Origin of the sequence: Yoonia sp. 67-2 (assembly GCF_035117555.1) — a bacterium.
Classification (GTDB): Bacteria; Pseudomonadota; Alphaproteobacteria; order Rhodobacterales; family Rhodobacteraceae; genus Yoonia.
The window spans coordinates 57,672-115,342 of the sequence record NZ_JAYKPK010000007.1 but is presented as its reverse complement, the minus strand read 5'-3'; the positions used below and the strand labels follow the sequence as shown (position 1 = coordinate 115,342).

Genomic DNA, 57,671 nt, shown 5'->3' with positions numbered 1-57,671 from the left:
CGGCGGGCCTGTTCGAGGAAGAGCTGTATCCGATCGCCGGAAATACGCCGGTCACGATGAATATCCTCAAAAAACAATTCATGCTGATGCAGACAGAGGCGGTGCGCGAAGCCTTCGTGCCGCATGAGCGTGGCAATGGCAGCGCCACTTGGCCCAGCAACCTGGAAGATGCGACCAATACCTGGGGCAGCTGGCACCGTGCGCGGATCGACCATCTGATGGTGTCGCGCCCTTATGGGAAATGGTTCACGCTGGTGGATGACCCGAACGACCCCTACCTGGGCGTCATTGACGGGCTTGAAGGTGGGCCAGAGGATAACCGCCGTCCACTGACTGACCACGATCTTGTGGCGCATGAGTTCCGCTGGGTCGGCCCGCAATTGGAAACCTACGATAGCGATGCGACACGGCTGATCTGGGGCGAGGGTGCCAGCACCTTTGCTGAAGATGACAAGGTGTTTTATCTGACACGTAACAACATGCGCACCGATGTCTATCTGGGCCAGATTGCGGATGAGAACGGCAATCCTGTCCTAACCGGACTGACACTGGATGAAAAGAAGACCTTGCTGGATTGCACGAGCAGCGACCCGCGTTTTCAAGCGGCGATCGTGGAATATTGCATCGACGACCACATCTTTATCGATGAAACGCTGGTGATGGATGGGGGCACACTGATCGTTGACGAAGATGCCGCGCTGGGCGGCAGCGCCGCACAGCTGCGCCTGGCTGATGGCGGGCTGCGGATTGCGGGCACCGCGATGACTGCGCTTGATCGTGACGTGTCGCTGGAAGGTATCGGCGGCTTTATTGACATCGCCGATGGCGCGGCCAGTGTCGATGCAAGCGGGGTCTTTGCAGGTACCGGGAGCTTGACCAAACATGGTGCAGGCGGGCTGACCTTGTCGGGCGACAACAGCTATTCCGGTGCCACAATGGTTTCGGGCGGGGTGTTGACGGTCGATGGTTCTATCGCATCCTCCAATCTGACAACGGTGCAGCAGAATGCCGTGCTGGGCGGGTCAGGCACCGTGGGCAATCTGACCATCGCGTCAGGCGGTACCTTGGGCGCGGGCAATTCCATCGGCACGCTGAGTGTCGCGGGTGATCTGACCTTTGCCGATGGCGCAAGGTTCGAGGTTGAAACCGATTCACAAGGCAATGCCGACCGCGTCGACGTCACAGGCCGCGCAAACCTGTCAGGATCTGTCTTTGCGCTTACAGCGGCGGGGGAATACAAGCCCAGCACCAGCTACACCATCCTGACAGCAGGCGATGGGATCATCGGTACTTTTGGTTCTGTCACCTCGACGCTGGCTTTCCTTGATGCCGGTCTGGCTTATGGTGTGCAGGATGTAAGCTTACGTCTGGACCGCAATGACACTGCTTTTGACAGCGTGGCAAGCACCGGGAACCGCCGCGCTGTGGCCGCCGCAGTAGAGACATTGGGCATGGGTCATGCGGTCTATGATGCGGTCGTCATGACTGATGCTGACACCGCTGATACCACCTTTGATGGTCTGTCGGGTGAGGCGCATGCTTCTGCCGCAGCGGCGCTGACTGAGACTGCGCTTGCGATGGGCAATGTGGTGGCCGAGCGGAGCCGCGCGATGGCTGGCGGCGCGATTGATGTGGCGCAGGGCCCGGCAGTGGGTGCTATGGGTGCAGGACAGGTCTGGTTCCAGACTTTCGGCAACTGGGGTGAAAGCAGCGGCGACGGCGTCACTGATATCAAGCGCGACAGCAACGGTACATTGATTGGGTTTGATACCGACATTGGCAACAACTGGCACGCCGGTGGTTTTGTCGGCTTCGGCAACGGATCGCTGCGGCGTGACGGTGGCGACCGGCTGGATGCTGACAGCGTTCATGCGGGTGTCTATGCGGGCACGACATCTGGTCCTCTGGGATTGAGCCTTGGCCTGACCCAAAGCCGCAATGACGTGAACAGCCTGCGCAGCACGACATTTGGTGGCACCACCGAAACGCTGACTGCGGCATATGACAGCGACACGACGCAGATCTTTGGTGAAGCACGCTATCGCTTTGACACAGCGCAGGGTGCGTTGGAGCCGTTTGGCGCGATCGCCCATGTCCGTCAGTCAAATGATGCTTTTACGGAAAAGGGTGGCGCTGCGGCGCTGACCTCGGCTGGCAGTGATGTGGATACCACCTTTACCACGCTCGGTCTGCGGACTGAACAGCTGTTCGCCATGGGCCAGACTGACGCTACCTTCCGGGGTGAGCTGGGCTGGCGGCACGCCTTTGGTGACGTGGACCCCGGTATCGCAATGGGTTTTGCGGACGGCGGCACTGGCTTTGACGTGCTGGGCGCGCCTGTGGCCGAAGACTCCGCTGTCCTGCGGGCCTCTGTCGGGTTTGACCTGGCACCGGGGGCACAATTGGCGGTGGGCTACGCTGGCCAGTTCAGCGATGACACTGCCGATCATGGCCTGACAGCGGACCTGCGCATCCGCTTTTAGAAATCATCGCGAAAGGGGGCGCATGTCGTCCCCTTTCCCGCTATAAGGGGCGGAATTGCAGCAAAACTGACGATGCCCCGGGGATTGAATGGTAGAGACAGATAAGAAAAGCCGCCGCCAGTCGAAACTGGTGGCGCATTTGCAGGCCCATCGTTTCATCGCACTTGACGATATTGCCAGCCGCTTTTCTGTCACCACCCAGACTGCCCGACGTGACCTGATGGAACTGGAAGACGCCGGGATCGTTCGTCGCCTGCATGGCGGGGCGATGCTGGCCAATGGTGCCGTCGATCCACTGACCCTGCGCCACCGGCGGGTTGAGAATGCTGCCGCCAAAGACAGGATCGGGGCAAAAGTCGCTGATCTGGTGGCTGATGGCGCATCGGTCTTTCTCGACACTGGCACAACCTGCGAGGCGGTGGCGCGCGGCCTGATGCTGCGCCGCAATTTGCGGGTCGTGACCTACGGCCTGCGTGCTGCGACCACGTTATGTGAGGCCGATGGTTTTTCTGTCGCGGTTCCCGGCGGGTTCGTGCGTAACGTCGATGCGGGCGTGTTCCGTCATGACGCGGTGGATTTTATCAGCAGTTTCAAGTTTGACACTGCGATCATCTCGGTCAGCGGAATCGACGGGGATGGCGATATGGGCGATGATGATCATGGTGAGGTGCAGGCCGTTCTCGCCGCGATGCAACAGGCGGAACGCACAATTCTGGCGGTCGACCAGACCAAGTTCCTGCGGCGGGCGCTGGTCCGTCTTGGCGCGATCTGCGATGTCGATTGCGTTGTAACCGACGCCCCGCCCCCCGCTGCGTTGTCAGAGGCGTTGGCCGGCGTCACGGTGGTGCTGGCTTAGCCCGAAGGGGCACCATGGCGGTTTAAGTGTCAGCGGTTGTGTCTGGCATGTCGGTCCGATGAATCTCGCCCATGTCGAGCAGGGGGGACGCGTCGAGCGCCGAGGCATTCAGCATCGCGGCGACCCGTTCCAACGATGCGACGATCATCGCCTGTTCCCAGTCGGCAAGTGCCTCGAATTCGCGGACGTATTTCTGCTGCAAAGGGTCTGGCGCGCCGTCTACGGCCTGACGTCCCTTGTCGGTCAGCACGACATTTGTCTGACGCCGGTCACGGTCTGATCGCTGACGTTCGATCATCTTTTTGGCAACAAGCCGGTCCAGCAAGGTGGAGATCGTCGCCGGGCTGACGCCCATCTGTGATGATATCTGCGTTGGCGTGGCGCTGCCATGGCTGAGCACGACCTGCAGCACGCGGATTTGCACCGGGGTGAGACCTGCTGTGAGGGCTAATGTGCGGCCATAAAGCTCTGTCGCGCGCAAAATGCGGCGCAGGGCGATGAGTGATGTATCAGTGCGATCCACGTCGCCTCCTGTCTGAAGTCTTTAGTATATTGAATATATTGTCATGTGCGTCAAAGCAATAAATTAGTTAGCGTAACAAAGCATATGGGCATTTTGGCGTGACAGATATCGTAAAAATACGATGAAATATCGGCGTAAATAACTGTTTTTATTGAATAAAAATTATATAGCAGAAGCGTGATAAGTATGGTTGATTTCTGGAATAAGATTGGTATACCTAACGAAATAATGAAGCAGCACTAGAGGTATCCCGTGGTCAACGTCCGGCAGATAAAATCGAACGGCGACAAAGTTCAGTTCCGTAAGCCTGAATCCGAGGATGGCGCAGCGATCTGGGAGCTGGTCGCTTCATGCAAACCGCTTGATGAAAATTCGATGTATTGCAATCTGATCCAATGCGATCATTTCCGCGATACCTGCATTCTGGCAGAGATTGACGGTCAGCCTGTCGGTTGGATTTCCGGCTATGTGCTGCCGGCTGACGCGTCGACATTCTTTGTCTGGCAGGTTGCCGTGTCTGAAAAGGCGCGCGGCACGGGTCTGGCCAAGCGGATGCTGGAAAAGCTGCTGGCACGCGATATCTGCAACGACGTAACCCGGATGCAGACCACGATCACCAAAGACAATGACGCAAGCTGGGCTTTGTTCCGCAGCTTTGCCGATGCCCAAGACGCCGAACTGGACCACGAGGCCCATTTCGAGAGCGACGCCCACTTTCAAGGCGAACATGCCACCGAACATATGGTGACAATCACCTTGCCCGAAGCTGAAACACTGGACGCTGTGGCCTGAAGGCCCGCGTTCACTTCGGCTCTGACCAAAAAAAGGAATAGACTATGACAACGGACATTTCATCCGACAAGAATATTTTTGAACGACGTGAATCGCAGGTTCGCAGCTATTGCCGGTCTTTCGATACTGTCTTTACCAAGGCGCAGGGGTCGACCCTGCATGACGAAAGCGGCGCGACCTATACCGACTTTCTGTCCGGTTGTTCCTCGCTGAACTATGGCCATAACGATCCTGATATGAAGGCCGCACTGATCGACCATATCACCGGCGACGGTATTGCCCATGCGCTGGATATGTATACCGGCCCCAAGGCCGCATTTCTTGAGACCTTTGAACGTCTGGTGCTGAAGCCGCGCGGCATGGACCACAAGATCATGATGACTGGCCCCACCGGCACAAATGCCGTTGAAGCCGCGATCAAGCTGGCGCGCAAGGTGACGGGGCGGACCAATGTGATTTCCTTCACCAACGGTTTCCACGGCATGACCCTTGGCGCGCTGGCGCTGACCGGCAATGCGGGCAAGCGTCATGGTGCTGGTTTGCCGCTGAACGGCGTGACCCATCTGCCATTTGAAGGTTCGCTGGGCGATGATGTCGATACGCTGTCCCTGATCGAGACGATGCTGGACAACGGGTCCAGTGGGATCGATGCGCCTGCGGCGTTCATCCTTGAACTGGTACAGGGGGAGGGTGGTCTGAACGCCGCATCCCGCACCTGGGTCGAAGGGGTCGCGCGTCTGGCCAAGAAACATGGTGCTAAGTTGATCATTGATGACATTCAGGCCGGGATCGGTCGTGCTGGCAGCTTCTTCAGCTTCGACGATATGGACGTTGAACCTGACATGATCACGCTGGCGAAATCGCTATCCGGTTTCGGTCTTCCCTTTGCGCTGACCCTGATCAAGCCAGAACTCGACGTCTGGAAGCCCGCCGAACATAACGGCACCTTCCGTGGCAATACCCATGCGTTCGTCACAGCCCGTGTCGCGCTGGAAAAATTCTGGTCCGATGATGCCTTCAAGAATGAGATCGCGGAAAAATCAGCCGTGCTGACGGATTACCTGCAGCGCATCGCCGATACGATCCCCGGCGCACGTCTGAAAGGACGCGGCATGATGCAGGGTGTTGATGTCGGGTCCGGTGACCTCGCCAGTGCGATCTGTGCCGAGGCATTCGTGCGCGGGTTGGTCATTGAAACCTCCGGCGCGGATGATGAGGTGGTCAAAGTGCTTGCCCCGCTGACCACGCCGATGGATCAGTTTCAACAGGGCCTTGATATCCTGACCGAGGCCGCACGCACCTGCGTCCAAACCAAAATTGCAGCGGAGTAATCGCCATGATCGTACGTGACATTGAAGATCTGAAAAACACCGACAAAGAAGTGAAAGATGCAAAATGGACGTCTGTCCGTCTGCTGCTTGCCAAGGACGGGATGGGCTTTTCCTTCCACATCACGACGCTAGAAGCCGGTTCCGAACATACGTTCCACTACAAGAACCACTTTGAAAGCGTCTATTGCATGTCCGGCAAAGGCTCGATCACCGATCTTGCGACCGGCGAAACCCATGCGATCCGCCCCGGCGTGATGTATGCGCTGGACAAACACGATCGCCACACGCTGCGCGCGGAAGAAGAGCTGGTCATGGCCTGCTGCTTCAACCCGCCCGTAACAGGTGATGAGGTGCATCAGGCGGACGGTTCTTACGCTGCCGCTGAGTGAACGATCACTGCACCCTGACGAAACCGCACGACCAAGGCCCGCAGAATTGCTGCGGGCTTTGGGTCAGCGTTAACGCTCCAGATAGAAGGCGTCCGTGACGAATTTGGGCGAATAATATGAAAAAACACGCACATACCGTTGAGAAAATCGGTGGCACCTCGATGAGCCGATCGGCTGAACTGCTTGACTCCCTGTTCCTGCGCGATGGGGCCGATCCCTATAACCGTATCTTCGTTGTTTCCGCTTATTCAGGCATCACCAATATGCTGCTGGAACATAAGAAGACCCGCGAATCCGGTGTTTATGCCCGGTTTTCCAATGCCAATCATGAACGGGGCTGGTCTGACGCGCTGAACGACGTGATGACCGCCATGAACGAGGCGCATCGCAACGTGCTGGATGCACCCGGTGATATCCGTGACGCCGATCATTTCGTACGCGAGCGCGTCGAAGGTGCACGGTCCTGCCTGATCGATCTGCAGCGTCTGTGTTCCTACGGCCATTTCCGGTTGAACCAGCATCTGGACATCATCCGCGAAATGCTCTCTGGCCTTGGCGAAAGCCATTCTGCCTATGTCACGTCTTTAATGCTGCGCCGCGCCGGTTTGAATGCGCGGTTCGTCGATCTCGGCGGTTGGCGGGACGAGCGTGAAGTCACGCTGGAGCAACGGATCGAAGAAGGAATGCGCGATCTTGATATCAGCAGCGAGATGCCGATTGTCACCGGCTATGCTCAATGTTCCGAAGGTCTGATGTCGCTTTATGATCGCGGCTATTCCGAAGTCACGTTCAGTCGCATCGCCGCCCAGACCGGCGCGTCAGAGGCGATTATCCATAAGGAATTCCATCTGTCCTCTGCCGATCCGAAACTGGTCGGCGCGGAAAATGTGCGAAAGCTTGGCTATACGAATTATGACGTTGCCGATCAGCTATCCAACATGGGGATGGAGGCGATCCACCCGTCAGCCGCCAAGACGCTCCGTCAGGCAGATATCCCGCTGCGCGTGACAAACGCCTTTGAACCATCCGACCCCGGCACGCTGATTGATGATACCGCCGCGACTGCGCCGCAGGTTGAAATCGTCACTGCGCTGGATGTCTTCGCGCTGGAGGTTTTTGCGCATGAGATGGTGGGCGTCAAAGGCTATGACGCGACGATCCTGCAATCGCTGACCCAACACAAAGTCAGCATCGTCGCGAAATCCTCGAACGCCAATACGATCACCCATTACGTCGATGCTTCCTTGAAGCGGGTCAAAAGGGTCGAACGCGATCTGACAGAGGCCTATCCGGCAGCATCCGTCACGACACGCAGTCTGTCCGTTGTTGCCGCGATCGGACGTGACTTGAAAGGGCTCAATGCGCTCGGATGTGGACTGACCGCGCTGAAAGCTGCAGGTATCTCGCCTGTCGCGGTGCAGCAGGGGCCACGAAATGTGGATATTCAGTTCGTACTGACGCGCGAGGATGCAGATAATGCCGTCAAGGTGCTGCATGAAGCGCTGATCAGGCAAGAGCGGGTGACAACGACCGCTGACGACGTATTGGAATCGCAAAGCGCCAGCAAACCCGAACCACGGTTGGTCGCCTGAGGTCGAATGCGGGGAATACAATCGGGTTGACCATTCCGCCCCTACAGCAGATCAGTCATGGCTGAATCTGTTGTAGGGGTTCATGGTTCCGGGTGAAAGCTCCGGCACCAGCACCTTTTCAACATAAGCGGCGAAGATCGCGCCATTGATCAAGTCGTATAGCTGCTCGTTCAAATACCACCAAGCAAACCCTTTGCCATCGCAATGGCAATCGCTTGTTCGCGGGTCGTGGCACCCAGCTTGATCCGCGCGTTCCGCAGGTAAAGTTCAACCGCGGCCCCGCTGATCGATAAATTCCATGCGATCTGTTTTGTTCGTTGCCCCTGCGCGAGCAGCATCAGGCATTGCCATTCGCGGTTGGACAATACCCTGTCATGATGTCCGGCTTCAGCCAGACATAACAAATCACGTGCCTGTCGGGCCGCAAAGCGCAGCATGACTTCGCGATCAGCCCGCAACCGATCAACGTCTTTGCCTGACAAAGACGACCCGATGTTCCACCCCGCAAAGCCACCCGGTCCAAACAGCCGCACGGTCGATGAGAAGCCGGCGTTTATGCCAAATTCGGCTGCCTCAGCGATCAGGTTATGCTGCGCCTGTGTCAAACCCTCATGCGCGTCCGAATAGGCAACGCCAGTGCTGATCGGTCGGAATGTCGTGCCACAAAAACTGAAAAACGGATCGATTTCGGCATAATTCTCAGAATGATATCTGTTAACCCATTCCATTGGCAGCGTTGACAATAGCATCATTTGATTGGGGTCCGACTCAATGAAAATGAGTTTGTCGAATCCGTTCTGCGCAAAAAATGTAGTCGTTAACGCCCAGACAGCATCGGTCAGCGTCTGGTCCGGCAACGGCTGAAGCTGGCGTAATTCTTCCAGAAAGTCATCAAGCGCAGGTTCGGCCAATTCACGTGCCTCTGAAACCTATGGATTTCCTGATATTGGCACGGGCCATTTTAGCCGTCTACGTTTTTGTAAGGGCCTGAGGTCGCGGCTCTGCCGAACATCGGGTCGGGAATATATCATGACACGCCTTATCAGGGCTTCCGGTCATTAACCTTTGTGACCTTGGTTGCCCAAGACCTGTACGACACCTGTTGCGCTTTTTGAGAGGTGAGAGTTTTGACAAATCCAGCCTTCATCTGCCCGCCAAATGAAGCGGAAATCGTACCAGATGGTAGTTTTCCTTTCCCGGTCGGTTCGTATGGTCGACTTGGTTCCAAAACACGAAGGATCATCCGTGGCTGATTTCAAGACGTCGACCGCTTTGTCACTATTGCGCAAAACCGCGCCTTTTGTGGTCTTCCGACTGGTTGTCTATATCGGAATCGCGCTCGCCTATATGCTGACCACCGGTGCCGGGGCAGGTATTGGATATGGCGTCGGTGGGTTCTGGGAACAGGATACGGCGCGTGTTTACAGCGCCTATGGGGCTGTTGCAGGTTTTGGACTGACGGCAGCTTTGCTGTATTTCCTGCGCGAATACATTCTCTATATCGTCAAGGCTGGCCATATCGCGGTGATGGTGGAATTGCTGCATGGGCGCGAGATACCTGCAGGTCAGGGTCAGATCGGCTATGCCCGCATGATGGTGACCGAACGTTTTGGCACCGCCAATGTACTGTTTGGCGTGGATCAACTGGTCAAAGGCGTGATCACGGCCGTCACCGGTTTGCTGCAGGGGCTGTTTTCCATTCTGCCGATCCCCGGTCTGGACAAGCTGATGGGGGTGGTGCGCGCCTATCTGCGCGTGGCGGTCGGCCTGCTGGACGAAGTCATGCTGGCCTATTGCTTTGCCACCCGCGCCGACAACCCGTTCGAGGGGTCCCGCACCGCGCTGGTACTTTATGCGCAGAATGCCCGTCCGATGTTGGTCAATGCCGCATGGGTGACCGCGATTGTCTGGCTGGTCAGCTTTGTGATCTTTTTGCTGATGTTGGCACCGGCGGGTGTGATGGTCTGGCTTCTGCCGGATGAAATGGGAGCGGCTGCGGTGGTGTTCGCCCTGCTTTTCGCCTGGGCGCTGAAGGCGGCACTGATCGAACCTTTCGCGCTTGCCTGTATGTTGCAGGCCTATTTCAAAGTCACTGACGGGCAGGTGCCGGACCCCACTTGGGAAAGCAAACTCCACGGGGCATCCACGAAGTTTCAGAAGATGGGTGCACGTGCGGCGTCATGGGCGATGGGCCCCGCGGCCCCGGCCCCTATTGGACAAGATGTTGGGACGCCTGCATGACCTTGGCGCCTCAATCGCGCGGTTTCAGCATCGTCCGCACGCTCGGCCGCTACACGTGCTTCCATCGCGGGATGCAGTTTGGCGAGGCCTATGAACCGCGTCCGATCGCGGCAGCGCTGCCGGGGGATGATCTTGACGTGCTCCGGGCGCAGCTTGCGCCGGTCATGGCAAGCCTCGACCGGGATCGCGCGGCGCATGCCGACCGGGCCGATCATTTCCTGCTGAAACGCGTGCTGCCGGCTGCGGCGCTGGTCGGGCTGGTGCTGGGCTGGGGTATCTCCGGCGATATCCTGCTGGGCCTCTTTCTGGCAGCGCTTTTCGCGGCCAGTGCGCTGATCCTTCTGTTCGGCAGGGCGATGGATGAACCGCGCAGGGTCACAAGACATGAGATCGTAGATGCGCTGGCGCGCCATTTGATGGGTTTTCAGGTCGATCCTTCGCCCGTCATCGGAACCGAGGAGCTGGACGAACTCAAGCTCTTTTCGCATATCCGCAAGGTCACGGTCGATCTGTGTCTGACCGGCCAGCGCGACGGGCGCATCATCGTCGTGAGCCGGATCGGGCTGATGTTCGGTCGGGAAAGACGGTACAAGGAAAAACAGGGCGGCGGACTGACCTTTGTGATGGTCGAAGTGGCTCTGCCCGAAACCGCAGAATCCGGCACCACCACGACGATCATGGCAAAGGATGCGTCGATCATCTCGAAGGTGGCGCAGAAATTGATGCACCGGGACCGTAGCCAGCCCACAGGGGATCGCGATTTCGACGAATGCTATGCCGTGTCTGGCGACATATCGCGCGTGACACCTGGCTTGCGCGCGGGCTTCGCCCGGCTTGAGGCAGAGGCGCGTTGTGGTCCAACGGGCCTGACCGAGGTACCCGCAGGCAGCGGGTTGCGCCCATGGGTGGTGATCCTGCCCGTCAAGCTGGTCGTGCTGACGCCCTTGTCCATGTTCGACGGCGCGTTCGAGCCGCCACCTTATTGGGAAAAGCTCGACCCTGACGTGCTGATCCCCGCCTTTGCATCCGATCTTGCCATCCTCAACGGCTATCTGAACGCCGCCCTGTCGTTTCCTCTTGGAGATATCACATGACCCGACTGATTCCTGCCTTTGCCGCGCTGATGCTCTCTGCCGCCCCTGTCATGGCGGACCGCGTTGCGGTGCTTGTTTTCGATGCATCCGGATCGATGTGGAACCGGGTTGAAGGCGACCTGACCCGGATCGAGGTCGCCCGCGACGTGATGGGCGATTATTTCGGCAGCCGTGACAGCGCGGTCCCTTTGTCGGTCATCGCCTATGGCCATAACCGGCGCGGCGATTGTCGTGATATCGAAGTGGTCACGCCGATGGGCCAGGGCGATGTCGGGTCACTGGAAAGCCGCCTGCGCGCGCTGATGCCGCGCGGCATGACGCCCTTGACCGACAGTCTTGCCATGGCGCGCGACCAGATCCCACCATCGGCAGAGGCAGCGGATATCATCCTTGTCACCGATGGCTTGGAAAATTGTGAAGGCGATCCCTGCGCATTGGCTGCCAGCCTTGCTGCCGAAGGTATCGACATCCGCGCCCATGTCGTCGGTTTCGGGCTGAGTGCTGTCGAGGTCGAGGCTTTGTCCTGTATCACCGACCAGACTGGCGGGATGCTGTTCCAGACCAATTCCGGCGCGGAACTGGCCAATGCTTTGCAGCAGGTCAGCGCGGTTGTGCCTGAGCCTGAAGTATTGCCTGAACCCACGCCCCCCGCAGCCGCGTTCGATATAGGTGAAAAGGCCGAGGCCGGATTTACCTATTCGATCCGTTGGACCGGCGAAGCCGGCCAGACGGATTTCCTTGGCTTTGTTCCGCAAGGCGCGGATGGCGCCAACTCGTCAGCGTCATTCGGGCCGATCAACATCGGTCAGGATCTCAATCCGCGCAATCCTGTCAGCCGGACTGCACCCGCCGAACCCGGCATGTATGACCTGATCATCCGCAGTTCGGCTGGTCTTGGCGTCATAGCGCGGCAGCCAGTCGAGGTGGTGCCCCCCGCCATGGGGTTCGACCCGATCGGGTCGGTCGAACCGGGCACGCGCGTCGACTTTACGTTTCGGGCACCCAGCCAGCTCGGCGAGCGCGTCGTCTTGGCGGAAATCGACCAACCCGTGGATGATTTCCGCCGGATCGGGTGGGACTATGCGCTGGCCAAGAACGGTCTGGTGACAATGCGCGTCCCAGCAGAACCGGGCGAATACGAGATTCGATACCTCAATGCATCAGCGAGAGAGATCATGTTCTCGCGCCGCTTTGGTGTCGGTATCCAGTTCGAGGACGCGGATTTGACAACGACCGATGACCTGGCTGCACAGGCAGCTACGGCGCGGGGTGCCCCGACGCAGGACGATATCGCCGCTGTCCCCGCCACCTTCCGCCTGCCGCCTGATGTGCCACAATCGGATGTGACATGGGACGCGGTGCCGCTGGATACCGATATGTCGCCTGAGGCCTGGGCGCCGATGGACACCGGCCCGGTCATTTCCGGTACATTCGAGCCCGGCAATTGGCGCGTCACGGCCTATGCGCCGGGTGAAGTGACGCTGTCAGCCGATGTCGCGATCTTTCCTGGGCAGGCGAATGATTTCACCGTCCAGATCAACGCCAGCGGTGAAGAAGATCATGGCGCATTGGGGCTGGAAGGCCCGTGGCGCGTGCTGGCAGTCGCCCCGCGTGACGCGCCGGCAGATGCCCCGACAGAGCCGATGACGATGGTCGATGTGACGCTGGGGATCAACGGCACCGGCACGGGCTACAGCGGCACATTTACCCCTTCGGCATTGATGACCGGTGCCCCGGGCACCGAAGCCGCCTTGGACAGCGTGACCGAGGAAGACGGCTATCTGTTCATCACCTTCGCCTTGCCCGCAGTGGCACCTGATCCTTTTGTTGTCTCGCTTGCGCCCTATGCCGATGGTTTCTCTGGCACGATGGCGGCGGGCCCGAACAGCATCCCGGTGATTTTCTGGCCCACAGCCCAGCCGCTGCCGTCATTGGCAAAGATGCAGGATCAGCTCTACGGTCCCGGGCCAGAGGATCACGGGGCTTTGCCGCAAGATGGTGAGACTGTCTTTGCCTGCGCGGAATCGGTCTGTTCCTGGACCGATCCGGCCAGCGGCGTGACCGTGCCGCTGCCGCAGGGGTGGAGCCTGACAGCACCGCAGTTCCAGGCCGCATCGGCCACGCCGACAGAAATGGATGTGCCGAGCATGTCAATTTACAGCCCGGACGGTCAGGAATTGCGCCTGAACCCGCGTCAATGGCTGGACAGCAATGGCCCTTGTTACGATACCAAAGACCTTGGCGTGCTGTGTCATTTCGCCGATGCCGATATCACGACGGCGCTGACCGCCAGCATGATCGCCCCTTTGATGGAACGCGGTCAGCCGGTCGCGAGGGCACAGGAAAGGCCGATCAGCCTGACCTTGCCCGGCGTGCCGCGTGATGCGACATATGAGTTGGAAATCATTCTGGTCGCAGGCGAGGACGCGCGCCATCAGGGTGGCCAGCGCTTCCTTGGCGCGATCTCGCTGGAGGATTATCCGCTGGGTGTCGGCAATGTCTATGACATCCGTGCCAGCTTTGGCGGCCGTGATTACCGCAACCGCAATGTCAGTGTCACACCGGGGAATATGGCGCAGATTGTGACACTCGCCCCGGTTTACCTTGCGGAGGAGGTCTCACTTGACCTGCCCGATGATCCGATCATCGCCGGAACGGGTGGCTATTTCCCGGTCATGCTGACGGCACCCGATGGGTTCCGCGGAACAATCGCCGTGCATGACGCATATGATCGCGACGGCCCGGCGCTGTTTTCGATTGATGGCGCAAGGATGCAGGACGGACAGGATCAGGTCCTGCCGGTGCCCGACCAGCCCGGTGTCTACGAAGTCCGGTTTCTCGACCTCAACAGTGAAATGTTCGGCGGCACGGAATTCGAGGCGGTTGCCGTGCAGGCTGGAGCTACCGAGATCACCGTCACCCCGACAGGCCGCACCCAGTTCGAGACGGGATGTTTCATTTCTGCCGATTTGACTGGGCCGGAAAGCGAGAATTATCGGATGATCGCGCCGGTCACAGCCACGTCCAATGACCGGGATCTGCGCAGCATTGTGGATGCCGAAGTGCCTTTGGTGTTGGAAATCCAGTCTTTTGGCAGCACCGGGCAAAGCACCGCCGACCTGATGTTGATGGCACGCTGCGACAGCATCACGCTGGATTTTGCCACGCCGCAATGCCGCTATTTCGAAGGTGATGGCAACGTGACCCGCGATTGCCCGGCCCCGGTGGTCTTTGCACCGATGCAACTGGCCGATGGCGGTGGCTTCATGGCTGACGCCATCGTGCAGGGGGCGACAGCGGCGGCGCAAAGCCCGACAGAGACCCCGACCGACCCGAGCTTTATCGAAATCACCCCGGAAGGAATGAGCACTGACCAATTGCTCGACCTTCTGCTGGCCCCCGCAAATACGGAGTAAAGCATGCGCTACTATCTGATCACCACTTGCGCCTTACTGGCCGCTTCAACTTTTGGGGCAATGGCCCAGACCGGGCAGAAAATCCAGATCGCGACCTGCACGGAAAGCGGCTGCACCTGTCAGGTCAGCAACCTGACGCTGGAAGAAGTCGCCGCCACAGTCCCGGTCGCCATTCCCGACGGGGCCGAGGACAAACTGCTGGTCCGCACGCCTGACGGCAAATTGGGGTGGAGCGCGATGGCCCCGGCTGATCTTGACTTGCTCTATGGGGGACCGGGCAATTGCCCGTTGCAATTGTTCGACGAGATCGTGCCGCAGGACGGTCTGTGGCGGATGACCGCGGGTGCCACTGACGCGTCTGCCTGCCCGCTTTTGGCGGGGATGGGTGGCCCGCCACCGATGCAGGGCGGAACACGGCAGATCAACTGGGATGGCAGCTTTCATCCGGACAAGCTGATGTCAGAGGCGGCTGGCATGGTCCGTTGGTCCAGCACCGGTGCGCGCAGCTGGCGCGGTGTGTTGGCGGACGAAGCGCTGAGCGGCAGCGAAGGCGCCAGTGCTGCCAGCGTGATCTGGACGGTCACCCTTGTCAGCCCGACGGAAGTGCAGGGCCGAAGCGTCTTTGACTACAGCATTTCATCCACGGCAGGCGATGCAGCGGTCAATGCAGTGCTGGCGGGCATGCAGTGCAAGACACAGACACCGTTTGTTGCGCGCCTGGTCCAATAAGCCGCTTGTCCGGCATCGCCCGGAATGGCCTTGGCGGGTGACAGTGATGCCGCGATCGATGCTGAGGCTCTGCGCCGGTACCGCAAATGTTCCTCCGAGCAAGCCCGCGCGCGCCGATGTTTCATACGACGCATATGCCCGCCTCTTTCTACCCCAGATCGCGGCAACCGGGCGGCGTGGTCGTTGAAACCAACCTGCCAGAGGCGACGCTGGTCGCCTTGGAAGCCGCAGGGCATATCGTCACCCGCGTGCCCGCAGGCAGTATCGGCCGGATCACAACAGCCGCGCGCGCAACCGACGGTCGGTTAACAGCGGCTGCGACAAAACGCACCGCCCATGCGCGCGCGATTGTATTGGGCGAAGATCCTATGGGAGAAATGTCGCGGGGCAAAGCCTGCCGCTAGGTCGGTGTCGCAGCGTCGTCCAGACGCAGGAAGAAGGCCGTCACTTCTTGCGGCGTCGCGCGCTCAATCGCGCCATCTGCAATCTCGGCCTGCGACCAGATCCAAGTTTGCGCAGGATCGTGCAGCATGGCCCAATCGCCGAAAACCCGCTCTGCCGCGATCTCGGCAACGTGCACTTGGACTTCAAGATGGCGATCATCGCGTTTGATCCGGGCAATCGTGTCGCGCACGTTGTCTTCGGGACCTTCGAGCCATTGCAGATAGATATCCGCCCGACAAATCAGCGCCCCGGTGATACCGTCCCGCGCATTCGCGCGGCGCGCCTGCACCAGAATGCCGTTCAGGATGCTTTCGTCAAATCCGAATGGGATCGATGTGTAGATCGCGCGAAAAACGCTCATGGTTATGGTCCTGTCTTGCCGTTGGCTACGGATGACCGTCAGGGTCATTTGTTGCAAGCATAGGCGTTTCAGGTGAAGTGACCAGTGCGGTTGTGCTGAGACCGGTATTGGCTTTCTTACACCCGCTGCGCCGCAGCACCTAGGTGCTTGACCCGAACGGGCAGGCAAGCGAATTTGAGGAATCGCACAATTGGCGGGGCAGGTGGTTTCATATGGAAGGATTGCAGATGATTGGGAATTGTATGGGTGCGACACGCCGGGGCGTGTTTGCGCTGATAGGAGGAGCGGTGGCCGCCACGCTGCCGGTTTTGGCGGGCGCGCAGGACTTTTCCACAATGGATGACAGGCTGGTCACCCCCGGCGTTCTGACCGTGGGCACCGGCGATCCGGTCTATCCGCCGTGGATGCTGAACAATGACCCTGCCGGTGGTGAAGGGTTTGAAAACGGGCTGGTCTATGCCCTTGCCGAAGAAATGGGTTTCACCCCCGATCAGGTCGTCTGGGTCGCCCAGACCTTTGATCAAACAATTGCGCCGGGGGCGAAGCCTTATGACTTTGCGATTCAGCAGATTTCGGTGACCGAAGCACGCTCGCAGGTGGTCAGCTTCAGCCAGGTTTATTTCCAGCCCGACAAGGCAGTGATTGCCTTGCCCGGAACAGCGGCAGAGACTGCCACCAGCTTTGCCGATCTGCAGGACTTGCGCTGGGGCGCAGTCATCGGCACGACGGATAATGATTATCTGGTCAATATCCTCGGGGTCGAGGATGCGGCAATTTACAATGAACAGGTTGATGTGTTTCTCGCGCTCCAGTCGGGCCAGATTGATGCAACATTGGCCGCTTTGCCGACTGCCTTGTTCATGACCGCCGTGCAGGTGCCAGAGGCGGATATCGTGGCGCTGCTGCCCGCTGATGAGAATGACAACGGGCACGGCTTGCTGTTTCAGTTCGAAAACCCGCTGGTGGAACCTGTGGATGCCGCTTTGGGCGCGCTGATCGCACGCGGTGTCATCGACGATCTGGTGGCGACCTATCTGGTCGCTGATCCAGACCTTCCGATTATCAGCGAATGACCCAACTGACCAAGGCCGCGCATCGGCGCGCGGTGCCAGATCAGGCGCGGCGGGGACCACCCCCGCCGCCGCCAAATCGGGGTTTCGACTGGCGTACGGCCATGATCCCAACGCTGATTGGCATGGTGAGCGTTGTCGTGGTGTTCGGCACAATCGCGTGGTTTGTCACCTCGGCCGAAACGTGGCCGCGGATCAAACTGCAGTTCTTCAATATTGACGCCATGATTGCAGCCTTTCCACGGGTGCTGCAGGGCTTCTGGGTCAACATGCAGGTCTGGCTGATTGTGCTGGCTTGCATCGTCATCTGGGCGTTAGTGCTGGCGGTGGTGCGGGCTTTGCGTGCGCCATGGTTTGCGCCGTTCCGGCTGATGGTGATGATCTATATCGACATTTTTCGGGGCGTGCCGGTCCTGTTGCTGGTTTTGCTGTTCGGCTTTGGCATTCCGGCGCTGAACCTGCCCGGTCTGCCCAGTTCGGGGCTGTTCTGGGGCGCGGTGGCAATGGTGCTCAGCTATGCCGCTTATGTCGCCGAAATTTACCGCTCTGGCATTGACGCGGTGCATGAAGGGCAAAGGGCGGCGGCGAAATCCCTGGGTCTGAGTGAATGGCAAACCCTGCGCTATGCGATCCTGCCGCAGGCTTTGCGCAATGTCGTGCCTGCTTTGATGAATATCGTTGTGGCGCTGCAAAAGGATGTGGCCCTGCTCTCCGTCATCGGCGTGCGCGATGCGGTGCGCGAGGCGCAGATTTATACCGCGACAACATTCAACTATTCCTCCCTGATCGTGGCGGCAGGTCTGTTCCTGCTGGCGACCGTCCCAATGGCGCGATTGGCTGATTATCTGACACGGCGTGACCGCCAACGTCGCTTGCAAATAGCAGATTAACATGACCCCAAAGATCGATATCAACAATGTCACGAAATATTTCGGTGACAAACTGGTGCTGGACCGGGTCAGCCTGCGTGTAAACCCGCATGAGGTGGTCTGTCTGATCGGCGCATCAGGGTCAGGCAAATCCACGCTTCTGCGCTGCGTCAACCGGCTGGTTGAACATGATTACGGTACGATCCGCCTGGACGGTGTGTCGGTCGATGATCCCGGCTTTGGGAAGACCGGGCTGCAACAGCGCGCGGGGATTGTGTTTCAATCCTATAACCTGTTCCCGCATATGAACGTGCTGGATAACATCACGCTTGCGCCGCGCCGCGTGCATGGACAGTTGCGGGCTGCGGCAGAGGATCGTGGCCGCGACGTTCTGGCCCGGTTTGGAATGGACGGGTTTGCCGCAGCCTATCCCGAACAATTGTCAGGTGGACAGCAACAGCGCGTGGCCATCGCGCGTGCGCTGATGACGCGTCCCGATGTGCTGTTGCTGGATGAAATCACCGCAGCGCTTGACCCCGAACTGGTGGGCGATGTGCTGGCAATCATCCGGGGCTTGAAAGACGAGGGTATGACAATGATGATCGTCACGCATGAAATGGGCTTTGCCCGCGAATGTGCGGACCGTGTTGCCTTCCTTGATGGCGGTGTGATCTTGGAGGAGGATACGCCCGATCGCCTGTTTGGCAATCCGCAAGAGGATCGCACACAGGCCTTCCTGCAACGGATCATCGCCGCGGGCCGGTTGTAGCACGCAGGATCCGTCTTTGGGTCAGGGACAATCGACCGCCTCACGCGGTGACGTGATGACACAGGCACCGGCCAAAGCATCCGCATCAGGCGAGATCGCGATCAAGCTCAACGCGTCCGGCGCGGGGAAGGCTGTGGCCAAGCGCGCCATCAGGCTCTCGGCTGTGACAGCCTGCAATTCTGTGACCAAGTCCAACGACCGCCCTGGCGGATAATCGTCAAGCGCACTTTGCAATTCAGACTGGGCTTGATCGACGACATATTCAGGCATTTCGGCAAAATATGTCTCCAATGGCTTTTTGCGTTCGTCCAGCGATCCTTGCAGACCATCGCGCAGAAAGGTCGCATAGGCCGTACGCACGGTGCTTTCCACTTGCGCCAGCTTCTCCGTCTCCACCTGTCCGGTCATGAACAGGATTCGATGCGCCCGGGTATAATTGGCAATATCTGCGCCGAAACCGTAGCTGGCGCGCAAGTCGGTCCGCACAGCATTGAACAAAACGCTTTGGTCATCATCGCCGCCAAGGGCTTGCACCAAGATCATATCTTCAATCTCGCCACCTTGGTTCGTCGGTGAAATGGGTGCAATGAATGCGAGCGTTGTCACCTCAGCATCAGGTACATGCAGCAATATCCGGCGTGGGGTGAAATCCGGTGTGGCCTCACGATGCAAGGGGCGTTGCGTTGCTGGCAACCCGAAGAGCAGCGCATCCAGCGCCGCGCCCGCTGCATCGGCGTCAATGTCACCGGCGATCACCACAGCTGTGGGGAATTGTGTAAAAATCTCCTGATGCCAAGCGGCAACATCATCGATGGTCAATCGTGCGAATGTCTCGGGATCGTCGAACGACAGCGCATTGCGCAATGGCTGATCCCCAAAAACGGCCCAGCGCATTGCGTCAAACCCGGCATTGTCGGGCCGGGCCTGCGCCTCGGCGATATTTTGGGCAATTTCATCCTTGATCCGGTCGAACCAGACTGTATCCAGATTCGGTGCACGCAGATGGGCATTGGCGATCTGGATCGTTTCGTCCATGTTTTCAGGGGTAAATGTCAACTCACCGATGATGTGATCGTTAACAGAATCGTAGATGACGCCGTCAGAATCGATATCAGCCAAACGCTCGGCCACGGCACCGGCGGGATAGCCCGTCGCACCGCCTGCGAGGATCAGATGCGTGCCGACAATGGCTGCTGCTTTGTTGGTCTCGGCACGATAAGCCCAATCGCTGCCCCATGCGATCTGGATCGACACGTACTCATGTTCGGGCAAAGTGATCAGCGTGAATGGCACCCCATTCGCGCTGGTCTGGGTGGCGGCATTCGGACCTTCATCTTTGCATGCCGTAAGGGCAAGCAAAGCGAAAAGCAGGACAACATGACGTATCATTCAAAGGTTTCCTCTGGTCCGATAAAGGCGCTGGCGCTGCGCCCTTCGGTGGCAAGTTGGCGCAAAAGCGTGTTGGATGTGGTGAGGGACAGTGCGTTCTTCAGGGGTTTTAATGCGCGCCGGCTCAACGGTTGTTGCAGGTTGGTGACGCGGTCGATGACATAATCAGCCATCCAATCGGCAGTTTCATCCTCGTCGGCCCAGTCAGGCCAGTAGTCATCAGAACGCGCCAGAACGCGGGCGTAAGTGTCGCGAGGGATACCCGCAGCGGCGATGCCGGACAGTTCGGCCTCAAAAACAGCTTGCAAGGTAGTCAGGGTGACATCTGAATCTGGCGCTGCACGAAAGCTGATCTCGATACTGTCCTCGTCAATAGGCCAGATCTGAAGCTCGAAGCTACGGACAATGGCGGCATCATATTGCAAAGGACCGGCCAGGCCGCCCGGAAGGTTGCTGTTCAGAATGTCGGCCAGCAAGACAAGTTCCGCCTCCAGCAGATCGAACGGCACCGAATCGGGTAAATCCACTACCCGCCGCCACAGCAATCGCGGGGCCGCGTCAGGCATAGGATAGCGCAACTGCTTCTGTGCGATTTCCGCCAGATCAAATGGCTGCGGTGTCAGTGCGGATCGGTCCGATGGCGGGCGTGGCCAGCCCGCTGCGCGCAATGCGCGACTGACCTGCCGTTCTGTGACAGCGCCGGTCACCACCAGCAGCGCGTTTTCAGGCTGATGCGTTTGCGCCTGAAAGTCACGGGCGGCAGCATCATCGAGCGTATTGATCTGAGCGGGCGTGCCGATCACCGAAGCCGCGATAGCGTTACTCGCATAAAGAAACGCATCCAGCGCCTCTGCCGCCTGCGCATCAATGTTGCCGACAATGCGATACTCATATTCACGCAGGATGATGCTACGCTCTTCTGCAGCAAAGGACGATTGCAGATCAATTGGGTCGAAGATGCCGGACAGGGTACCCAGCAGATCGGCCAAATCCTTGCTGTCGCCGGTCAACTCATAGCCGATCGCCTGCGGATTGGTCCAGGCATTGGTATGCCGGTCTGCGGCGCGGGCTGTTCGGCCGATGGTGTTTAACCAGACCAGATGTTCGGTGTAATGGGCCAGCGGGCCGTTCCCTGTTGGATAAGGGATCACCACTGTCACCTCAACAACAGGGCTGTCAGCGATCTGCACGACATAAACGTTGGTCGCGCTTGGGGGCAGAGTTGCAAAGATCGCAGCACCAGTCAGCAACAGACTGAAAATAATACCCAAAATGATAAGGCGACGTGTGGTTATCCGCCAAGCCGCAATCTTATCGCACAAAAACATCCACGTTAACCCATCTCACAGCCTGCTGCGACGTTATCAGAACGGATGGTTATTATTCAGAACATGCCACTACTGAAGACGCGCAATACAACCTTTGCGCGAATTTTCTGTGCCGTCAATGTCGTAAAGCTGTCGATTGCGACGTAAGCAGCAATTGCCGCGCCAGATGTCTTTTGACATGGCGCGGCATCGTCGCGCTTGGGTTACCAGCGATATCCGATTGTGACGGAGCCACCTAAATCCTGCGCATTCTGGGAATATTCCATGTTCACCCCGCCTTCGACAAAAAGACCGGTCGCCGCTGTGGAGCCAACACTTGCCGACAGCAACAGGGAATCGCTATCCCTTGTCGCGCCACTGGCTGGAAAGTTGAGTGCAGGTGTTGTGACCAACGACCCCAAAGCCGGGTCATCATTGCGGAACTCATGGGCCCAGGCCGCCCGCAATCCCAGCGTTGTCGCCCGACCGCTGATATCCTCACGCGCCCACTGCATATCAACACCCAGTTCACTGCGCAGTGAATGCGTCGTATGTGCGGCATAACTCAGCGCGTAAGTATCAACGCCCGTCGTGGCCGTTTCGGCATAGGCATCGGTCCTGAATGACTGCGCGCGCAGACCGACGAAGGGCGTGAAAATCCCCATGTGATAGCCTGCTTCGACATGCGCGGCGAAATGATTGGCTTCGGTTTCGCCACGCAACTGGTCGAAGCCCGCGATGGTGACATTGCGGTCCGTGGTCAGATCATGCCGCCCATAAGCGACAGCGCCTTCTACATATCCAGACACGGTCGATGATCGCGCGCGCAAAGCTGCAAAAATCGCGTCACTCGTGCCTGTTCCCGCATCGTTATCGAGCGCAAAATCAGCGGTGTTCCAAGAGAGCGCGACACCGAGATCCAGATTGGTCTGCAGTGCGTAGTTCATGCCCACGGCGATACCGCGCGTGTCCGAGGTTCGCTCCCGCACGCCAAGACCGCTGTCACCGTCAATGATGTTGCGCGAACCATAGGCTGCGGCCCAGACATTCCATGGGGTGGTTTGCTCGGCCAGCATGGCGCTGAACGCCATGGGTTGTGGTGTAACCGATGTATCTGCAGCGTTGAATTTACCGGGCAGATATGGCGCGTTGATCTTGTCAGGCACCATGCCTGCGGGCACGCCTTCATCGCGTGGTGCGATCGTCTGCACGCTGGGGCGTTGGCCACGCCCCATGACCACGTCAAGAAACCCGCCCATCGATTGCAGCCCCATCGGGGCAAGCCCGGTCGATACCTCGCCCGATAATTGCGACAGGCTGATTGCCAGTTCCTCGGGTGTTTGCGTCGCTGCGATGATCGCCAGACCGATTGGCAGGACGCCTCCAGTTCCGATGAATTCGGACAGGGCAACGGCGACCGCTTGCTGGCTTGGTGGCAGAGTCGGGTTTGCGGCAACCTCGGCCAGATCAGGAACGGTCAGGGTGCAGATCTGGATCGTATTCTCGATCAACGTGACCGATCCGTTGCGGGCCAATGCGGCGCCGCAGGCGACTTGTGCGTCCGCATTCATCGAAATACTGGTCAGCGCAACGATTTGCCCTTGCAGCTTTGCATCGTCACCCAAGGTGGCGGAACTTCCGACACGGTAGAAGACATTGCCGCCCCGCGCGCCATTGATCAACTGCACCTCTGATCCGCTTTCCGCGATCAATGTGGACCCGATATTGAGGATAAAAACAGCATCCTCATTGCCGCCTGCATCCAGCGTCAGCACCCCGTTTGATGCAAGATTAGCACTGCTGTCAAAGTTATAAACGCCCGGCGACAAAACCATCCCGGCAAGGTTCTGTCCGGACAGATTGCCACCGGCAGAGGTCGGACGTCCGGTCAGAAATGTGTAAAGCGTCACCAGATCATTCTGGATCCGCACCGCGACCGCATCCGCCAGAAAAACGGCACCATCCTGCGTCACGGTGCCTGACCCGGTATAGGAAATGCCCGGACTGATAGCGATGTTTCCTGTGATGGTTGTCGCACCGGTGTTGGTTACCGACTGACCAGAAACGATAGCAAAGCTTTGAAGATCCTGAGCCATCAAGACTGACGACGTGGTGACGGCCAACGACAATGCTGTCATCGCCGAAAACGCGACTGATCCGGAAAGGCGGGCACCTGAACTCAAACGAAAACCACCATGTTTTATGAGTGTTGTCATGAAATTAGATCTCCCTGTGAAAGCGCGCGGCACACCACAGCGTGGGTGGTCGTGCCCATGTCACTGGCTGTTCCGCGCAATGTTAACGATTGGGTTGGACGAAGCAGATACGACAGGAACGGATCAAGACGTCGAATTACGGAATGACGGCAGGAGTAAATCTAGAAAAACAAAGCAAAATAGAAGTTCTTCAGAGCTTTAGCTGATATATTTGCAGGTCCACTCACGCATGGATTTTGCTGAAAAAGCAAGGTGAATTTGGTGTGGAGTCCCATTCTCCGCTGTTTGAGCAATTGCGCGAGTGAGCCCCGATGCGTCACGGACGAAAGCGGGTCGGAAAAATCTGTCAACTTGTCGTCGCTGACACGATTGGTGGCGTTCGTCGGCGGGACCATTGTCGCAGGCGCGTGGTCACCGCATCGAACCGAACGGCGGCTTGGGTAAAGTTTTCAGGAGCGATTTTGTGCCTAATATCGAAACAATAGAGGTGATTACTAAAGGTCAAAAACGGGTAAACTCAGTGATTTATAAAAGATTTCTGCCGACGGCGGATCAGGCAGAAGCCCTGCAACTGCGGTTTTACGCAGAAGACAACGGGCCGAGCATCGCCGGTGCCAGGCTAGGTGGCGTGTTGCGCGGATTGGGCCACCAGCGTTCACAGCACACAGATTGTTTTCGTATCGGGAATGTAGCCAATACTCGAAAACGTCTCAGGCTTGGGGCCTGCGATACTCTTACTGCCACTGTCTTGTCGTCAGACAGGAACACTATGGGCGGTGATTGACGCAGGATCAAGTTTAACAAAAGAGCAGGGGGTTTGTGTTTATTTTCAATGAACATGCTGGGGTCGATAAGGTCCCGAAAATCTGTGGCGTGGCACCCATCGCGTAGAATTGACAGGTCGAACGCTGTCTGTTCGTTGCGCTTTGCCAGTTGCCCGGATAGCGATGTGGATATGGGAATGCTGCGCTATATCTTGGTCTATGGTCTTGTTCTGGTCATGTTGCCTTGGGGCGCATGGGCAAATGCTTTGGCTTCTATCGCCGACGTACAGGAATCGGATAACCGCGATATCGCCAGCTTTGCGGCAGGTGCATCACCGGTTCTGATCGACGCCAGCGCTGAGACTGACAAGATCACCATCAAATCGAAACGCTGTCGGATCGCGGTTCTGGCCGGGATATCCTGTGTCTCAGACCTTGTCTGGCAGCGGGTCGCAATCATGGATGGCGATGGTTTGATCGAAAAGGTCGCCTACTTCGGTGAAGTCATGCTGCCGCAGGGGATTGCAGCAACCGGTTATACAGAGCCGCCGCGCTTGAGCTGATCATCGCCGCCGCGCGATGCGCGGCATCCAACGATTATCAGCACTAAGGACCAACCCCATGATTACCCGACGCCACCTCCTATCCGGAGGCGCTGTTGCTATGCTTTCAGCTTGCGCAGTCCATCCGCAAAACAGCCCTATCGCCGAAGATGACCTTATCATGCCGGAGCCACCGGTGATGCCATTCTTGCCCGCGCATTACGGTGCCATCACGGATGAGCCATTTCCGATACCGGCCGTGCCGGAAAACGTCGTAGATCCACGGCTATGGCGGCAAGAGGTCGATAACCCTTTTCCCAATGACGCCGAGGGCAGCATCGTTGTCGACCCGAATGCGGGCTATCTGCATCTGATCGGTAAAGATGGCCGCGCGATGCGCTATGGCGCAGGCACCGGGGCCGATGCGTTTACATGGCATGGCACGGCGCGTCTGCAATTCTGCCGCGAATGGCCACGCTGGCGGGTGCCGGAGGAGATGATCGCGCGCCAACCAGAGCTTGAGCCATATTCAGTGGCCAATGGTGGGATGGATCCCGGACCGGGCAATCCTTTGGGTGCACGGGCGCTCTATCTGTTCCAGAATGGTGAAGACACGCTCTACCGCATCCACGGTGCTTGCGAGCCGGAATATCTGGGCAAGGCTGCGTCTTCGGGCTGTATCCGCTTGTTGGATCACGACGTGATCGACCTGCACCGGCGCGTGCGGCATGGCGTCGACGTGCGGGTCCTGCCGTCACTGGCGCCTGAGCGTTTCGCCGCAATTTACTGATCGATATTTTCGTTCGGCACACACGCCCGTGGAGGCCTTTGGCCGCAACAGGGGTAATGTTCTGCAAAGAATGGTTCAGGCAGCGGTACTGCCTGAACCGATGCTCATTCAGGCAACCAGATCGAAACGATCTGCGTTCATCACCTTGGTCCATGCGGCGACGAAGTCCCGCAGGAATTTGGCGTGGTTGTCGTCTTGCGCATAGACTTCAGCATAGGCGCGCAGGATCGAATTGGACCCGAACACCAGATCAGCACTGGTCGCAGTCCATTTCACCGCACCTGTCTTTCGCTCGCGCAGTTCAAACGTGCCGCCTGCGACGGGGTGCCAGCTATAGGCCATGTCGGTCAGGTTGACAAAGAAGTCATTCGTCAACTGCCCTTCACGATCCGTGAATACGCCATGTTTGGACCCACCGTGATTGGTGCCCAGCATCCGCAGACCACCCACCAGCACAGTCATTTCCGGGCCGGTCAGACCCAGCAATTGCGCGCGGTCCAGCATCATGGTCTCGGGGCTGGATTGCACCGCATCCATGTGCCAGTTGCGGAACCCATCCGACGAAGGCTCCAGCGAAGCAAAGCTTTCGCCATCGGTCTGCTCATCGCTGGCATCACCACGACCGGGCGCGAAAGGCACGGCCATATCGTGACCGGCGGCCTTGATCGCCTGTTCCACACCGACGTTACCCGCAAGCACGATGACGTCGGCAAGCGATGCGCCATGTTGTGTGGCAATCGGCTCCAACGCCGCCAGAACCCTGGCTAGACGGGCAGGCTCATTGCCTTCCCAATCCTTCATCGGGGCCAGACGGATACGCGCGCCATTCGCGCCGCCGCGTTTGTCCGACCCACGGAAGGTCCGGGCAGAGTCCCAAGCTGTCGCGATCATTTCGGCCGTCGTAATACCGCTGGCAGCGATGGCGGATTTGACCGCATCCACGTCATAGCCCGTATTGCCAGCCGGTACCGGATCTTGCCAGATCAGATCTTCGGACGGGACATCGGGGCCGTAGTAGTTGACCTTTGGCCCCATGTCGCGGTGGGTCAGTTTGAACCATGCGCGTGCAAATGTTTCCGACATATAGGCCGGGTCTTTGTGGAACCGCTCACAAATCTCGCGGTAGATCGGGTCAACCTTCATCGCCATATCGGCGTCGGTCATGATCGGGTTGTGCCGGATGCTTGGGTCGGACGCATCGGGAACCTTATCCTCTTCGCGGATATTGATCGGCTCCCACTGGAAGGCACCGGCGCGGGATTTGGTGATTTCCCATTCATAGCCGAACAACAGGTCCAGATAACCATTGTCCCATTGCGTCGGGTTGGATGTCCAAGCGCCTTCCAGACCAGAGGTATGGGCGGTATTCGCCTTGCCGTTGAACGCAGGATTATCCCAGCCAAAGCCAGCCTCGGCCATTGTCGCGCCTTCGGGGGTCGCGCCGATATCGGCGGCGATCCCGTGGCATTTGCCGACAGTATGACCACCCACAGTCAGCGCTGCGGTTTCTTCATCGTTCATCGCCATGCGCAGGAAGGTCATGCGCACATATTTCGCAGTCAGCGCCGGGTCGGGGTTCCCGTTCACACCTTCGGGGTTCACGTAGATCAGACCCATGTGGGATGCGGCCAGCGGGTCATACATGGTGTTGGGTTCATTGATATCTGCCACACGCTCGTTTGTCGGTGCCAGAAGGACGGAATCGCTGCCCCAGTTAATGTCTTCTTCGGGTGCCCAGATATCTTCGCGGCCAAAGCCGAAACCAAAGGTTTTCAGACCCATGGACTGGTAAGCCACCGTGCCCGACAAGATAATCAGGTCAGCCCATGACAGGGCGTTGCCGTATTTCTTCTTGATCGGCCAAAGCAGGCGGCGCGCCTTATCAAGGCTTGCGTTGTCAGGCCAGGAATTCAGCGGCGCGAAACGGATGTTGCCGGTGCCAGCACCACCGCGCCCGTCGCCAAGGCGGTAGGAGCCTGCCGCATGCCATGCCAGACGGATGAACAGACCACCGTAGTGGCCCCAATCGGCTGGCCACCAATCCTGGCTGTCCGTCATCAGCGCATGCAGATCAGCCTTCACGCCTTCATAATCGAGCGATTTCACTGCTTCGCGAAAGTTGAAATCAGCGTCCATCGGATTGTTGCGCGCGCCATGCTGATGCAGGATGCTGAGGTTCAGGCCATTGGGCCACCACTTTGTTGCTGTGCCGTCTTTTACTTCGGCATTGCTGCCGTGCATCACGGGGCAACCGCCACTGCGGTTCACGTTGTTTCCGTCCATCATCGTCTTCTCCTTGTTTCGGATCAGGCTGCCATGCGGTCATGTCAGTTTGATTACAGGGATTGCCATACCCCAGTCCTATCATAAATTCCAATTGAATAAATTATTGATTTCGATAAGCTAAGATTATGATAAATGTGACCCTCAAACAGCTGCGATATTTCGCGGCTCTGGCCAAGCACCAGCATTTTGGCCGGGCGGCGGATGCCTGTGCGATCTCGCAACCGGCCTTATCCTTGCAGGTCAAGGAACTGGAAAATATGTTCGGCACGCCCTTGGTGGAACGCGGATCGCGCAAGCTGCATCTGACCGCGACGGGCGAAGAACTGCTGCGCCAAGGCCGCAAGATTTTGGCGGAGGTCGAGGGATTGGGTGATCTTGTCCGCGCCTCCGATGCGTCATTGTCCGGCGCGCTGCGGCTGGGGATCATCCCAACGATTGCGCCCTATCTGCTGCCCGATATCGTCGCCGGGTTGGCGCGAGATTATCCCGGTGTCACGCTTGAACTGCGCGAATCTGTCACCAATGCGCTGATACAGGATTTGCTGGAAGCGCGGCTTGATCTGGCTATCGTGGCGCTGCCGATCTCGGAACCCAACCTGCGCGAATTACCCTTGTTCGAGGAGGATTTCGTGCTGGTCCGCCCGCTGTCCGAAGCCGATAAAAAGGTCCCAAGCCCGAAATCCCTTCAATCCATGCGGCTCTTGCTGCTGGAAGAAGGCCATTGTTTCCGCGATCAGGCCCTGTCGTTCTGCGACATCACGCAAGTGCAGGCGCGTCAGGTGATGGAGGGCAGTTCGCTGTCGACACTGGTGCAGATGGTGGGCGCGGGGCTGGGGGTGACGCTGATCCCCGAAATTGCAATGAACTTGGAACAAAGGGCAGGGGGGATTTGTGTCGCGCGCTTCGCTGACCCCGCGCCAAAGCGCAGCATCGGGCTGGTTTGGCGCAATACCAACCCGCTCTCTAACCAACTGGCTCAACTTGGCGAAATCATCCGCCAAGCCGGTCTGCAAAAACGCGACGCGGCCCGCGCCACTTGACTTAGCGGAACAGGTTCTGTTCGATCCCGGCGGCAGCGAATAGCCCGTCGCGGCTGGCTTCCAGCTTGCCCCGCAAAGCGTCAATGTCATGGCCCAGCAACTCGCCCTGCCATTTACGCATTTGTCCGGCGCAGATCACGGTGGAGACGTTGGACCGTTCCATCAGCGTCACCACCGCCCCCGCCACATGGTTCAGCGGTGCAACGTTCAGCGCATGGGCATCGAGCAGGATGATATCGGCCTCTTTGCCCGGCGTCAGCGACCCGGTCTTGTGGTCCAGCCGCAGCCCCTTGGCCCCGTTCAGCGTGGCAAAGCGGATTGCGTCCATTGCACTCAGGAGTTGCGGATATTCCTCGCCCAGCAATGCCCTTTCATTGCAGAACATCCGCTGCGACGTGATCAGGCTGCGCATCTGCGTGAACATATCCGCCGTCATCGTGCATTCGACATCCGTCGACAGCGATGCGGTCATCCCCATATCCAGCACTTTCTGCGTCGGCGGCGTGCCGTGGCGCATCTGCATTTCGATCGGCACCGACAGCGACACATGCGCGCCTGCATCCGCCGCATGTTGCCAAGCGAGATCGGACATGCCGGTCATATGAATGAATATATTGTCCGGCCCGAACTGCCCCGCCGTCGCCAAAGCATCAAAGGTCGGGACCATCCCGAAGGTGCCGACGACATGCAGGGCAATCGGTAATCCAAGCTCCCGGCCAATCCGCCAGCTTTCCTCATAACCGGGCAGATAAATCTCTCCGCCCATAACCATGCTCAGCAGGCTGTCATCGCTGTTGAAATGTTCCTTGCGCAGCCGCGCGGCGTCATTGGGATATTGCGCCTTTTCGCCCCAGCCTTCGAAATAGCCGAACACGGCACGACGGCCCGTGTCATGTAACGCTTTGACCACCGCATCGGAGTGTTCTGGGCTATGGTGGATCTGGCTGACATCCATCACCGTGGTCACACCTGCATCCAGCTGCGACAAGCCGCCGAAGAGTTCGCTGATATAGACATCCTCGGGGCTGTAGAGCATCGAGAATTTCTGCAGGATCATCTCATAATAATTGAACTCACCCCCCGGACGGCCATCGTTCATCAGCACCGCATCGGCAAGAAAAGCGCGCAAAGCGGTTTCAAACTGGTGGTGATGGGTGTCGATGAAACCGGGCATCACGACATGGCCGGTCGCATCTATGACAGCGGCATCGCCCGCGTCGAGATCCGCGCCGACCTGCAGTATCTTGGACCCTTCGATCAGGACATCACCTTTGGTGAAATTGCCGACCGCTTCATCCATCGACAGCACATAGCCGCCTTTGATCAGCGTTTTGCGCCCCGGTGCGCCGACCCCTTGAGGCATCGGCTGGTGTTTGCGGTTTGGCCGGGGTGACGGGCTGCCCTCACTCGCGGGCATATGCACGGCATTTGTCTTGCAGAGTTTGCACATGGGGTCTCCTCCCTTTCCATGTTTCGCTTTACGAAAAATTATTCGCGGTCTGTTCAAGATAAATTCAGTCAGCCCCGGCAAATCGCCCTAGGCTGACAAAGTCGATTCAAGCACCGGGTTGCGGGCGATATTCTGGCTGAGCCTTGACGCCGCTGCACGCAGTTCCTGCAAGCGCTCCGCAACCAAGATGTCCGGCGTGACCTGCCCGCTATAGCCTGATGAATTCAGCGCCGCGACCGTCTGCCCCTGCGCGCCACGGATCGGCACGGCCAGCGCCGTGACGCCGTAATCCAATTCATCCACCGTGGTCGCAAAACCCTGTTCGCGGACGCGGTAGACCAGTCGGCGCAATTCATCGCGGTTGGTCACCGTGCGGCTGGTCAGGGCGACGGGCTGCACTTCGGCAAAATAGGCGTCCAGCCTTGCGTCGGGCAAACCCGCCAGCAACACCCGGCCCAAAGACGTTGCATGCGCGGGGTAACGCGCACCCACCACAGCAGAGGCGCGGCGCGCCCGTTGTTGCGAATAATGCGCGACATAGAGCACGTCATGGCCTTGCAGGCTGGCGACTGAACTGGCGTCACCGAACAATTCCACCAAGGCGCGCAATTCAGTCTGGAACGCCTGATCAATGCCAGCGGCGAAATAAAAGGCCGAGCCAAGCCCCATCACCTTGGGCGTCAGGTGGAACCTTTTGCCGACCTGCCCGACATAGCCCAGCGTGACCAAAGTGATCAGGCTGCGCCGCGCCGTGGCGGGGGTCAGATCAGCGCGGCGTGCGACCTCGCTGAGCGTCATTTCATTATGCGAGACGTCGAAACTTTCCAGAATTCGCATCCCATTGGCCAGGGCTTCGACAAATTCTGATGGTCTGTCTGTCACCGCAACCTCTTGTAAAGCCAGCGGGATCATTCCGGTGACAGGACGAAATCGAATTCAAACATGGCATCGGGCGTGCGTTCCAGCGGCAGACCCAGATCCTGCCCCTTTTTCACAGGTTTCAGGGATGTGATCAAGGATTTGCGCACACCGAAAACCGCGTCATTATCGACATATTCGGTGTTTTCAAAGAAAACCTCTGTCGTTATATCGCGGTAGCCCTGCGCGCGCAGGATGTAATGCAGATGCGCTGCACGCCATGGGTGCCGTTTGCCCGCGCGCATCAGATCACCCACGGGGCCATCGAATGGCACGGTATAGGGTTTGGGCAGCACTGTGGTATAGAAATACTCACCCTTTTCATTGGTGGTGAATTTGCCGCGCAGATCGTGTTTGTCTTGCCCGCGTTCCTGTTCCTGAATGGGGTAGGTGCCAGACCCATCGGCCTGCCAGGTATCCACGATGGCACCGGCTAGCGGTTTGCCCAGAATATCGCGCACAACACCTTTGGCCAGAATGATCACACCGTCGCGGTCGGTCGCCAGATCGGCACCCAGTTCCTTGACCGGCGCATCATCCAGATAGAACGGCCCGAGGTTTGACCCTTCGGTGCCGCCCCCACGGGTGTTGATCATATCGACCAGCGCCGAAAACCCCAGCACGTCAGAGGCGAGAATGAATTCGTGCCGTTCCGGTGTGGAAATCTTGCCGCAATCATACATGAAATTCAGTACGCCCATCCATTCGGCGTGTGTCAGGTTCGTCTCGCGGGTGAAGTCATGCAGGTGGTCGATGAATGATTCCAGCAGGAATTTGAACCGCGTGCCTTCCTCGGTCTTGAACGACTCTTTCACCGCCTCGGTCAGGGTGAATTGATTAAGCTTATCCATAGCGTCCTCCCAAAGACATAAAACATCCCGCAACAGCGGGGTTGACGGAAGATTATTTCATGTCGTATCTTACGGCAAGAGAAAATTTATGCGCCTATCGAAAAAAGGGAAGAGCCATGCGAATTGGGAAGACCGATCAAGCCTTTACCGCGATCTGCACCTCGGATGCCGATTCTATCACCGTGCGTGGCCATGACCTGTGCAATGATCTGATCGGCAAGATTGATTTTACCGAGTATTTCTGGCTGCTGGTTCTGGGCGAAAAGCCCGCGCCGAAACAGCGCGCGATGCTGGATGCCTGCCTTGTCGCCATCGCCGAACATGGGCTGGTGCCCAGCGTGCAGGCCGCGCGGATGACTTTGGCCGCCGCACCCGAAGCCTGGCAAGGCGCGATGTCTGCCGGTCTGCTCGGCATGGGCACGGTCGTCGCCGGATCAACGGAAGTCGCCGGGCGTTTTCTGGAAGAGATTCGCATCGCCGCTGACAAGGACGGCAAAGGCGATGAGGCTGCGGTGATCGAAGCGCTGGAAGCCCTGAAAGCCCGCCGCGACAAGGTGCCGGGGTTAGGTCATCCGCAGCATTCCGAAGGCGACCCACGTGCGTTGCGTCTGATGCAATTGTGCGACCAACATGAGGTGTCTGGCCGCTATGTCGGCATTCTGCGCTTGCTCGGCGAACATGCGCCCCGGATCATCAACCGCCCGCTGCCGGTCAATGTCTCCGGCGCGATCCCTGCGGTGATCCTTGACGCTGGCTGGCCAGTCGATGCGCTGAAAGCCGTGCCTTTGGTCGCCCGCGCCGGTGGTCTGGCCGCGCATCTGCTGGAAGAATCGCGCCGGTCTATCGGATTCATTCTGTCCCATAACGCCGATCTTGCCATTTCCTATGATGGCAAAGACGCGCAGAAAGGCTGATCCCATGGTCAAGATTTTGAAAAACATCCGCGTCGTCGAAATGGGCACCTATATCACCGGCCCTGCCGCCGCGATGCACCTGGCCGACCTCGGCGCTGACGTGATCAAGGTCGAACGCCCCGGCACCGGTGATCCGTTCCGCGCATTCAAAGGCGGACTCTACAGCCCGCATTACCAGACCTATAACCGCAACAAACGCTCCATCGCGCTGGATACCCGTGACGCTGATGATCTGGCGGTGTTTCAGGACCTGATTGCGACCGCAGACGTGTTCATCCAGAACTTCCGCCCCGGCGTTGCCGAAAAGATTGGCGCGGGCGAGGCTGATCTGCGCAAGGTCCGGCCCGATCTGATCTATTGCGCGATTTCGGGTTTCGGCACCTCCGGCCCCGCGCGGGATCGCCCTGCCTATGATACCGTCGCGCAGGCGGCATCGGGTTTCCTGCGGCTGGTCACACCACCGACCAATCCACGCGTGATCGGGCCTGCACTGGCTGATGCGATGACCGGCCAATATGCGGCGATGGGGATCATGGCGGCACTGATCGAACGCGGCAGCACCGGTATCGGTCGTCGGCTTGATATTTCGATGCTGGAGGCGATGTGCCATTTCAACCTCGACAGCTTCACCCATTATTACAGCGTGGGTGAGGTGATGGGGCCGCTGTCGCGCCCGGTCGTGTCGCAAAGCTATACGTTTGAATGCAGCGACGGAAAATGGATCGCGTTCCACATGTCATCGCCCACCAAATTCTGGGAAGGGATGCTGCGCGCGACAGGACAGGAACAATTGCTGGATGATCCCCGCTTTGCCGAACGGCTGGAACGGATCAAGCATCAGGATGATCTGATCGATATCCTTGCGCCTGTCTTCAAGACCCGCACACGCGACGCATGGTGCGCAAGGTTCGAGGCGGAAGAGGTTCCCTATTCCCCAGCCTATGATGCGGACGAGGCATTGGAGGACCCGCAGGCGCAACATTTGCAGATCGCGGTATCCGCCGATCATGCAGAGATGGGCAAATTCACCACTGTCCGCGCGCCTTACAATTTCGACGGTACACCTGAACTGGGCGTCATGGCACCGCCCACGCTGGATGAACATGGTGCCGCGATCCGCGACGAACTGGCCAAACGCAAGGCTGGCTGACAAACCGGCCTGCCGGGAGGGCAGGCCATTCATTTCCAAGGGAGGAATTCATGAAACATCTACGCACCACGGCGATTGCCGCAATTCTGGCACTGCCAACATATGCAGCGGCACAAGAAACCATCTCGCTCACGGTGGCATCCAGTCACCCAACGACGATTCCATGGGTCGGTATGATCCAGACCCATTTCATGGCCGAAACCGACCGCATTCTGGCGGAAGCAGGCAATTACGAGATTTTATGGGATGAGGCGTTTGGCGGCACGCTCTATCGCGCCAATGCCACGCTGACATCGGTCGAGCAGGGGATCACCGATATCGGCTGGGTCTTCTCCTACCTCGAAGGTGCAAAAATGCCTTTGTCGCAGGTGACCGCCTATACGCCCTTTGCTACCAGCAACGTGCCGGTGCAGCTGAGCGTGATGCGCGAATTGTTCAACGAAAACGAAGCGTTCCGCAACGAATGGGAACAATACAATATCGTCATGCTCGGGATGACGGCATCCGACAGCTATGACCTTTATACCAAGACACCTGTCGCAACCTTGGCCGATCTGGACGGGATGCGGATTTCCGCGCCCGGCGTTCTCGGCACTTGGCTGCGTGGCACCGGGGCGAGTGCGGTCGATGGCGCGCTGACCACATTCTACACCGATATCCAGACCGGCGTATCGGATGGCGTGCTGTCGCTGGCCTTGGGTGCCTTGCCGACGCGCATCTATGAGGTCGCCCCCTATGTGACCCGCGTGCAGATGGGCACGGTGTTTTCGGGCGGTGTGGCGATCAACCGCGACCGTTGGGAAAGCCTGCCGGAAGAAGTGCAGCAGGCAATGCTGGATGCCGGTGCTTATTATTCCGAAGCCCATGCGCAGGATATGATGGACCGTCCTGCAGTCGCGATGGAACAGATCGCAACTTTGGGTGCGGAGCAGAACCCACCCGTGACTATTGTCGAAATGGACCCGGCAGAGCGTCAGGCCTGGGTCGATGCTTTGCCAAATCTGGCCGGTGAATGGGCGGCAGAGAATGACGGTCGCGGTCTGCCTGCGGCCGAATTTCTGGCCGCCTATATGGACGGGTTGCGCGCCGGTGGTGAAACCCCCGCGCGTGACTGGTCGGCCGAGTGATCCGCCACAATGGCCGAATATAACCAAAACGCGCGCCCTGACGATGGGGCGCGCATCCCTTTGATTGCGCGTGCCTGGGGTGCGCTGGTGGACGGTCTGGGTGCGCTTGGGTCGCTGCTGATCGTGGCGCTGATGCTCGTGATCTGCGCCGATGTGCTGTCGCGCAATATCATGGGATCATCGCTGCCATTGGTGTCGGAACTGGGCGCGCTGATGGTCGTCATGATCGTCTATCTGCAACTGGCGACGACGATCCGGCATGACCGGCTGGCGCGGGCAGATGTGTTCTATTCCGGCTTTTGCGAAAAACATCCGCGCAAGGGGGCTGCACTGGGCGCGATTTTTGATCTGGCGGGTATCTGGATGATCGGGGTGATGGCGCTGGCCACGCTCAACCTGCTGACGCGGGATATCGGCGCGAACCAATTTATCGGCGTCACCGGCGTCATGACCTTGCCGACATGGCCGTTCCGCGCGGCAATTCTGGCGGGCATGGTCATCGGCGGGCTGCAATTCATCCTGCAACTGCTGGGGGCGCTGCGCATCGTGATACAAGGACCACAAAATGACCGGGCTTGAAATCGGGCTTCTGGCCATCGCCCTGCTGATCGGGCTGATCATTCTGGGCATGCCCATCGCGATCGGCATGTTGATCGTGTCCTTCGGCGGAGTAACGCTGCTGCGTAACGACACCGTCGCGATGAGCATGGCAGGCGCTGTCGCCAATGATTCACTGCGCGAATATCTCTATGCGGTGGTGCCGCTTTTCGTGCTGATGGGGCTGTTGGTCACGATATCGGGCGTGGGCAAGGATACATTCGACGTCTTCCAGCACCTGATGCGGCGGGTCCGCGCAGGGTTGGGGGTAGCAACAGTATTCGCCAATGCCGTCTTTGCGTCCATCACCGGGGTTTCCATCGCCTCGGCTTCTGTTTTCTCCCGCGTCGCAGTGCCGGAAATGCTGCGCCATGGATATCGCAAGGAATTCGCCACAGGTGTCGTTGCCGGATCATCGGTGCTGGGGATGCTGATCCCGCCATCGCTGTTGATGATCGTCTATGCCGTTCTGGCCGAGGAATCGGTGGGGCGCATGTTTCTGGCCGGTATCCTGCCGGGCATCCTGCTGGCGCTGGTGTTTTCGGTCACCATCGTCCTGCTGGCGACCTTCCGGCGCGATTTCGTCTTTGAACCACTTGCCACATCAAGCGAGATTGAACGCCTGTCAGGCTTCCAGATGGCGGGTAAATTTGTCCCGATCCTTGCCCTGATGGGGCTGGTGCTGGGCGGGCTTTATTCCGGGTTCTTCAACCCGACCGAGGCCGGTGCCGTGGGGGCCGCCGGTGCGCTGATCATCGCGCTCGCGCGGCGGTCGCTGGACCCCCGCAGTTTCTGGAGCCTGCTTGTCGAAACCGGGCAGATCACGGTTTCTGTCCTGATCCTGATCATGGCCGCGACATTCTTCAGCCGGATGCTGGCGATGTCGGGCCTGCCGCGCGAAGTGGCGGATTTGTTTCTGTCAGGCCCGCTCGGCCCCTACGGTTTCCTGTTGGTCTTTGTCGTTTTGGTGATCATGCTCGGCTGCATCATCGACAGCATATCTATCATGTTGATTCTGTTGCCCATCGCGCTTCCTGTCGCCTCTGCTGCCGAGTTTGATCTGATCTGGTTCGGCGTCATCACCGTGATCGCGGTCGAGATCGGCTTGCTGACGCCACCCTTTGGTCTGTCGGTCTATACGATCAAATCTGCGATGAATGATCCCGATCTGAAGGTCGGGCAAATCTTTCGCGGGGCGTTCCCCTTCGTGCTTGCGATGCTTTTCACCTTGGTGATCATCATTGCTTTCCCCTCTATCGCGACATGGCTCGCACGCGGCTGACAAGGACAACGACATGACACAGATTTTGGGCATAGCAGGCTCGCTGCGGGCGGCGTCATCTTCCAAGGCGGTGCTGCGCACTGTGCTGGACAGCCTGCCCAAAGGGGTGCCACAGGCCACAGCGGATATCGGGACCATCCCGCATTATAACGCCGACCATGATGGCGGAGCCGCTACTGCAGATTTCGTGGCGCAGATCACAAATGCGGACGGGCTGATCTTTGTCACCCCGGAATATAATTATTCCATCCCCGGCGTATTGAAGAACGCCATCGATTGGGCGTCTCGGCCTGCTTATGCCTCGGTGTTCGTGGACAAGCCTTGTCTGATCATCAGCGTATCTGCTGGCGCTTTGGGCGGGGTACGTGCGCAGGCGCATCTGAAATATATCCTGAACGGTATGCTGGCGCGGGTGCATCCGGGGCAGGAAATTGTCGTGCCGCATGCGCCCAAAAAGCTGGTCGATGGGCAGTTCAGCGACCCTGACTTTCTGGCCTTTATCGCGCCGCAGATCGCGGATTTCTGTGACAGATGCGCTACTTAAAGGATCGGTACCCGCTGTAACGCCGCAACCAGATCGTCCGGGACCGCATCAGGCCCCTGATCCAGCTCCACCCGGCTGAACAGGTTCAGATGCCGCGAAATCACAGCCAGTTTGTCTGACGATATCTCGGTATAAAACCGCTGCATATCGTCACGCGCGAGCAGATCGATGATCTTGGCGCGATGCGCCGCGACGGCAGCCTCATGTAGCGCCGTCACCCCGACTATGCCGTGCAGATGCGCCAATGCGGCGCGTGTCTGGGGCAGGCGGCGCTGGATGGACCTGTCACTTTCCATGTTGAAATTCATCCGCATCCAATAGGCCAACCCCTGGTCCCGGTCGACATGGTTCACCCGGCCCCGGTCGCGTTTGACCAGAAAGCTTTCGCAATTACGCACGGCGTAATGGTTCAGCGTGACCAGATCATAGCCATGATCACGGATCCCGAGCCGCCAGCCCGCATCGGCATAATCTTCGGGCAATGGCATGCCGGACCCATTGACCCAATGCGGCATCGGTCGGAACCGCCGCTTCAAGGGGCGGTGGACCCCCAGCCGTTCATAGGCCCCGGCCACACCTTTGCCGTCCGTGCGGAACAATGTCTTGATGCCCCAGGCTTGAATCGGGGCAGGGCAGTATTTTGGCGCGCACTGCACATGCCTTTCGGTCAGCAGCACATCGTCGTATTGCAATTGTCCGCTATTGCCGAACAACCGCCATTGCATGGAAATCAGCGCCGCTTCCGGCACGGCGGCGAACAACGCATCCAGATCGCCGTCGCCGACATGGATATTGACGAATTCATCCACGTCAGAGACCAGAATCCATTCCGCCTCGCGCACCAGATCGAGCGATTCCGCGTATTTCAGCGCGCCTTTCTGCGGGTTAAATCCTTCGCCCATCTGCTGGTAAGGGTTGTCCATCCGCGTGACGATGCCCGCCTCGGCCAGACAATCCAGCACGGCATCGGTGCCATCGTCGCAATCATTGGTGAAGACCAGAAAATGGTCAAACCCGATGGACAGATGATGCGCGACCCATTCCAGAATGAACGGGCCTTCGTTTTTCATGCAGGTGATGATCAGCCGCCTTGCCATCACGCATCATCCTGTGCGGCCAAAGCTGCCCGCAACCGCCGCAGCGACCGGGCGATATTCGAGGCATCCCGTTTTTTCAGCGTATATTCGCAGACTTTGATCGCGAGGTTCACACGGTTTTTCTCTTCCGCCTTCATCAACAGATCATGTTGATAGCGCGGCAGATCGCGGCGCGCGCGCAGCAGCGTATAAAACCGCTCATCGCTCAGGTCGCCCGCGAACATATCGATCAGCATCGGCTTGAGGATTTTCATATTCACCAGAGCATTGGGCAATTGATGTCCAAAGAACGGCATCCGCAAATGCCGCAGGTTCCCGCCTGACAACCGCGCGACCTGCGCCTGATCGGGTGCGAAATAGGGATCATGCAGCGTGATCACCTCGGCCGCGTCACCGGTATGACCCGCCGCATCGCCATAGCGGTCGTCCCAGTTCAGGCGCGCGGTCCAGCCCCAGCGATCCTCATCTGGCATGATCCGGCGATCCAGCGTTGATTGCGGGGCAATCGCGAGCACGCGCGCGCCCGGCGCGCAGCGCACATAGGTCAGCGCCGCGAACCCCCCCATCGAGGCACCGTAAAACAGCACCTCGTCGAATTGCCGGAAGAAGCCACCGTCGCGCAACAGATCGAAACTGTCATGAACAAAGCTTTCGCGGAACCAGTTGCGCTTGTTGGCCATCACACCCAGCACAGAACATCCCATTGTCTTGGTCAGGAAATCATAGCCCCAAGGCCATCGCGGCCCTTCGCCATTGACGATCGAGAGATTGTCAAAAGTGACGACCAGCCGTTTGCCAAAAGGTTCGAAATACAAAGCGTTTTCAGGGCCTTCCCAGAAAAATCCTGCATTTTTGCTTGCGTGATTGCGCGCCTCAAGAAAGCGTGGATCGCGCGGTTCTGTCAGGGCGGAGGCTGGCGCTTGCGGTAGCCAGATATCGGACGCGGCAATCGGCACAATGGCAGGGGCCGTCGCTGCGCGCGGTTCAGGGCCGGGCGCATCATCACGCCGCAGATTGCCATGCAGCATATCACGCAGCATCGCCGTTTTCGCGGCAACCTCTTCTGGTGACAGGGTCATCTGCTCCGGTTCTGGGATCAGGATGTCATTGGCGGCAGTATCTTCGCCTTCAGGCTTGGTGATATAGATGGCATCAGGGCGCACAACCTGTGTCACCGCATCGTAAAGTGCGGCATAATCGGGGTCAGCTTTCAGCTCTGCGATCTTGTGTTTATGCCAGGCGACGGCATCACGATGCAATTGCGCCAGTTGCGGATCGGCCATCAATCGGTCCAGCTGGCGTTGCATCATCGGCAGACGGTGCTGCATCCGCGCATCGGTTTCGGTCGTGTAGTTTCGCCGCATCCAGTAATCGATGCCCTGATCCTGATCAGTGTGATTAATCCGGCCACGGTCGCGCTTGACCAGAAAACTGTCAGCAGAGCGCAGAATATAATGGTTCAACGTCGCCAGCCGATAGCCGAGCGATCGTTTGGTCGACCGCCAGCCATTATTGGTCAGCAAAGCCTCTGGCATCGCACGGCCAGATCCGTTCACCCATCGTACGGCAGGCAGGTTGGCCTCGTCATTCAGGTCAAGCGGGCGATGCACGCCGATCTTGGTATAGGGGGCGGATTTATGTACCATGCTTTTAAAACCCCAACCCAGCCTTGGTTTGGGGATGAATTCCGGCGCGCAGGCGGTGAATTGCGCCATGATCGGCTTGTCCTCGTAGATATCAACGCCGTCATTGCCAAAGAACTTCCACGTAAAGGACACTACATTGGGATCACCTGCCGCGTCAAAGAAATCAGCAAAGGTCCCGTCACCGACATGGATATTGACGAATTCATCGATATCGATGGTCAGCACCCAATCCGCGCGCTGATAGGCCGGTTGATCAAGCGCATCCTGCAGGGCCACATGCTGCGGCTTCTTGTCCGACGCGGGGTCCCAAGGATTGTCGCGGCGCGTGACATGGCCCAGCTCTGCCAACCGGTCGAGAATGGCAGTGGTATTGTCGGTGCAATCATTTGTATAGACCAGAAAATGCGTCACCCCGATGGCCAGATTATAGGCGATCCATTCCAGAATGAACGGCGCTTCGTTTTTCATCGAGGTCAGGATCAGAATGTGATCATGCGACATTGGCGCGTCAGGCGGGGGCAGACGATCAGCCAGATCATTGGTGCGCAGTTCCAGATTGTCAATCGCCGCTTGATAGTGCGGCGATTGAATCAGGCGGTCGAGCGGCTTGCCGCGCCATATTTCGCGCATAGCAGGCGGCAGGGGGGGGGCGGCAGCTACTGACGGGGCAGCGGCAGGGAGGGGAATTTCCCGCCCTTCCAGCGCGGCCTGTGCCAGTTCCGATTGTGTCGGATAGCCCTTGGGAGGGCGGTCCGGGATCGGCGCGCGCAACGGATCAATCTGATGGCGTAACAAAGCCTGCGCGATAAAGCTGCCCTCGGGTGGCAAGCCGTCGTGGTTGGTCACAAGGCGGCGGCTCAGGCGGCGGTTCCACAGGTGGACACCATAACAACCCTTCCCCAATTGCCCGTTGACGCGGCGCTGTGGTGCCAGCAGCATCCGCCGGTCCTTGAACGAAATCGGGTAAAACGCCTCTTGCGGCAGGATATGGGCAATTTCACCGGTCTGTTCGAGGAAATAGGTCAGCGCCGATGGACCCCAGACGCCCCATTTCAGCTCTGACACATGCACCGGCTGGCCAGCCGCCGCCGCTGCCTCCAGCTGTGCACGCTCCTCGTCATCGGCCCAGGGTGGGATCGGATATTCATCCTTGCAGAAATCATTGAGCAAACCGAGCGTGCGCGAAAACCGCGGCAATCCCAGCGCGGCATTACAGACCAGCCGGTCTGTCTTTTCCCAACCAAAGACCCATTGATCCTTGAACGCCCAAGGCTGCATGCACAGCATATCCGCATCCACCCAGATCACATTCTGCAAGGCGATCATCTTGTACCGGAAAGCATCGGCATGCACCGCCGGTGATCCGCTTTCGGCATGCCGGATAAAATCGGATGCCGGGAAAATCGCATTGGCATCCAGCGTCTCGACCCCCGGCGGGGCATTGTCGACCGGCTCATAGGTGTAAAGCAGCGTCCGGTGCCCGTGATCGGCAAATGACTTGAGACACAATTGTTCAATGTAGCTCAGATTGCCGCCAATCCAAAGAGAGGCGATAATGGGTAAATCCGACATGGGAACCTTTAAACCAACCGTCCGCCACAGGTCTGCCGGACAGCCATGAAAGTCCCTTAATCCATGGCCAAGGTCAAGGGTGATGTCAGCTTTGAATAACGGTTAGAATGGCGATCCCACGAGGACTCGAACCCCGAACCTGCTGATTAGAAGTCAGCTGCTCTATCCAGTTGAGCTATGAGACCGCTACGGCGCGGTATGGCGCGGGACAGGCCCATTTGGCAAGTAGGAACCGGACGCACCGCTATGCGCGGGCACAAAAAACGAGTTCGAGACGACGACTGCGAGCCACTGATGTCTGGTCGTTTCACTATTCAATCCTGTCGGACCACCGGCGGAACGGATTTCGCCTTGGACCCGTCCTGCCTGCAATTCGTCGTGGCAGTGATCGGATCATCTGGCGGAGGAGGTGTCCGCCATGATTTATTCGGTTGTGTTCGTATAACATCTAAATGCCTCAAGTTTGCGGGTTTTAACCTACTGTAAGTATGACAAAACTGACAAGAGATATTCATTGGGTTCTGATGTTTTCGCTTGCAATCGAAACTTGTAAGGGGGCAGAAAGAGGGGCAGGGGCAATCATGCCCCCTTATTTAGAGGCCCCTAGAATGAAGCTTCCCAATGCTGCCCATCTGAACCCTTCGCCCATCCCTCTGCACATCGACTACGCCAAGCACGGCGCAGGTTTCGCCGCCGTCCTTGCTGCCCTGCCGGGACTGTCCGACGAAGCCTTGGCACTCCTGCCGCATGAGTGGGTAGATTTGCCGGGAATCATTGTCACGTTGATAGAGGATGAAGGGCTGTCCACCGAAATGGCTGCATACGAAGCCGCAGTGCCGGTAGGCCTTGTCGGGTCATACCGCGCCCTGATGGGCATCTGACGTGAACTCTGATGCCGGGTAACTCAACGCCCGGCAGGGGCATTAACACCCCATCACCAAAGGATCATGCTATGAACGCGCAAACCCTCGCCAAGCGGTCCCGCACGACCAACCGTCTATCGGCACGACAGGTCGAGACGGCGACCGAACCCGGCTACTACATGGACGGAGGTGGGTTGCTGATGCACATCACCACCACCGGCGGAAAGCGATGGCTGCTGCGCTACACGTCGCCCATGACCGGCAAGCGCCGCGAAATGGGCCTTGGTCCGGCAGGGGGTAGTGGCAGGGTATCTCTTGCTGATGCGCGTGACGCAGCGGACGCGGCCAAGCGATTGGCACGGCAAGGTGTTGATCCAATTCAGCACCGGGACGCCGAGGCCGAGCGCAAGCGCGTCGAGGCGATCAAGGCTGCGCCCACCGCCTTTGGGCCATTTGCGGAAGACTGGCTACGTGACAACCTAAGCCAATTCCGCAACCCAAAGCACCGCCAACAATGGCAAAACACATTGAAGACCTACGCCGCTCCGATCTGGGACAGCCCCCTGCCAGATATCACCACGGACGACGTGCTACGCATTCTCAAGCCGATTTGGACGGGTAAGCACGAGACGGCAACCCGCGTCCGGGGCCGGATAGAGCGCCTGCTGGACGCAGCGTCCGCCACTGGACTGCGGACGGGCGGGAACCCAGCAAGGTGGAAAGGGCATCTAGAGAACCTCTTGCCCAAGGTTTCCAGTGCCGAACGCGGACACCACGCTGCCCTACCGTGGAAAGACCTGCCCGCTTTCATTGCCGACCTGCGCATGCGGGACGGTGTTGCTGCGCTGGCGTTGGAGTTCACCATTTTAGCCGCCGCGCGGTCTGGCGAAGTGCGGGGTGCCACGTGGTCTGAAATCGACATCGGCGATGCGCGTTGGTCGATCCCCGGCAGGCGGATGAAGGCAAAGCGGGACCACCGTGTCCCGCTCACAACCCGCGCGTTGGAAATCTTGCGGCAAGTCGAAATCATGCGCCCTGCCGGTGACAAGGACGGCACCGCGTTGGTGTTCCCCGGCGCACGGGAAGGCAAGCCAATGTCGGACATGACTATGGCGGCTGTCCTCAAGCGCATGGGGCGCACAACGATCACCGTCCACGGGTTCCGGTCAACGTTCCGCGACTGGGCGGAAGACTGCGCGGAGGCGGCACACGGCACAATCCGGTCTGCCCTCGCTCACACAGTCGGAGACAAGGTGGATGCCGCCTATCGGAGAGGGGATGCCTTTGACCGGCGGCGCAGGCTGATGGCGCAATGGGAAGCCTACATGAGCGCGCCTGATGCGGACAACGCGTCGACAAAAGCGGGCTGAATACCCCAGCGGTGTAGCCCTGGCATTGCCAGATCAGGTTGCAGCGTCCCGCCCAATGATGCCAAACACAAATCCCTTTTTGGTGACACGGCGCAGCTTGACAGTCCTGTCAGGTTTTATTGTCTGTTTTGTCAGAATAAAATCAATGAGTTAGGAGGTTAATAGGGCTTGTGCGAACAAGGCATGACGCGCTATCTGTTGTAGCAAGAAATCACCCCGATACCAAATGCAGTGCTGTCGGGCGCAGGTAGAAAAGGAAGGCTCAACATGACCACGCGACCCGGAATTAGCCGTGGCACTGTATGGAGCAAGACGTTTGACCTATTCACCCACCCCCCAGCCAGACATTCGGCCTAACGGCCTTTACACTGGCCAAGAAGTCGCCGCCCAATTGGGTGTGCATATCTCAACCATTTATCTTTGGCGGAAGAACGGTCAATTTCCGCTGCCACTACAGATTGGCCCTCGGACTGTCAGATGGACTGGCCAACAGATCGTTGATTATGTTGCAGGCCTTCACCCGGCAGGGGGCGATCATGCTAGGCATGCCTGACCCTTCCCGCCTGCCGGGCGAGACAGACCCCCCATACTGGTATCGCTACTTTTGCACCATGAAGCAGTGGTTAGACGCCGACTGCGGACCCGGCACATTTGACCGATTGTTGGCGGAAGTCCAGCATAAGGCCGCTGTCCAAGAGAATGCGCAACGCATAGCTGCGAAAGAAATGAATCAAGGCGAAGCCCAAGCAAGGGCGGACGACTGGATCGCCCGCAATGCTCACCATTGGTCTGAATAGCCCGCCAACCAGTCCTGTAGACACAATGGACCGCGCTGCCCCTGTCCGGGCAGGCGGTCCCGAGAAAGATGCTCATATGAAACATACCCCAACTGCACCACCGCTGCAATCTGACAGTGCAGACAATGCACACGAATTGATCCCTGTTCTGACGCAAGCGGAACATCACGGCTTAGCCACTGCCGGGTCCGCAGGGCGCTTGCAATGCGAACTGGCGCTGGGTGTTGTGCCACCTGCTGACGTCGCAGGCCGGGTCAATGCCCTGTTGGCTGCTGGGCCTGCTGCAACGCGCGCACTGGACGCAATTGCGCCGGTCTTTCGCCCTGACGACGTGATCGAACTGCGCGCCTTTCGTCAGGCAGGGGGCAGCGCTGGGCAAATCAATGGACGGCTGGATGATCCGACCGAACGCGCTGCGATGAAAGCGTTCATTCAGAAGCACAACGCGGTCAATAACCTGTATTACGGCATCCAGCCACGTGTCGCTGAATTTGCTGGCACGGACCGACCAGCAAGCGCACCACATGTCGCTGCCGTTCCCCGTCGCGTCGCCGTGTTTGACCTTGATATGCACGAAGCGCCGGACGTGGACCCTGACTGGTCCCAGACGGTGGCAGCGATCCGTGACGTCACGGACGTGCTGGCCGTGTTCGATACTGGTAATGGCGTCCACGTTGTTTTGCCTTTGGCCGACGATGGAAAAGACGTCGCCGCATCGGTCGCCCCGCTCAAAGACGTGATGGCGCGGTTGGGTGCCGACAACTTGGCGGACGCGCCGCGTGTTGCGCGACTGCCCTTCACTGTGAACCTGCCGACCGCATCCAAGCGTGAGCGAGGCAACGTGCCGGTGGTGGCGACACTCCGGCACGGGGCGGACGGTGGAAGTGTCAGTTATGGACCGTTGACGGTGGCTGACCTCTGCGCCGCGCTGGAAGGCGTGGCTGACCGCCTTGGCCTGCCGGGCAAGCACAACGCGGGCGCGGCACCTGGGGTGGTCGCTACCCCCAGCAGTGCGGTAAAGACGGGCTGGCCTGCGCCCAGCGCAGCCGTGCTGCGCATGGCCGTCGAAGCACTGCCAAACGACGGCCCGTTTGATGACCGGGATGATTTCCTGCGCGTCGTGGCAGCGGTCAAAGGTGCTGCCGTTGCTGGTGGTTTTGAGGCTGATGGCCGCGACGCGGCTATGGAGTGGGGCGCGCGATGGCACTTTGGCGGCGATCCGGCGGAAACCGAACGTGTTTGGGACACTATGGGGGCGACCCATTCGGGTTGGGGCGCACTTATGCGGATGCTCGAACAGTCCAACCCGGCAGGCCACGTGCAGGTGAAAGCCGCCGCCGCCGCCGCCGATTATGCCAACGCTGCTGCTGCAAACGTTGCTGCGATGGGCGACGCGGACCTGACCCGCTATGCCCAAGGCGGTGGGGTTGCACAGCTTCCGCCCCGCAAGTGGCTTTACGGGAAGAACGTGATCGCCGGGTATCTCTCTATGATTGTCGCGCCGGGTGGGACGGGTAAATCGGCGCTTGCGATGGTTGAAGCGATTGCGATGGCGTCGGGCCGACCCTTGCTGGGCGACCAGCCGCACCGTCCGTTGCGGGTGCTTTACCATAACGAAGAAGACGACCGGGAAGAAGCCTTGCGTCGGCTGCATGGCGCGATGAAGCACCACGCGGTTACGGAAAAAGAGATTGGGGGGCGGCTGTTTCTTACGTCTGGGCGCGACATGCCCATGATGCTTGCCCGGCAGGGGCGTGATGGGCTGGAAATCGTGCCTGGTGCGATGGAAAAGCTGACAACGTGGATCAAGGAAAACCGGATCGACGTGGTAATCCTTGATCCGCTGGCGGCTTTGCACACCCTGCCGGAGAACTCCAACGAGGCTGCAAACACGCTGATGGGGGCGCTGCGCAAGGTAGCGCATGAAACTGGTGCCGCAATCGTTCTGGTTCACCATACAGGGAAGGGCGCGGCAACAGACATGCAAGGTGCGGGGGCGGGTGCATCGCGGGGTGCATCCGCTTTCGTGGATGCCGCCCGCAACGTGCGCCAGCTTGGCCGCATGGCGGCTGGGGACGCAAAGAAGCTGGGGATCGGCGAAAATGATCGCTGGCGCTACATCCGCGTCGATAACGGAAAGGCGAACCTTGCCCCTGTCCAAAATGCGACGTGGTTGCACCTTGCTAGTGTGGCGCTGGGCAACGGCACCCGTGACTATCCGGCAGGGGACAACGTGCAGACGGTCGAACCTTGGACGCCGCCCGCTGTTGCAGTTGGCCATGCGGTTGGCGACGCGGATATCATGGCGGTGCAAGAGGCGCTGAACGGCGCTGGGCCAGATCGCCGGATCGAGGCCAAGAACTCGCCGCGCGGTTGGATAGGCTTTCTTGTTGCGGAGGCACTCAACGTGGACGTGGGGCCGATGGGTGCAACGAATGATAGCTTGACCCCGCAGCAACTATTCGCGCGTCAGGAAATGGCAACACTGATCCAAAGCGGGGTAACTGACGGTTGGCTGGTCCAGACGCAAGAGAAGGGCGCAGATAGACACGACCGCAAATGTATCGCTGTGGGGCGCGTCCGGGTAGAAGCTGGTGACGCGGACGCGGATGTTGAAGCGACGGACGCAGACGTGGACGCGGATGGCGCGCGCTAACATCGTGTTTCCGGCAGGGGCGCTGGGATGTGCGGAGGTCCGCGTGAACGCCCGCAAACACTTCCGCAGGCTTCCGCGCTGGCCACAAAACCAGTGCCGTTGCGGGGTGTTCCCCCCTCAAGGGGGAACCCCTGCGGAGGTAGTAGTTTCACTATAGGAAAAGACTTCCGCACCCGCAGTTTTTAAGGGGTTTATCAGGACGTCAGAAACGACAGCCCCCTGCCGGGAAAACCAAGTGTGCGGGCGGCAGTCCCGGCAGACACTTCCGCAGACACTTCCGCAAAACCCGGCAAGGGCTGCATGATCAGCGTAACAGTGCAGACGTCCGTGTCCGTCGTTTCGACAGTGCATCCCGCGTCCCATTCCGCGATCAGTATGTTGAGCGGAGCCGCCTTGTTGCTTTGACCGCCACGACCAAAGCTATCGCTGCGGGAAGTATTATGGACAGCGCGATCACCGCAGAGTTTACGATTGGTCCGACATAAATTTGGCCAGCGATTGTCTGGCAAAAGAACATCAGGCCCGCCCCCTGCCGGAGTTGCTCTGCTATCATTTCTTCCGACAGCCCTTGAAGGCCGGAAACCCAGCCAGTGTCAGGGTTGCGTAAAACCGCTGTGCAGCCATACCAGCCGGTGCGCATTGCCCTGCCCAGCACTATCAAACCGAGCGCCGCCCCCGCTGCGATTGCAGCCATGCAAATCAGAAACCGCAACAATCTTCTCATGTTCGCACCTTGTTCAAACAACCACCCCCGCCGAGTTTAGTGCGCGGTTGATATCGATGTCAGTTGTTATGTTATAACACATGCAATAGTCACTCGCCGCGCCTTCACTCGGAGAGCGGCACCACCATGCGGTTTGTCAAAAATGTCAGAACTTCCAGCAGAGTGCCGCTATGGGCGTAGCCTATATAAGTGAAAGCGCGTCTGCGCCGGGGTAGGCCGGGGGGTGGGGCCGAGGACAGGCGAATGGGAGGATGCGCCGTCCTGTCCTTGAACACGGCAGGGGCATCGATCCGGGTTCGCTCACAGTAAAATGAAATCACCGTCGATTTACAGCACGACATTTTAACCACGGTGCATGCCAGATTTAGGATTGATGGGACAGGCAGCGAATCAAGAGGGCCACCGGAGGTATATGCTAATTCCCAGCAGGGGCTTGATAGACCCCCAGTGCAAAAAGTAAGGGGGCATATAAGGGGGCAGGCCGAATTTGATGTAAGTAAAAACGAATAAAAACAAAGACCTGTATAGCAATCTTGGCGGAGGAGGTGGGATTCGAACCCACGGTAGACTTTCACCTACGTCGGTTTTCAAGACCGGTGCATTCAACCACTCTGCCACTCCTCCGACTGAGCCCTGTTAGCGGCTGGGAAATGATTCGGAAAGCAGCTTTGCTGGCGGGGAAAATCGCCGACAAATCGGGGTTCCGGCTTTCCATGTGCTGGTCCTGCGGGTATCTGTGCCAAGGTGGATATGTGATCAGACCGGATTGATAATCGGTCACCGCGGTCCGGTGCGGTTGAAGGACCGATTTCATCGTCGGTTGGCGTTGGGTTGGAGAGTGGGGAATGACAGGCATTTTGATCACCAAAGGGCGCTGGCTGAAACTGGCCGCAGTCCTATCCGCCGTGACCCTGGTGTCTGCCTGTGAAGAGGCTGTCAGCACCGCCGTCCTTGGCGATCAATCCGGCCCGATGATCACGCGCGGTGAACAAGACGTTGAGAGGCCAGACATATTTGAGGCCACGGATCGCGGCCTTTGGGACGGACGGCCCTCGCTTGGCGGCATCTGGGTGGCCCATCCCGATGTGCGCGACCCAGAGCGTGTGGTGATCCGCAACGTGGCCAACGGGCAATCCACGATTGGCGCTTTGTTCCGGCGCGAACGCGCAAATCCCGGCCCTGCCTTGCAATTGTCATCAGATGCGGCTGAGGCGCTGGGTATCCTCGCTGGCGCCCCGACTGAGTTAAGCGTCGTCGCTTTGCGCCGCGAAGAGGTCGTCGCTCAGGCAGAGCCTGCCGCTGATGCCGATCTCGCGCCGCTCGCCACCCCAGCCGAAATTGCGGCCGCGGAACTTGAGCCCGCTGCTGCGCCCGCGGCCACTCAACCTGTCGCGGTGGCTTTGCCGCCCGCCGCGCCAGCCCCGCCCGATTCTGGTCAACCCCCGGCCACACTGGCGCAGGTCGGTATTTTCGGTGTGCAGGGGAATGCAGATGCTGCTGCCGCAACCTTGCAGTCGGCTGGCTTCACTGCCAGTGTAATCCCGCTGCAATCCGCAGGTCGCCAGACTTGGCGCGTTGTGGCAGGACCAGTGCCGGATCAGGTCGCTTTGGCGCGCTTGCGCGCTCTGGGGTTCCCTGACGCCTATATCTTGCAGAACCCAACGTGAAAGGGCCAGTCATGAAGACAGTCACCCAGGGCCTGACCGCCGGTATCATGATGCTTTGCGCAACCATGGCACAGGCGCAGGCTTTTGAAACAAATGCGCGTGCGGCCTACGTCTATGATCAGACGACCGGCACCGTGTTGCTGGCTAAGGATGCATCGACGCCTTTGCCACCTGCCTCCATGTCCAAGCTGATGACGATCTATATGGCGTTCGAGGCGATCACCGAGGGGCGGCTATCCGTTGATGACGTTTTGCCAGTGTCTGCCCATGCGGCCAGCTTTGGCGGGTCATCAATGTTTCTGGACACCACAGACCGGGTCCGGGTCGAGGATTTGTTGCGCGGTGTGATCGTGCTGTCAGGCAACGACGCAAGCGTCGTTCTGGCCGAGGCTTTGTCGCCCGACGGGACCGAGGCTGGCTTTGGCCGGATGATGACCGAACGCGCGCGTCAATTGGGCATGAACAATTCTGTCTTCGTCAATGCGAGCGGCTGGCCCGCCGCAGGGCACCGGATGGCGACCGAAGATCTGGGTATTCTGTCCAGCCGTCTGATCAGTGACTTTCCAACCTTTTATCCGTTGTTCGCCGAAACCGAATTTGCCTTTGATGGCCGGGTGCCGTCCAATTCACAAAACCGCAACCCGATCCTGCGCATGGGGATCGGTGCCGATGGTCTGAAAACCGGCCATACCGAAGAGGCAGGCTATGGCCTCGCCGGATCAGCGGTGCAGGGCGACCGGCGGGTGATCTTCGTCATCACTGGTCTGGACAGCATGGCCGAACGCGCTGAAGAATCCGAACGGATCGTCAATTGGGCCTTCCGGCAATTTGCCGAACGCGATGTGGCGACCGCAGGCACCCGCGTTGCGACCGCCGATGTCTGGATGGGCGCAGAGCAGAGCGTTGGTCTGACGGTCGCCGAAGATATCAGCCTGCTGGTGCCCATCCTGCATCAGGGTGCCGTCGAAGGGCAGGTCGTGTTTGACGGGCCGGTGCAGGCCCCCGTCACAGCAGGCCAGCCTTTGGGCGAATTGATCATCACGCTTGACGGATTGCCCGAAAAACGCGTGCCTTTGGTGGCCGAAGCCGATGTGCCCGCAGGTGGTTTCAGCGCCCGGATGCGCACGGCGGCCATGGTGCTCTGGGGAAAATACGGGTTTGCGCCCGATGCTGATGCGCCTGCGAATGGCGCATGAGTCAGCCGCGCTTCATCACCTTTGAAGGGATCGACGGATCCGGTAAATCGACGCAGGCACGCCGTCTCGCCGATCATCTGCGCGCGCAGGGCGGCGATGTGATCCTGACCCGCGAACCCGGCGGCAGCCCGGGGGCCGAGGATATCCGCCAGCTTTTGCTGACCGGCGATACCGACCGCTGGTCTGCCGAGACCGAAATCCTGCTGTTCACCGCCGCCCGCCGCGACCATCTGGAAAAGACGATCCTGCCTGCGCTTGCCGCTGGCAAAACCGTGGTCTCTGACCGTTTTGCCGACAGCACCCGCGTTTATCAAGGTGCCACGCGCGGTGATCTGCGGGCCAAGGTTGATACTTTGCATGATCTGATGATCGGACGCGAACCTGATCTGACTTTCATCATCGACATGGACCCCGCCACCGCCCTGCAACGCGGCCTTGCCCGCAAATCTGGCGAAGACCGGTTCGAGGATTTCGGCCTGTCGTTTCAGGAAACCCTGCGGCATGGCTTTCTGGCCTTGGCCCAGGCCGAACCCGCGCGCTGCGTGGTGATCGACGGCAACCGCACCATGGACCAGATCGCCCGCGACGTGGCCGCGCATTTATGAGCGATGATGCCGTCCTTGCCCCCGACCAGATCGCCGGTGCGCCGCATCCGCGCGAAACCGCCACGCTTTACGGCCAGCAAGGTGCAGAACAGGCCTTTCTTGATGCTTTCAGCGCCGGTCGGATGCATTCAGGTTGGTTGATCACCGGGCCGCGCGGTGTGGGCAAGGCAACGCTCGCATGGAAAATCGCGACCTTCCTGCTGGCGGATGAACCGCTCGATATGCTCGGTGATCCGACATTGGCGGTATCCCCCGACCACCCCGATGCCAAGCTGGTGCAATCTGGGGCACATCCGCGCCTTGCGCTGATCCGGCGGCCTTGGGATGACAAGACTGGCAAATTCCGGGCCGAGATTACCGTGGATGCCGTGCGCAGCCTGAAACATTTCTTTCAGATGTCCGCGACGGATGGCGGCAGGCGTGTTGTCATCGTTGATGCGGCAGATGAGATGAACCGCAACGCCGCCAATGCGATCCTGAAAGAACTCGAAGAACCGCCTGCAGGGGCGGTGATCCTGCTTGTTGCACACCAACCCTCGCGGTTGTTGCCGACGATAAGGTCACGCTGCCGCGAATTGCGCTGCCATGCGCTGGGGCCGGATGACCTGTCGCGCGCGCTGGCACAGTCCGGGCACAGCACCGATAATGCCGCCGGGCTTGCCGCCCTTGCCGGTGGATCGGTGGGCGATGCGATAAGGCTTCTGGGCAGCGGCGGCCTGACGCTCTATGCGGATCTGGTACAGCTTTTCGATGGCTTGCCGCAAATCAACAGGCAGGCCGGCCTGCATCTGGCCGATGCCTGCGCCGGGCGCGGGGCCGAGGCGCGTTTTGGCCTGACACTGGACCTGATTGATCTCTTTCTGGCACGTGCTGCGCGGGCAGGGCTGCTCGGCGAGCCCACAACCCAAGGGGCTGCGGGCGAGGCGCGCCTGCTGGCCCGCATCGCCCCAAATCCGCGCGCAGCGCAGGCTTGGGCGCGTTTGCAGCAGGACTTGTCCGAAAGGTCGCGCCATGGCCGCGCGGTGAACCTTGACCCTGCCGCGCTGATCCTTGATATGATCTTCAAGATTGAAGAGACGGCGCAAGGCGTCGCCGCAGCCTGAAAGCCGCGCCATGACCCAAAGCCCGATCACCGACGCCCATTGCCACCTTGATTTCCCCGATTTCGACGGCGAACGCGACGACATTATCGCGCGCGCGCTGGCAGCAGGGGTCACGCGGATGGTGACGATCTGCACCAAGCTGAAAAACGAACCCGCCGTGCGCGCCATCGCCGAAACCTATGCGCCGGTGTTCTACGCTGCGGGCACCCACCCTATGTCTGCGGCGGATGAGCCTTTGGCGACGGTGGATGAGTTGATCGCACTGGCGCAGCATCCCAAATTCGTCGGTATCGGCGAGACGGGCCTTGATTATCATTACACCGCCGAAAGCAAAGCGATTCAGCAAACCAGCCTGCGGGTCCATATCGCTGCGGCGCGTGAGACAAGGCTGCCGCTGATCATCCATGCCCGCGATGCCGATGACGATATGGCGCGGATCCTGGCCGAGGAATACCGCAACGGCGCTTACACGTGCATGATGCATTGCTTCTCCAGCTCTGCCGCTTTGGCGCGCGCCGCACTCGATCTGGATTTCTACCTGTCGATGTCGGGGATCGCGGCCTTTCCCAAAAGCAAAGACCTGCGCGATATTTTCGCAAGCGCCCCGCTGGACCGGATATTGGTGGAAACCGACAGCCCTTATCTGGCCCCGCCACCCCATCGCGGGCGGCGCAATGAGCCGGCCTATACCGCGCATACAGCGGCTGTGGGCGCAGAGGTATTCGGCCTCGACTATGCCGATTTCGCCGCTGCGACCAATGAAAATTTCGACCGGCTTTTCTGGAAAGCGGTGGCATGAGCGACACGATCAGCTTCACGATCCTCGGCTGCGGCTCCTCGGGCGGGGTGCCACGGCTGGGCGGGCATTGGGGCGCCTGCGACCCTGCCAATCCGCGCAACGCAAGGCGGCGTTGTTCCTTGCTGATCACGCGGCAGCGCGGCGATCAGGCGACACGCGTGCTGATCGACACATCACCCGACATGCGCGCGCAATTGCTGGATGCCGGTGTCAGCACGCTGGATGCGGTGGTCTATACCCATGCGCACGCCGATCATGTCCACGGGATCGATGACCTGCGGATGATTGTCTTCAACACGGGCCAAAGGCTGCAGGTCTGGGCCGATGGCGACACGACGGATTCGCTGCTGTCGCGCTTTGGCTATGCTTTTGTGCAGCCGAAAGGATCAGCCTATCCGCCGATCCTTGATCTGAACACAATTGACGGGGATATCACGATTGACGGGGCAGGGGGGGCCATCGCCCTGACCCCGTTCAAAGTGACCCATGGCAATATCGACGCTTTGGGGTTCCGGGTGAATGACGTGGCCTATCTGCCCGATGTCTCTGACATACCCGACGCCGCATGGCCTGCGCTGGAAAACCTGACCTGCTGGATCGTCGATGCCCTGCGGCGCGACCCACATCCGACCCATGCCCATCTTGCCAAAACGCTGGATTGGATCGCCAAGGTACAGCCGAAACAAGCGGTCCTGACCAACATGCATATCGACCTCGACTACGCCACAATCGCCGCCGAGACCCCCGCCCATATCCAGCCCGCCTATGATGGCTTGATCCTGACCTTCCCCATCTTCCGAGCATAAATATCCCCGCCGGAGGCATAAAAGTTTTTCAAGGACACGCCCATGGCCGCCCTGCTCGACGTTATTCTGCCGGTCTTCATCGTGATCGGCTTTGGCTATCTGGCGGTCTGGCGCGGCTTTTTCAGCGATGCGGGCGTCAAAGGTCTGATGAAATTCACCCAGAATTTCGCGCTTCCCTGCCTGTTGTTCCGCGCGATCTCGACACTTGATCTGCAACAAAGCTTTGACCTCGTTCTGCTGGGCAGCTTTTACGCCGGGGCCTTTGGTGGCTTTCTTGCCGGGTTGCTGGGTGCGCGGTATATTTTCAAACGCGATTGGGAAGACAGCGTCGCCATCGGCTTTTGCTGCCTGTTTTCCAATTCGCTGTTGCTGGGCCTGCCCATCACCGAACGCGCCTATGGCGTTTCTGCGCTGGAGGCCAATTACGCCATCATCGCGATCCATACGCCGTTTTGCTATTGCGTCGGCATCACCGCGATGGAGATCGCGCGCAACCGCGGTGCCGCCATGATGACCCTGCCCGGCAAGGTCGTGCGCGCGATGTCCCATAACGCGTTGATCATCGGGATCGCATTGGGGTTTGTCGTCAATGTCGCGGGGCTCGCCATGCCGATCATGGTGACCGATGCGCTGGACCTGATGGTCCGTGCCGCTTTGCCAGCAGCTTTGTTCGGGCTGGGTGGCGTTCTGTATCGCTACCGGCCCGAGGGCGACATGCGCACGATCATGTATGTTGTCGCTGTCTCGCTGCTGCTGCATCCGGCCATCGTCTGGGGGCTGGCGCAGGCGGGCGGACTCAGTGTTGCTGGCACGCGCTCGGCCATTCTGACCGCAGCCATGGCGCCGGGGGTGAATGCCTTTCTCTTCGCCAATATGTATGGGCGGGCCAAAAGGGTGGCCGCATCCTCGGTCTTGATGGCGACGGGATTGTCGATCCTGACGGTCTGGGGCTGGCTGGCGGTATTGCCGTAGCAAGACCGCCGCTGGCGGTGCCTCCGGCGGGAGTATTTTTTCCAACGCGAGAAAACCTTCCCCGCGGGGAAGGTTTTAGCTGGGCGACAGCCCGCGCAGACGTTCCGAGCGGCGGCGCAGCATTTCCACCGTGGCCAACAGCACGACCGAGACAGCGACAAGCACAGTGGCGGCTGCCAGAATGGTCGGGCTGATCTGTTCGCGCAGGCCGGTGAACATTTGCCAGGGCAGGGTTTTCTGCGCAGCGGCACCGACGAAAAGCACCACAACCACCTCATCAAAGGATGTGATAAAGGCAAAGAGCCCGCCTGAAACCACACCGGGCAGGATCAGTGGCATCTGCACTTTGAAAAATGTCTGCGTTGGTGTCGCCCCCATATTGGCAGCAGCGCGCGTCAGAGACCGGTCAAAGCCCACCAGCGTCGCCGTCACCGTGATGATCACGAAAGGAATGCCAAGTGCGGCATGGGCGAGGATCACCTTCACATAGCCGGTGAAAGACCGCGAAAAGCCCAGGTTGTTTTCCATCCACAGACCCAATTGGCTGTAGAAAAAGAACATCCCCGTCGCCGAAATGATCAAAGGCACAATCATCGGCGAAATCATGATCGCCATGATCGCGCGCCGATAGGGCACATGCGATTGCGACAGACCTATGGCAGCAAGGGTGCCGAGGCTGACCGAAATGATCGTCGCGAAAGGCGCGATGATCAGCGAATTTTTCAGCGGTTGGATCCAGTCCTGATTGGTAAAGAAATCGCGGTAGTGGCGCAGGGAATAGCCATCAGGGTCCAACGCCAGCATTTCCGGCGTGAAGGTGAAGAAACTCTGCGCGTTGAACGATAGTGGGATGATGATCAGGATCGGCGCGATCAGAAAGAACAGGATCAGTCCCACGATCACCCGGAAGGTATAATGCCAGATCTTCTGGCCCGTGGTCGCATAGATGGGCAAGCTGGACATGGATTATCCTCCGAGTTTCACGTTGTCGATGCCGACGATCCGGTCATAGGCCCAGTAGAGCGCCATGACGACGACCAGCAGGATGGTGCCCAAGGCAGCAGCCAGCCCCCAATTGAGCGAACTTGAGATATGATAGGCGATCCGGTTCGAGATGAAGATCCCCGAGGTGCCGCCGACAATCTCCGGCGTGATGTAGTAGCCTATCGACAGGATGAACACGAGGATAGACCCCGCCCCGATCCCCGGCACGGATTGCGGGAAATACACCCGCCAGAAGGCGGTCCAATTGGTGGCACCCAAAGATTTCGCCGCGCGCAGATAGCTCGGCGGGATCGTCTTCATCACCGAATACAGCGGCAGGATCATGAAAGGCAGCAGGATATGCGTCATCGCGATCACCGTGCCGGTGGCATTGTTGATCATGGTCAGCCGGTTGTCATCGGCGACAAGACCGATCCAGACCAGCAGATCATTGATGACCCCTTCCTGTTGTAACAAAACTTTCCACGCTGAAGTGCGCACCAGAAGCGAGGTCCAGAACGGCAGCAGCACAAGGATCAGCATCAGATTGGCTTGCCGTGACGGCAGGTTCGCCAGCATCCAGGCCACCGGATAGCCAAGCAGGATACAGGAAATCATGATCGTCAGTGACATGATCAACGTGCGGATAAACAGTTGCACGTAAATCTGCTGGTTTTCTGCCACCATT

49 protein-coding genes, 2 tRNA genes and 1 pseudogene (2 of these 52 cut by a window edge) are annotated in these 57,671 nt (G+C 59.1%); 35 read left to right on the top strand and 17 right to left on the bottom strand.

Annotated features, from left to right (window positions below):
- Positions 1 to 2,483, top strand: partial view of an autotransporter domain-containing protein gene (locus tag VOY09_RS12610; RefSeq protein WP_322894248.1) — the 3' portion only. The gene continues 754 nt to the left of window position 1, outside the view; 2,483 of the gene's 3,237 nt are visible here — the last part of the coding sequence; its start codon lies off the left edge, out of view; its stop codon occupies positions 2,481 to 2,483.
- 88 nt (positions 2,484 to 2,571) lie between these two features.
- Positions 2,572 to 3,339 (top strand): DeoR/GlpR family DNA-binding transcription regulator, encoded by a 768-nt coding sequence (locus VOY09_RS12605; RefSeq protein WP_322894249.1) that lies wholly within the window; start codon positions 2,572 to 2,574, stop codon positions 3,337 to 3,339.
- 22 nt (positions 3,340 to 3,361) lie between these two features.
- On the opposite strand, the gene VOY09_RS12600 is transcribed toward VOY09_RS12605, so the two are convergent.
- On the bottom strand, positions 3,362 to 3,862 hold the full coding sequence (locus VOY09_RS12600; protein WP_322894250.1) for a MarR family winged helix-turn-helix transcriptional regulator: 501 nt from the start codon (positions 3,860 to 3,862) through the stop codon (positions 3,362 to 3,364).
- Positions 3,863 to 4,132: 270 nt separating this feature from the next.
- Here VOY09_RS12600 and ectA point away from each other — a divergent pair, with 270 nt between their 5' ends.
- From ectA to VOY09_RS12580, 4 genes are all read left to right on the top strand, one after another.
- On the top strand, positions 4,133 to 4,654 hold the full coding sequence (gene ectA / locus VOY09_RS12595) for a diaminobutyrate acetyltransferase (protein ID WP_322894350.1): 522 nt from the start codon (positions 4,133 to 4,135) through the stop codon (positions 4,652 to 4,654).
- A gap of 44 nt (positions 4,655 to 4,698) precedes the next feature.
- Positions 4,699 to 5,985, top strand: coding sequence for a diaminobutyrate--2-oxoglutarate transaminase (gene ectB, locus VOY09_RS12590; protein ID WP_322894251.1), 1,287 nt, complete (start codon positions 4,699 to 4,701; stop codon positions 5,983 to 5,985).
- Between the two features lie 5 nt (positions 5,986 to 5,990).
- Entirely contained in the window at positions 5,991 to 6,374 is a 384-nt protein-coding gene (locus VOY09_RS12585; RefSeq protein WP_322894252.1) for an ectoine synthase, read from the top strand.
- Between the two features lie 116 nt (positions 6,375 to 6,490).
- Positions 6,491 to 7,966 (top strand): aspartate kinase, encoded by a 1,476-nt coding sequence (locus VOY09_RS12580; RefSeq protein ID WP_322894253.1) that lies wholly within the window; start codon positions 6,491 to 6,493, stop codon positions 7,964 to 7,966.
- A gap of 170 nt (positions 7,967 to 8,136) precedes the next feature.
- Here the strand turns inward: VOY09_RS12580 and VOY09_RS12575 are convergent, their stop codons facing one another.
- The gene (locus VOY09_RS12575; protein ID WP_322894254.1) at positions 8,137 to 8,877 is read right to left on the bottom strand and encodes a LuxR family transcriptional regulator; all 741 of its coding nucleotides are present in this window, start codon (positions 8,875 to 8,877) and stop codon (positions 8,137 to 8,139) included.
- A gap of 334 nt (positions 8,878 to 9,211) precedes the next feature.
- On the opposite strand from VOY09_RS12575, the gene VOY09_RS12570 reads away from it, so the two are divergent.
- From VOY09_RS12570 to VOY09_RS12550, 5 genes are all read left to right on the top strand, one after another.
- The gene (locus VOY09_RS12570; RefSeq protein ID WP_322894255.1) at positions 9,212 to 10,207 is read left to right on the top strand and encodes a hypothetical protein; all 996 of its coding nucleotides are present in this window, start codon (positions 9,212 to 9,214) and stop codon (positions 10,205 to 10,207) included.
- Positions 10,204 to 11,301: a hypothetical protein gene (locus VOY09_RS12565; RefSeq protein WP_322894256.1), complete on the top strand. Its 1,098-nt coding sequence runs from the start codon at positions 10,204 to 10,206 to the stop codon at positions 11,299 to 11,301. The genes VOY09_RS12570 and VOY09_RS12565 overlap by 4 nt, the downstream gene beginning before the upstream one ends.
- Positions 11,298 to 14,717 (top strand): hypothetical protein, encoded by a 3,420-nt coding sequence (locus tag VOY09_RS12560; protein ID WP_322894257.1) that lies wholly within the window; start codon positions 11,298 to 11,300, stop codon positions 14,715 to 14,717. Before VOY09_RS12565 ends, VOY09_RS12560 begins: the two co-directional genes overlap by 4 nt.
- Before the next feature lie 3 nt (positions 14,718 to 14,720).
- A complete protein-coding gene (locus tag VOY09_RS12555) occupies positions 14,721 to 15,446 on the top strand; it encodes a hypothetical protein (protein ID WP_322894258.1) in 726 nt (241 codons plus the stop codon).
- A gap of 86 nt (positions 15,447 to 15,532) precedes the next feature.
- Positions 15,533 to 15,850, top strand: a complete 318-nt coding sequence (locus VOY09_RS12550; RefSeq protein WP_322894259.1) for a hypothetical protein — start codon at positions 15,533 to 15,535, stop codon at positions 15,848 to 15,850.
- Here VOY09_RS12550 and VOY09_RS12545 read toward each other — a convergent pair.
- Positions 15,847 to 16,251 carry a BLUF domain-containing protein gene (locus tag VOY09_RS12545; protein WP_322894260.1) on the bottom strand — a complete coding sequence of 135 codons (405 nt, stop codon included), beginning with the start codon at positions 16,249 to 16,251 and terminating at the stop codon, positions 15,847 to 15,849. The two genes, VOY09_RS12550 and VOY09_RS12545, sit on opposite strands and share 4 nt — an antisense overlap.
- 227 nt (positions 16,252 to 16,478) lie before the next feature.
- Here VOY09_RS12545 and VOY09_RS12540 point away from each other — a divergent pair, with 227 nt between their 5' ends.
- The 3 genes from VOY09_RS12540 to VOY09_RS12530 all read left to right on the top strand — a co-directional run bounded on the left by VOY09_RS12540 (position 16,479) and on the right by VOY09_RS12530 (position 18,959).
- Positions 16,479 to 17,324, top strand: a complete 846-nt coding sequence (locus VOY09_RS12540; protein ID WP_322894261.1) for a transporter substrate-binding domain-containing protein — start codon at positions 16,479 to 16,481, stop codon at positions 17,322 to 17,324.
- A 101-nt stretch (positions 17,325 to 17,425) separates the two neighbouring features.
- Positions 17,426 to 18,211, top strand: coding sequence for an amino acid ABC transporter permease (locus VOY09_RS12535; RefSeq protein ID WP_322894262.1), 786 nt, complete (start codon positions 17,426 to 17,428; stop codon positions 18,209 to 18,211).
- A gap of 1 nt (position 18,212) precedes the next feature.
- Complete coding sequence (locus VOY09_RS12530; protein WP_322894263.1) at positions 18,213 to 18,959, top strand: amino acid ABC transporter ATP-binding protein; 747 nt, start codon at positions 18,213 to 18,215, stop codon at positions 18,957 to 18,959.
- Between the two features lie 21 nt (positions 18,960 to 18,980).
- Here the strand turns inward: VOY09_RS12530 and VOY09_RS12525 are convergent, their stop codons facing one another.
- The 3 genes from VOY09_RS12525 to VOY09_RS12515 form a co-directional block, all read right to left on the bottom strand.
- Complete coding sequence (locus tag VOY09_RS12525; protein WP_322894264.1) at positions 18,981 to 20,348, bottom strand: M16 family metallopeptidase; 1,368 nt, start codon at positions 20,346 to 20,348, stop codon at positions 18,981 to 18,983.
- Entirely contained in the window at positions 20,345 to 21,619 is a 1,275-nt protein-coding gene (locus tag VOY09_RS12520) for a hypothetical protein (RefSeq protein WP_322894265.1), read from the bottom strand. Before VOY09_RS12520 ends, VOY09_RS12525 begins: the two co-directional genes overlap by 4 nt.
- Before the next feature lie 260 nt (positions 21,620 to 21,879).
- A complete protein-coding gene (locus tag VOY09_RS12515; protein WP_322894266.1) occupies positions 21,880 to 23,751 on the bottom strand; it encodes an ice-binding family protein in 1,872 nt (623 codons plus the stop codon).
- Positions 23,752 to 24,334: 583 nt separating this feature from the next.
- Here VOY09_RS12515 and VOY09_RS12510 point away from each other — a divergent pair.
- From VOY09_RS12510 to VOY09_RS12500, 3 genes are all read left to right on the top strand, one after another.
- Complete coding sequence (locus VOY09_RS12510; protein WP_323811282.1) at positions 24,335 to 24,655, top strand: hypothetical protein; 321 nt, start codon at positions 24,335 to 24,337, stop codon at positions 24,653 to 24,655.
- A gap of 177 nt (positions 24,656 to 24,832) precedes the next feature.
- The gene (locus tag VOY09_RS12505) at positions 24,833 to 25,198 is read left to right on the top strand and encodes a hypothetical protein (protein WP_322894268.1); all 366 of its coding nucleotides are present in this window, start codon (positions 24,833 to 24,835) and stop codon (positions 25,196 to 25,198) included.
- Between the two features lie 160 nt (positions 25,199 to 25,358).
- The gene (locus VOY09_RS12500) at positions 25,359 to 25,967 is read left to right on the top strand and encodes a L,D-transpeptidase (RefSeq protein ID WP_322894269.1); all 609 of its coding nucleotides are present in this window, start codon (positions 25,359 to 25,361) and stop codon (positions 25,965 to 25,967) included.
- 108 nt (positions 25,968 to 26,075) lie between these two features.
- Here the strand turns inward: VOY09_RS12500 and katG are convergent, their stop codons facing one another.
- The gene (gene katG, locus VOY09_RS12495) at positions 26,076 to 28,250 is read right to left on the bottom strand and encodes a catalase/peroxidase HPI (RefSeq protein WP_322894351.1); all 2,175 of its coding nucleotides are present in this window, start codon (positions 28,248 to 28,250) and stop codon (positions 26,076 to 26,078) included.
- A gap of 128 nt (positions 28,251 to 28,378) precedes the next feature.
- Between katG and VOY09_RS12490 the strand changes: the two genes are divergently transcribed.
- Positions 28,379 to 29,293, top strand: a complete 915-nt coding sequence (locus tag VOY09_RS12490; RefSeq protein WP_322894270.1) for a hydrogen peroxide-inducible genes activator — start codon at positions 28,379 to 28,381, stop codon at positions 29,291 to 29,293.
- 1 nt (position 29,294) lies between these two features.
- Here the strand turns inward: VOY09_RS12490 and VOY09_RS12485 are convergent, their stop codons facing one another.
- From VOY09_RS12485 to VOY09_RS12475, 3 genes are all read right to left on the bottom strand, one after another.
- Positions 29,295 to 30,743 (bottom strand): amidohydrolase family protein, encoded by a 1,449-nt coding sequence (locus VOY09_RS12485; RefSeq protein ID WP_322894271.1) that lies wholly within the window; start codon positions 30,741 to 30,743, stop codon positions 29,295 to 29,297.
- An 87-nt stretch (positions 30,744 to 30,830) separates the two neighbouring features.
- Positions 30,831 to 31,625: an IclR family transcriptional regulator domain-containing protein gene (locus VOY09_RS12480; protein ID WP_322894272.1), complete on the bottom strand. Its 795-nt coding sequence runs from the start codon at positions 31,623 to 31,625 to the stop codon at positions 30,831 to 30,833.
- Between the two features lie 26 nt (positions 31,626 to 31,651).
- Positions 31,652 to 32,512, bottom strand: coding sequence for a dioxygenase (locus VOY09_RS12475; RefSeq protein ID WP_322894273.1), 861 nt, complete (start codon positions 32,510 to 32,512; stop codon positions 31,652 to 31,654).
- A gap of 116 nt (positions 32,513 to 32,628) precedes the next feature.
- On the opposite strand from VOY09_RS12475, the gene VOY09_RS12470 reads away from it, so the two are divergent.
- Genes VOY09_RS12470 through VOY09_RS12445 form a run of 6 tightly spaced genes read left to right on the top strand, consistent with a single transcriptional unit; the run spans position 32,629 to position 38,126 of the window.
- Positions 32,629 to 33,426 carry a citryl-CoA lyase gene (locus VOY09_RS12470; protein ID WP_322894274.1) on the top strand — a complete coding sequence of 266 codons (798 nt, stop codon included), beginning with the start codon at positions 32,629 to 32,631 and terminating at the stop codon, positions 33,424 to 33,426.
- 4 nt (positions 33,427 to 33,430) lie between these two features.
- Positions 33,431 to 34,576, top strand: a complete 1,146-nt coding sequence (locus VOY09_RS12465) for a CoA transferase (RefSeq protein ID WP_322894275.1) — start codon at positions 33,431 to 33,433, stop codon at positions 34,574 to 34,576.
- A gap of 50 nt (positions 34,577 to 34,626) precedes the next feature.
- Entirely contained in the window at positions 34,627 to 35,703 is a 1,077-nt protein-coding gene (locus VOY09_RS12460) for a C4-dicarboxylate TRAP transporter substrate-binding protein (RefSeq protein WP_322894276.1), read from the top strand.
- A gap of 9 nt (positions 35,704 to 35,712) precedes the next feature.
- Positions 35,713 to 36,282 carry a TRAP transporter small permease gene (locus tag VOY09_RS12455; RefSeq protein ID WP_322894277.1) on the top strand — a complete coding sequence of 190 codons (570 nt, stop codon included), beginning with the start codon at positions 35,713 to 35,715 and terminating at the stop codon, positions 36,280 to 36,282.
- The gene (locus VOY09_RS12450; RefSeq protein ID WP_322894278.1) at positions 36,269 to 37,582 is read left to right on the top strand and encodes a TRAP transporter large permease; all 1,314 of its coding nucleotides are present in this window, start codon (positions 36,269 to 36,271) and stop codon (positions 37,580 to 37,582) included. Before VOY09_RS12455 ends, VOY09_RS12450 begins: the two co-directional genes overlap by 14 nt.
- 13 nt (positions 37,583 to 37,595) lie before the next feature.
- The gene (locus VOY09_RS12445) at positions 37,596 to 38,126 is read left to right on the top strand and encodes an NAD(P)H-dependent oxidoreductase (protein ID WP_322894279.1); all 531 of its coding nucleotides are present in this window, start codon (positions 37,596 to 37,598) and stop codon (positions 38,124 to 38,126) included.
- Here the strand turns inward: VOY09_RS12445 and VOY09_RS12440 are convergent.
- From VOY09_RS12440 to VOY09_RS12430, 3 genes are all read right to left on the bottom strand, one after another.
- Complete coding sequence (locus VOY09_RS12440; protein ID WP_322894280.1) at positions 38,123 to 39,223, bottom strand: glycosyltransferase family 2 protein; 1,101 nt, start codon at positions 39,221 to 39,223, stop codon at positions 38,123 to 38,125. The two genes, VOY09_RS12445 and VOY09_RS12440, sit on opposite strands and share 4 nt — an antisense overlap.
- Positions 39,223 to 42,441 carry a glycosyltransferase family 2 protein gene (locus tag VOY09_RS12435; RefSeq protein ID WP_322894281.1) on the bottom strand — a complete coding sequence of 1,073 codons (3,219 nt, stop codon included), beginning with the start codon at positions 42,439 to 42,441 and terminating at the stop codon, positions 39,223 to 39,225. The genes VOY09_RS12440 and VOY09_RS12435 overlap by 1 nt, the downstream gene beginning before the upstream one ends.
- Before the next feature lie 108 nt (positions 42,442 to 42,549).
- A tRNA-Arg gene (locus VOY09_RS12430) sits at positions 42,550 to 42,626 on the bottom strand.
- Positions 42,627 to 43,049: 423 nt separating this feature from the next.
- Between VOY09_RS12430 and VOY09_RS12425 the strand changes: the two genes are divergently transcribed.
- The 4 genes from VOY09_RS12425 to VOY09_RS12415 all read left to right on the top strand — a co-directional run bounded on the left by VOY09_RS12425 (position 43,050) and on the right by VOY09_RS12415 (position 48,127).
- A complete protein-coding gene (locus VOY09_RS12425) occupies positions 43,050 to 43,322 on the top strand; it encodes a hypothetical protein (RefSeq protein WP_322894282.1) in 273 nt (90 codons plus the stop codon).
- A gap of 71 nt (positions 43,323 to 43,393) precedes the next feature.
- The gene (locus VOY09_RS12420; RefSeq protein WP_322894283.1) at positions 43,394 to 44,674 is read left to right on the top strand and encodes a tyrosine-type recombinase/integrase; all 1,281 of its coding nucleotides are present in this window, start codon (positions 43,394 to 43,396) and stop codon (positions 44,672 to 44,674) included.
- A gap of 292 nt (positions 44,675 to 44,966) precedes the next feature.
- Positions 44,967 to 45,227 carry a helix-turn-helix transcriptional regulator gene (locus VOY09_RS18280; RefSeq protein ID WP_416236745.1) on the top strand — a complete coding sequence of 87 codons (261 nt, stop codon included), beginning with the start codon at positions 44,967 to 44,969 and terminating at the stop codon, positions 45,225 to 45,227.
- A 320-nt stretch (positions 45,228 to 45,547) separates the two neighbouring features.
- Entirely contained in the window at positions 45,548 to 48,127 is a 2,580-nt protein-coding gene (locus VOY09_RS12415; RefSeq protein ID WP_322894284.1) for an AAA family ATPase, read from the top strand.
- Between the two features lie 370 nt (positions 48,128 to 48,497).
- Here the strand turns inward: VOY09_RS12415 and VOY09_RS12410 are convergent, their stop codons facing one another.
- Both VOY09_RS12410 and VOY09_RS12405 read right to left on the bottom strand, forming a co-directional pair.
- Positions 48,498 to 48,839, bottom strand: coding sequence for a hypothetical protein (locus VOY09_RS12410; protein WP_322894285.1), 342 nt, complete (start codon positions 48,837 to 48,839; stop codon positions 48,498 to 48,500).
- 546 nt (positions 48,840 to 49,385) lie between these two features.
- Positions 49,386 to 49,475, bottom strand: a tRNA-Ser gene (locus VOY09_RS12405).
- Positions 49,476 to 49,696: 221 nt separating this feature from the next.
- Here VOY09_RS12405 and VOY09_RS12400 point away from each other — a divergent pair.
- Genes VOY09_RS12400 through VOY09_RS12370 form a run of 7 tightly spaced genes read left to right on the top strand, consistent with a single transcriptional unit; the run spans position 49,697 to position 55,999 of the window.
- Entirely contained in the window at positions 49,697 to 50,518 is an 822-nt protein-coding gene (locus VOY09_RS12400; RefSeq protein WP_322894286.1) for an SPOR domain-containing protein, read from the top strand.
- An 11-nt stretch (positions 50,519 to 50,529) separates the two neighbouring features.
- Positions 50,530 to 51,714 (top strand): D-alanyl-D-alanine carboxypeptidase family protein, encoded by a 1,185-nt coding sequence (locus tag VOY09_RS12395; protein ID WP_322894287.1) that lies wholly within the window; start codon positions 50,530 to 50,532, stop codon positions 51,712 to 51,714.
- Positions 51,711 to 52,319, top strand: a complete 609-nt coding sequence (tmk, locus tag VOY09_RS12390; protein WP_322894288.1) for a dTMP kinase — start codon at positions 51,711 to 51,713, stop codon at positions 52,317 to 52,319. The genes VOY09_RS12395 and tmk overlap by 4 nt, the downstream gene beginning before the upstream one ends.
- Positions 52,316 to 53,422: a DNA polymerase III subunit delta' gene (locus tag VOY09_RS12385; protein WP_322894289.1), complete on the top strand. Its 1,107-nt coding sequence runs from the start codon at positions 52,316 to 52,318 to the stop codon at positions 53,420 to 53,422. The genes tmk and VOY09_RS12385 overlap by 4 nt, the downstream gene beginning before the upstream one ends.
- A 10-nt stretch (positions 53,423 to 53,432) precedes the next feature.
- The gene (locus VOY09_RS12380) at positions 53,433 to 54,221 is read left to right on the top strand and encodes a TatD family hydrolase (RefSeq protein WP_322894290.1); all 789 of its coding nucleotides are present in this window, start codon (positions 53,433 to 53,435) and stop codon (positions 54,219 to 54,221) included.
- Positions 54,218 to 55,027, top strand: a complete 810-nt coding sequence (locus VOY09_RS12375; RefSeq protein ID WP_322894291.1) for an MBL fold metallo-hydrolase — start codon at positions 54,218 to 54,220, stop codon at positions 55,025 to 55,027. The genes VOY09_RS12380 and VOY09_RS12375 overlap by 4 nt, the downstream gene beginning before the upstream one ends.
- Before the next feature lie 42 nt (positions 55,028 to 55,069).
- Positions 55,070 to 55,999 (top strand): AEC family transporter, encoded by a 930-nt coding sequence (locus VOY09_RS12370; protein ID WP_322894292.1) that lies wholly within the window; start codon positions 55,070 to 55,072, stop codon positions 55,997 to 55,999.
- Positions 56,000 to 56,074: 75 nt separating this feature from the next.
- Here VOY09_RS12370 and VOY09_RS12365 read toward each other — a convergent pair.
- Together VOY09_RS12365 and VOY09_RS12360 are read right to left on the bottom strand one after the other, a co-directional pair.
- Positions 56,075 to 56,953, bottom strand: a pseudogene (locus VOY09_RS12365) (ABC transporter permease); the annotation flags it as partial.
- Positions 56,954 to 56,965: 12 nt separating this feature from the next.
- A protein-coding gene (locus VOY09_RS12360; RefSeq protein WP_322894294.1) for an ABC transporter permease crosses the window boundary here: on the bottom strand, positions 56,966 to 57,671 show its 3' portion. The gene runs 899 nt beyond the window's last position; only the last 706 of its 1,605 coding nucleotides appear in the window; its start codon lies beyond the right edge, outside the window; it ends in the stop codon at positions 56,966 to 56,968.

Bases quoted from the DNA above. Each gene is read 5' to 3' on its own strand.
- VOY09_RS12500 (WP_322894269.1), top strand. From the start codon at position 25,359: ATGCCGGAGCCACCGGTGATGCCATTCTTGCCCGCGCATTACGGTGCC.
- VOY09_RS12585 (WP_322894252.1), top strand. From the start codon at position 5,991: ATGATCGTACGTGACATTGAAGATCTGAAAAACACCGACAAAGAAGTG.
- VOY09_RS12525 (WP_322894264.1), bottom strand. From the start codon at position 20,348: ATGATACGTCATGTTGTCCTGCTTTTCGCTTTGCTTGCCCTTACGGCA.
- VOY09_RS12475 (WP_322894273.1), bottom strand. From the start codon at position 32,512: ATGGATAAGCTTAATCAATTCACCCTGACCGAGGCGGTGAAAGAGTCG.
- VOY09_RS12530 (WP_322894263.1), top strand. From the start codon at position 18,213: ATGACCCCAAAGATCGATATCAACAATGTCACGAAATATTTCGGTGAC.
- VOY09_RS12490 (WP_322894270.1), top strand. From the start codon at position 28,379: ATGATAAATGTGACCCTCAAACAGCTGCGATATTTCGCGGCTCTGGCC.
- VOY09_RS12470 (WP_322894274.1), top strand. From the start codon at position 32,629: ATGCGAATTGGGAAGACCGATCAAGCCTTTACCGCGATCTGCACCTCG.
- VOY09_RS12550 (WP_322894259.1), top strand. From the start codon at position 15,533: ATGTTCCTCCGAGCAAGCCCGCGCGCGCCGATGTTTCATACGACGCAT.
- VOY09_RS12580 (WP_322894253.1), top strand. From the start codon at position 6,491: ATGAAAAAACACGCACATACCGTTGAGAAAATCGGTGGCACCTCGATG.
- VOY09_RS12385 (WP_322894289.1), top strand. From the start codon at position 52,316: ATGAGCGATGATGCCGTCCTTGCCCCCGACCAGATCGCCGGTGCGCCG.
- katG (WP_322894351.1), bottom strand. From the start codon at position 28,250: ATGGACGGAAACAACGTGAACCGCAGTGGCGGTTGCCCCGTGATGCAC.
- tmk (WP_322894288.1), top strand. From the start codon at position 51,711: ATGAGTCAGCCGCGCTTCATCACCTTTGAAGGGATCGACGGATCCGGT.
- VOY09_RS12540 (WP_322894261.1), top strand. From the start codon at position 16,479: ATGATTGGGAATTGTATGGGTGCGACACGCCGGGGCGTGTTTGCGCTG.
- VOY09_RS12450 (WP_322894278.1), top strand. From the start codon at position 36,269: ATGACCGGGCTTGAAATCGGGCTTCTGGCCATCGCCCTGCTGATCGGG.
- VOY09_RS12425 (WP_322894282.1), top strand. From the start codon at position 43,050: ATGAAGCTTCCCAATGCTGCCCATCTGAACCCTTCGCCCATCCCTCTG.
- VOY09_RS12440 (WP_322894280.1), bottom strand. From the start codon at position 39,223: ATGGCAAGGCGGCTGATCATCACCTGCATGAAAAACGAAGGCCCGTTC.
- VOY09_RS12400 (WP_322894286.1), top strand. From the start codon at position 49,697: ATGACAGGCATTTTGATCACCAAAGGGCGCTGGCTGAAACTGGCCGCA.
- VOY09_RS12555 (WP_322894258.1), top strand. From the start codon at position 14,721: ATGCGCTACTATCTGATCACCACTTGCGCCTTACTGGCCGCTTCAACT.
- VOY09_RS12415 (WP_322894284.1), top strand. From the start codon at position 45,548: ATGAAACATACCCCAACTGCACCACCGCTGCAATCTGACAGTGCAGAC.
- VOY09_RS12565 (WP_322894256.1), top strand. From the start codon at position 10,204: ATGACCTTGGCGCCTCAATCGCGCGGTTTCAGCATCGTCCGCACGCTC.
- VOY09_RS12370 (WP_322894292.1), top strand. From the start codon at position 55,070: ATGGCCGCCCTGCTCGACGTTATTCTGCCGGTCTTCATCGTGATCGGC.
- VOY09_RS12485 (WP_322894271.1), bottom strand. From the start codon at position 30,743: ATGTGCAAACTCTGCAAGACAAATGCCGTGCATATGCCCGCGAGTGAG.
- VOY09_RS12420 (WP_322894283.1), top strand. From the start codon at position 43,394: ATGAACGCGCAAACCCTCGCCAAGCGGTCCCGCACGACCAACCGTCTA.
- VOY09_RS12505 (WP_322894268.1), top strand. From the start codon at position 24,833: ATGCTGCGCTATATCTTGGTCTATGGTCTTGTTCTGGTCATGTTGCCT.
- VOY09_RS12465 (WP_322894275.1), top strand. From the start codon at position 33,431: ATGGTCAAGATTTTGAAAAACATCCGCGTCGTCGAAATGGGCACCTAT.
- VOY09_RS12560 (WP_322894257.1), top strand. From the start codon at position 11,298: ATGACCCGACTGATTCCTGCCTTTGCCGCGCTGATGCTCTCTGCCGCC.
- VOY09_RS12460 (WP_322894276.1), top strand. From the start codon at position 34,627: ATGAAACATCTACGCACCACGGCGATTGCCGCAATTCTGGCACTGCCA.
- VOY09_RS12515 (WP_322894266.1), bottom strand. From the start codon at position 23,751: ATGGCTCAGGATCTTCAAAGCTTTGCTATCGTTTCTGGTCAGTCGGTA.
- VOY09_RS12455 (WP_322894277.1), top strand. From the start codon at position 35,713: ATGGCCGAATATAACCAAAACGCGCGCCCTGACGATGGGGCGCGCATC.
- VOY09_RS12535 (WP_322894262.1), top strand. From the start codon at position 17,426: ATGATCCCAACGCTGATTGGCATGGTGAGCGTTGTCGTGGTGTTCGGC.
- ectB (WP_322894251.1), top strand. From the start codon at position 4,699: ATGACAACGGACATTTCATCCGACAAGAATATTTTTGAACGACGTGAA.
- VOY09_RS12395 (WP_322894287.1), top strand. From the start codon at position 50,530: ATGAAGACAGTCACCCAGGGCCTGACCGCCGGTATCATGATGCTTTGC.
- VOY09_RS12375 (WP_322894291.1), top strand. From the start codon at position 54,218: ATGAGCGACACGATCAGCTTCACGATCCTCGGCTGCGGCTCCTCGGGC.
- VOY09_RS12605 (WP_322894249.1), top strand. From the start codon at position 2,572: ATGGTAGAGACAGATAAGAAAAGCCGCCGCCAGTCGAAACTGGTGGCG.
- VOY09_RS12435 (WP_322894281.1), bottom strand. From the start codon at position 42,441: ATGTCGGATTTACCCATTATCGCCTCTCTTTGGATTGGCGGCAATCTG.
- VOY09_RS12445 (WP_322894279.1), top strand. From the start codon at position 37,596: ATGACACAGATTTTGGGCATAGCAGGCTCGCTGCGGGCGGCGTCATCT.
- VOY09_RS12545 (WP_322894260.1), bottom strand. From the start codon at position 16,251: ATGAGCGTTTTTCGCGCGATCTACACATCGATCCCATTCGGATTTGAC.
- VOY09_RS12380 (WP_322894290.1), top strand. From the start codon at position 53,433: ATGACCCAAAGCCCGATCACCGACGCCCATTGCCACCTTGATTTCCCC.